Source organism: Glaciimonas sp. GG7 (genome assembly GCF_052976905.1).
Genome location: NZ_JBRIIQ010000001.1, coordinates 173,014 through 230,123 on the forward strand (window position 1 = coordinate 173,014; position 57,110 = coordinate 230,123).

The window sequence follows — 57,110 nt, forward strand, 5'->3', positions numbered from 1 at the left end:
CGGACTTTACTGCCACCGCCACGCCAACTGGCAACCAGACGGCAGACGCCTGTTATGCCTACAGCCTCAATAACCTTGGTGTGCAGTCAAATAGTGTTTCCGGCGGTGGCGCAAACGCGACTGCCGGTTGTTGGTAGCAGGTCAGGTAGCCTGGGTCATCCTCGCGATGGCGCGTTGTTTTTTGCTGGCTGCGCGCCGTCTGCGCTCCAGATATAGCAGCCAGCCAGTGATGCCGAACAGCGGCAAGCCCAGGCCTGCCAAGGTCATCAGAATACGGCCAGGCAAACCGAAATACGACCCCAGATGCAGCACATAAATACTGCTCACGAGTTGCCCGCCGGCAGACTTGTCGGCATAGCGTTCGCGCTGGCTGATCGCGCCGGTTTGCGGTTGCACCAGCATTTGATTGCGGGCGCGTTCGTGCGGAGGTTTTGCGTCAAGGTAATTGATCTGAATCGGCTTACCCGTCTTTTCTGGCAAACGCAGACGCGCAGTGCTGTAGCCGCCGGTTGTTGCTGTCTCTTGCAGAAATGCCTGCCAAGTCAGCGTCAGATCGGTCGGGCTGCCCGCATCGTCGTGGGAAGTTTTAGCTGCGCCGTCGCGCTTTGGTCGTCGTCCGTCAGCTGACTCAGCATTGGCGACTTTCCTGGCACCCTCAGACCGTGTTTGCGATTGTTCACCCACGATCCAATTGGTGCCGTCTTTGAACCAGTCAAAGGCCCAGTACAGACCAGTCAGACTCAACACCAGATACATCACCAAGGCCCATGTGCCCAGCACCAAATGCAGATTCCACAAAAATGCCCGTCCGCTAAGCGAGAAGTTCACTTTGAACCAGTTGCGCCAGTCCAGCGGCTGCTTGGGCCAGCGTAAATACAACCCGGACAACGCCATCACCAGCATACATAGCGCAGTACAGCCGGTAAGCACGCGGCCCATGTTCTGCGAAGTGAGGAACCAGCGATGAAAGCGCTCAACAAATTGGAAAAAATCATTGCCCCGCAATGCCGGGAGCAATGTGCCGGTGGCCGGATTGACGTACCGCATCTCGCCCCGTTTGGCCCCCGGTTCGGGCGCAAAATTGACGCGCGCCGCCGTACGGGGATCGGCATAGACGGTCAATTGGGCAATCCGCAAGGAGGGAGACGATACGTACAGGCGTTCGATCAATTGCTCAGGCGTGAGGGGCGTGCCGGGATTGGTCGCTAAGGTCATCACGCCGGGATTGAGCAGGTCCAGCAGCTCTTCTCTAAACGAGAGTGTTGCGCCAGACAGCCCGACGACCATCAAGATGGTGCCAACGGTAATGCCGATAAACCAATGCAATTGAAATAGAATTTTCTTCATCATGGCGTGACTTGAGAGACGTGTTGGAGAGGTATGTAAAGGTACAAATGATGGTCGTTATGCGGACTTACTTATGTATTCGGCATGATTATAGAAGATAATAACCATTATCATTCGCATTTAATGTAACGTTACGTATAGAAAAGTCTCACAGATTATTCTTAAGAAACGGGTCAGGTGGCCGTACATCACGCATAAAAAAATCCCTGAATCAGCTTTGGACTGGTTCAGGGATTTTTTTCGTGCAACGATTTTTTCTTCTACGCTGGTCGCTCGATCATTTTACGCTCTGGGTACGACAGCATTTCAGGGCCAGTCATTTCTGCCATAGTTATTACCATCACCGCTGGCGTTGGGGCCATCATCGTGGCGATTTGAAAAAGGTGATGCGGAGTAAGAGGATGTTTGCTGAGAGTACCAGTCATTTGTTTTACTTTTTTTGTCATACTCGTTAGCTACCTTCTTGTATCCATCACCCTGCTTTCCAACAGTTGCCGCTGCAACATCCAGAACGCGAGCCGACTCATTAAGATTCTGGGCTTCAGCGGAAGAAGTAGTCTGCTGCTCCGCGCGTGTTCTGTAACTATCCGCAGTGTTTGAGAGGTTATCGGCTTGCTGATATCTGGCGTCAGCTAATCGATGGTGTGTAGCGGCGACGGCACTTTGCACTTCTGACTTGGCTTTAAAATTTTCAGAGGAATTGCGTGGGCCAAAAAAATCCGGGGAGCTGCCAGATGCACCAGGGTCATTATCAGCATAGCAGGCATAGGAAGATACATAACTATCCAGAAACGTCTTACCAGCAGCTTTACCAGGAGTGCTTCCAATAAAAGTAGAAATAATGGCGCTAAAATTCAGAGTGTTGAGTTGCATAAAATTCCAATTGATCGTTTGAAAAATATCCTCCTTAGAGGAAGGGGCAATGCAGCCCCTAAGCCGGGAGAATACGATAAAAACAAAAAAGAAATTTCTGAATTTTTTATAAGAAATCAGCACCCACCTAAAAAATCAGTAGATTTTTCTCAAGAAACGGGTCAGTTGGCTGTACATCACGCATAAAAAAATCCCTGAATCAGCTTTGGGCTGGTTCGGGGATTTTTTTTCGTGCAACGATTTTTTCTTCTACGCTGGTCGTTCGATCATTTTACGTTCTGGGTACGACACCATTTCAGGGCCAGTCATTTCTGCCATGGAAGTTACCGTCACCACTGGCGTTGGGTCCATCATCGCGGCGCTTTGACGAAGATGATGCGGAGTCAGATGCCGAGATAGTTGCGAAACGATCAAATTGTTCACTCGCGGATTGACGATTTCCAGCTGCCTTGAGGTACTCAATCCCCTTCTTTGCGCAATTTATAGACTTACTATCCAGGTGATTAGCCGCTGCTGTATGTTCCGAGGCCTCCGCGGGAGTGCGGGCATTTCTTGCATCCTTGTATTTTTCATCTGCAGCCAATGAGAGGCTCTGTGCGCGATCGAACTTGCTATTCGCCATCTGAGTGTATGTCGACGCCGCACCAGCGCTATCTCTGGACCTTTCTTTTAAATCATCAGGGGAAAATACTGAACCACTGTCAGAGGAAGAGGGCGCTTCATCTGCACGGCAACTTCTGGAAAATACAATATTATTGAGGAACGTATTATCAGAAGCTTCACGAGGAGTGCTTCCAATAAAAGTAGAAACAATTGCGTCAAATTTGAATGGACTTAAATGCATAAAATTCCTTAAATTCTGATATCTCGGATGGCGCATTGAAAACATTTTTTGTCAGGATGAATGCAGTCAATGCCAAGGCGGAACATTACAATGAATACGAAAAAGAAATTTCTGGATTTTCAATAGGAATTTCCTCTATCTTTGAAGCTTTCATTCAAGGCTACCGTTACCATCAGAATCTTGTTAATCAACATAGTGAGGGCGCGCCAAACCGGTGAGACAGGGGCGTTAATCCAACTTTTCTCAACAACCGCAATACAGTCATGACAATCAAAAATGCTATCGCACCACAACCGCTCCCAAGCACACCGCGTTGCAAGTGGGCCAACATGCACAATCCGCTCTACCTTCGCTATCACGATGAAGAATGGGGCGTGGCTTGCCATGACGAAACACGGCTCTTTGAGATGCTCAATCTGGAAGGGGCGCAGGCGGGTTTAAGTTGGGAAACCGTGCTCAACAAGCGCGACAATTATCGGCTGGCATTTGATGGTTGGGATGCGACCAAAATCGCGCTGTACGACGCACAAAAAGTCGCCGAATTGATGGCCAACGCCGGCATCATTCGCAATCGTCTGAAAATTGCCGCCACCATAGGCAATGCCAACGCGTATTTACGTTTGCGCGAGGAGGTGGGCGGGCTGGATGTTTTTTTGTGGGCTTACGTCGATGGCAAACCGTTGTTGGGAGGCGATCCGATTCCGGTCAAGACCGCATTGTCGGATCGCATTTCGAAGGATTTGCTCAAGCGTGGTTTCAAGTTTGTCGGGTCAACGATTATTTACGCGTATCTGCAAGCGGTGGGCATTGTTGACGATCATACGGTTACCTGTTTTCGGCATCACGCCCGAACGCGCCAGGTGCTCGATCAGTTGGAAAATGCCTGAATCCCGGTTTGCGCCCGGCCCAGAATCAAGGCGTGCACATCGTGCGTCCCTTCGTAGGTGTTGACCACTTCCAGATTCACCAAATGCCGGATCACGCCGTACTCGTCCGAGATCCCGTTCCCGCCCAGCATATCGCGCGCCAGCCGCGCAACATCGAGCGCCTTACCGCAAGAGTTGCGCTTCATCATCGAGGTGATTTCGACCGCAGCCGTGCCTTCGTCTTTCATCCGTCCCAGTCGCAAACAGCCTTGCAGGCCTAACGTAATCTCGGTTTGCATGTTGGCCAGTTTTAACTGGATAAGTTGATTCGCCGCCAGCGGGCGTCCAAATTGCTGGCGATCGAGCACGTATTGCCGGGCTCGATGCCAGCAATCCTCAGCCGCCCCGAGCGCGCCCCAGGCAATCCCGAACCGGGCGGAATCCAGACAAGTGAAGGGGCCTTTGAGTCCCTTTACTCCGGGCAGCAAATTTTCTTCCGGCACAAATACCTGATCCATCACGATCTCGCCGGTGATCGAGGTGCGCAGGCCGACCTTGCCGTGGATTACCGGGGTGGACAGACCCTTCCAACCTTTTTCTAAAATAAAGCCACGGATGACGTCGTCCTCGGTCTTGGCCCAGACCATGAAGATGTCCGCTATCGGCGCGTTGGTAATCCACATTTTGGCACCCGATAACTGATAGCCGCCGTCCACTTTTTTAGCGCGAGACAGCATGCTGCCGGGGTCCGAGCCGTGATTCGGCTCGGTCAGGCCGAAGCAGCCGATAGCTTTGCCGCTGGCTAGTTGTGGCAGATATTGCTGCTTTTGCGCCACCGAGCCAAAGGTATTAATCGGCACCATCACCAGCGACGATTGCACGCTCATCATCGAGCGATAACCGGAATCGACGCGCTCGACTTCCCGCGCAATCAAGCCGTAGGCCACGTAACTGAGACCGCCGCCGCCGTATTCGGTCGGTATGGTCGCGCCCAGCAATCCCAGCTCGCCCATTTCTAAAAAGATGGCCGGATCGGTGTGTTCATGGCGAAACGCTTGCAGTACGCGTGGGGCCAGTTTGCCCTGCGCGTAGGCACGCACGGCCTCGCGCACCATGCGTTCATCGGCGCTTAATTGTTGGTCTAAAAGGAGAGGGTCGGACCAGTTGAAGATGGCTTTGGATGGGGTCATGTTTTTTCCTGTGGATGTGCGGTTTCGCATCATTGTGCTGCCGCAGCGCCTTTTTTGCAAAGTCCTGCATCGACACAAGGTATCATCACGGCAGGCATAAAAACAGGCACTTATTTTGCCTTGCGGCAATAATTTAAGCCGTGCAATAACCACATTATTTCTTCTCAGGATTTCTCATGACAACAGAACACTTTATTCCCGGCAAAGACGCCTCGCTCGAGTCCTCGATTAGCTCCATGCAAGGCAAGCTCGAGGCGCTCGGCTTCCATATTGAAGAGCGCTCATGGCTCAATCCGGTTGATGGCTGTTGGTCGGTGCATATCCGGGACCGCGATTGCCCGTTGCTGTTTACCAACGGCAAAGGCGCAACTGAGCAAGCGTCCCGCGCCAGCGCGCTGGGTGAATTTTTCGAGCGGTTGTCGTGCAACTATTTCTGGACCCATTACTACCTCGGCGAAAAAGTGGCCAACGGCCCCTTCGTCCATTATCCACGCGAAAAATGGTTTGAATTGGATGACGACACCGAAACATGGCCAGCCGGTTTATTGACGCCAACACTGCAAAAGTTCTACAACCCCGAAGGCACCGTCGACGCCAGCATGCTGGTCGATTACAACTCCGGCAACGAAGATCGCGGCATCTGCGCGCTCCCGTATGTGCGTCAAAGCGATGGCGAAACAGTCTGGTTTCCGGTCAACATCATCGGTAATCTGTACGCCAGCAACGGCATGTCGGCAGGCAATACGCAAGCTGAAGCGCGCACGCAGGCCTTATCCGAGATTTTTGAACGCGACGTGAAATTCCGCATCATCAAAGACGGCCTGTGCCTGCCGGATGTGCCCGAAGAAGTCATCGCCCGCTATCCGCGCATCGCCTCCGGCATTGCCGCCTTGCGCGCCGCCGGGTTCGGTATTTTGGTCAAAGACGCATCCTTGGGCGGGCAGTATCCGGTCATGAACGTGACGTTGCTCAACCCGACCGACCAAGGTTGTTTCTCCAGCTTCGGCGCACATCCGCGTTTTGAAATCGCGTTAGAACGTGCCTTGACCGAGTTGCTGCAAGGCCGGGCGCTGGATGCCTTGGGCGGCTTTCCGGAGCCAGGATTTGATCTGGAAGAAATTGCCCATTCGCAAAATCTGGAAATTCACTTTGTTGACTCCAGCGGCATCATTAGCTGGAACTTCCTGCGTGCAACACCGGACTTTGCCTTTAGCGACTGGAACTTCAGTAACACCACCGCCGAAGACTACGCATGGTCAGTGGCGGCGATTCACGCCAAAGGCCACGATATTTATGTCGCTGATTTCACCCATTTGGGCGTGTATGCCTGCCGCATTCTGGTGCCGGGCATGTCCGATATCTATCCGGTCGAAGATTTGGAATGGGACAACGTCAGCGTCGGCAATGAGATTCGCGAGCCTATCCTGTTCCTGGCTGATCTGGACGATGAAGAATGTACCGATTTGCTAGCTGAATTGAACGAGTTGGGCTTAGCCGATCAGCGCCCGGTCGCGGCCCTTATCGGTCTGGTAGCCGATGCCGATACGCTCTGGAAAGAGCTACGCGTGGGCGAATTGAAGACCTTGCTGGCGCTGGCTATCGGCGACCGGGAAGCGATCCGCGAAGGTTGCGACTGGATTCGCCATTTCAATCAAATCAGCGCTGAGCGTCAATTGGTGTATCGCTGCATCGAAAGCCTGATCGGACTCGACGATGCGGCACCGTATGCCGACGCCTTACAGCATTTGTACGGCGCAGCAACCGTACAACAAGCGCACGCGCTGCTCAACCGTGAGCAACGCTTTTTCGGCGTGAAATCACCGGGTCTGAATCTGGAAGGTTGCGACATGCATCAGCGTTGGCTGGCGGCGTATGCGAAAGTGCAAGCGGCTAAGTAATTACGCAAGATGGTATGTTGATCCGCGCTAAATAAAAATCGCCTGTAGCGTTTGCTACAGGCGATTTTTTAAACTTGAAGCATGGTAAGTGATACGGCATAACTAATTTGAAAATCCTCTTATTCCGTTCGTGCGGAGTAGCCTACCGGGCGTACCCTCCGACTGGCTGCCAAGGGCGGTGGAGAAATATCAAATGGGTTAATTGTGATTACTTAGTAATGATTATCTAGAATATTCCCAACTATGATCGCTACCTGTTTCGACTGGGAATTTTCTAAAAAAAGGAACATGATCATCAAATGATACTGTCAGCTGACGAATGAATTCATCTGGAGGTGTGATCGATTTCCATACCTCATTATTGGCATTTAACATATTAAGATCATTCAAATATGGCTTCTCTTTTATTGCGACAGTATTGAGTGGTCCGGGTCCCGTTGTATCCCATATTTGTCTTGAGTAAATATCCATAGCTGCAGTTTCCTCTGCACTTGGGTTTTTACCTATAAAAGGTCGGGGTCGATCAAACATTGACATGTCTTTGCTAAACCGGGCGTTACTCTCTTCTGATACGGCATCAAGTACCGGATTGCCTGGATGGCTGGCCCAAACATCATTGTTGAAAACATTGGTCACACCCATCCTCTCATTACTTACCGGGTTACCAAACAAAATATCCCTGGGTGTCGCTAAGAGCTCAACATGAGCAACAGGTGCTTCAATGGTATCGTCGACATCCATATAAATACCGCCATTATTCTTAATTATTTGGATACGTATCTTATCTGCTTCCGCAGCTTTGGAACCGCCTTTGCCATTTTTGATTGCCATATAAAATTTATAATCTTCGGTTTTTTGATACTCTTTGAAGAATGGTTCTTGTCGTATATCTTTAACTTTTACATGCGGAAATGTACTACCAATATTATTGACCAGTTCTGTCAGTACCTCAGGAGTACCGGGATCAACCATCAGAGTGGTCCGATATCCTGTATTAGTGCTCGCATCCCAACACATTTCCGCATTGGCAAGGATAATTTTTTGGTTGTGTTCAGGCATATGTTTACCTGCCCAAAAATAATAAACATCTTTCGGAATGGGCATCGCATTAGTTGGAATCAGTTTAATCGCAGGCAGATCTATTATTTTAGTATCTTCTGATAACATATTTATTCTGGACTGCGCCATACATTTTTCCAGGGTATCGACCTGCCATTGACCATCTTCTTTCAGAAGAATAGGGTCATTTCCTCTTTGCCAAACATTATAATTAGCATCAAACTGAACCGGCTTGGTATAGCCGTCCATGACTACACTATATAAAGAAGGAGTTAAGCCGCTCTTCACTCTAATTCCCTTCAGCGGTATCGTAATGGTCGTCGGATTGGCGTAATTTATGGAAGTACTTACTAGCGCGATAGTATTTTCTGTTTTAATTGTTTGAGGATTTGAAGATTCAGCCGCAGCATCATCTTTTCCCGCAGCCTCTATTTTTTTAACATAGGTAGCTTTCCAACTATTCTGCTTTGTATTAAATTTTACAGGCACGGATATAGTAAGGCCTTCTTTTTCGACATTAACTACATAACCATTAAATTGCCTACTCCATTGAACCGGATAGACATATTCGTCCCCTTCTATAAAATGTCTTGATCCCATAGTGAAAGTATGGTCATCATTACTTGTACGGCTGTCACTTCTGCTCGGTCTAATTCCCGCATCTTTAATTAATTCTTCATTGGTAATGCGGGAAAAGAAAGATAGCGTCATATCATTGGTGATTTTTGGTTCCCACCTTCTGAGGACACTATTATAGATAATGGGAACATAATCAGAGCCGCCTTTATACATGACCATTTCCCCGAATTGATTAGTTTTGAATAGCGCGAGGAATGATTTTTCATTCTGGAAGACGTTAACATATTGATTATTTACTGTATTGATTATTCCTGCACGCTCTCTCAGGATCTGATTATGCGGCAATATATTTACTCCATACTCCTGCCGCAAATCAGGAACTTCCCATTTCTTCGTTTTAGGGTTCAAAACTACCGGTATGTTTCCCTTGCCTTCAGCTCTAAACAAGGCGTCGTAGTTTTTATTACCTGGGCGACCGGAGCCGGGGATGATTTTCTGGTCAGGATAAAGGACACTTTTTGGATTCGATAATGTATGCCGTAGTGCGCCAAAGAAAGTTTGTCCTTCTTCTAATAGTTGTAATTTTTTTTCTGGCGAAACATCATCCTCCATTAACTCTGCCGAAACTTTAAACAGATATGTGACCATTTGAAACTGGATACCTCCTGGTATTGTGGCAACTGCAAAACTTTCTGCTGTTTTCACAAATGCTGTAACCTTATCTGCAATCTCACCTTCAAATCCACCAACCTTTATTATCGTTTCTGTAATGGCGGTAAACGGTTGGGCTGCTTTTCCAAAAGTTTCTAACCGCACTTTATTAAAAGCGCCATAATTCTTGATATGGGGTGGCACAAGAGGTCTGATATCTCCAAATCCAATAGATCTTGTATCGCGATGCTTAACTTCATTTTCAGGAATGAAGTTACTCTGAGATTGACTTAATCCGTATTGTGTAGTTAATGCATTGTCGAGACGATTAATTGATAGAGGATTTTGTGAGGGAATGTTTGACAAGATACCTGGTGTAGATAAATAAGTCCCGATACTAAGCAAACCAAGTTTTTGCCAGGACAGTTTCTTATTTGACCGACTATGACTATGCTTAAACTCTTGCTGAAAAATATGCTGCAGACCTTCTATTTGCCTTTCGTGGTAATGCGCATGTATTTTTCTGATGGCTACCATAGTCTCCAGAATGACATCTTTTCGCATTTCTCGTGTTAATACTTTTCCGTAGATATCTTTTCTGGGAACATCATTGATACTCAATATAGTTGAGTGGTCTAAAATTACATTATTGTTGACCAAATATAGATTTTTAATAAATTCTGAAGCAGTATGGGTTAGGGCTTGGTTAGCATAGTGTGTAGTAATTGAATTGCTTGAATTGCTTGAATTTCTAATAGTATTTTTCATTTAAATATCGCTATTAACTAATTAATAAAAATTTAATAAAATTACCTACTTGCGAAATACACCTGCACCTCAATATATAAAAAATTCTTGCGCATACTTTTCATAAAGTGACTATTTTCTATACGTGATGTGGCATTTAAGAGATGCATACTCTCTTGTGATTGGGCTAAACTAACAAGACTTAGTTTTAGGACTTACGCAAAATCGCCCCAGCGGCGTTATCCCTCTGTCCTACCATTTGTAATGGCATCAAAGGTCTGCCTTGCTGGAATAATTTTGCGTAAGCCCTAATATGAATAACGTGCTTGTTGGCCGTCATTTTGATGGCGTCATTTATTTTAATATTTCATCCGCTCCAATTACCCTCCATGCCCAAACTGACCCTAGACCGCATCCTGCAATCGCAAGGTGTCGGCACCCGCAAATATTGCCGTACCTTGATCGATGATGGCGACATCAGTATCAATGGCGAGGTTGTCAACGATTACCGCGCCAAGATCGAGACCGACGGGCTGACCTTTGTTCTCTTTGATGAGGAATGGGTCTATCGCGAGCAGGTCTACATCGCCCTGCATAAGCCGCCGAACATTGAATGCTCACGTAAACCTAGCCATCATCCCGGCGTGCTGTCGATTTTGCCGGAGGAATTTACCTGGCGTGAGTTGCAGCCGGTCGGTCGGCTTGATCACGACACCACGGGTTTGTTGCTGATGTCGGACGACGGAAAATTTATCCACGCCCAATCGTCGCCTAAGCGTCACGTTCCTAAAATTTATGTTGCCGCGACCCACGATCCGGTGACGCCAGAACTGGTCGCGCAATTATTGGAAGGCGTTCAATTAAACGATGAACCAGTCCCATTGGCGGCAGTAAGCTGCAAGATGATCGACGATCATCATATTGAGATTATTCTGGAGCAAGGCAAATATCATCAGGTAAAGCGCATGCTGGTCGCTGCCGGAAACCACTGCGTAGCGTTAGAGCGCACGGCCATAGGCGCATTGACGCTGACGTCGCTGGCGCTGGAAGAGGGGGATTGGTGTTATCTGACGCCGGAACAGTTAGCGTTGTTGGCACCTGCTTAAATAACAGGACATAAAAATAGGGCGGACAAGCTGAATGCTTGTCCGCCCTATTTTTTTGCTGTGTCTGGGGATTAAAACAGTTTTCGAGAGGCGTTATACGTAGACACTTGCAGTGAAGACCAGCCTGCGTTCGCCCATTGAGAAGCCGCCGCCTTTATGAATGAAGCCGTTGTTGCGATTGAAAGTCAGAATACGATCTGGGGGCACGAACATATCTATCAGTTCACGACTACGGGCATCAATATCCTCATAGACCTCTCCCTTGAGTAGGAGCATGGAGCCGTCCGGAACCACGTGTGTCTTCGACGGGTTGTACAGAACCACTTCGTCTGGCACGTCGGGAGCTTGAATCGAATGTTTGGCGAAATATTCTCTCCGCACGTTTTCGTTGTCAGCATAAATGGCACCTTCGCCAAAATAGACCTTGGTGATGGTGACTGCGGTGGAATCACGGTGGAAGTACTGCGACACCGACGGGCTTTCGCAAGCAAGATATTCGGGCGTCACTACACGCAAAGAAGCTAGTGGATGATCAACGGCTGTTCGTTGCGCAAAATCAGATAGCGCCGACGTTACCTCATTGATCAGCGCCGTCGCTTTGACTTCCGCAGGTAGGGATTGGGTTAGCTTTTGAGTCAGATGCGCTTCAAATTCGCGGTAATCGCGGCGTAAAAAATGGAAGGAAAAATCGCGAGGTAAGGCATAAGTAAGGTCGCGACATGCCTCTGAGAGCAGTGATGTAGGGCTGGAGAATAGTCGATAATTCGAAGATGAGTTCAGGAAGTCATGGTATTCATTCGCACTTAACATGTAGAGTCCTGTCGTTGGTTTAGCTACTTAGGAAATGCAGGCATCGATTTCGTGTCCGAATAATATTGTAGTTGTAGGTGTACTCCTGTTCAAGACACGGTCAGTTGATGCAATTAGCCAAGCAAGCGTGAGGCGACGAAAACATACTGACGGAGGAAATGTTGAAATACACACCGGATGAATTCGAAAAAAAATGGCAGCAACGCTGGGAAGACGAAAAAGTACATCGCGCCTCCCATCCTGGTGAGGCTGGTGCTGTACGCCCGGGCTATTATGTGCTCGACATGTTCCCGTATCCGTCCGGGTCCGGACTGCATGTTGGTCATGCCAGCGGCTACATCGCCACTGACGTGATCGCGCGTAAAAAGCGTATGGATGGTTTTGACGTGCTGCATCCGATGGGCTGGGACGCTTTCGGTCTGCCTGCTGAGCAGTATGCGATCCAAACCAATCAGCACCCGCGCGTCACCACTGACGTCAATACCGCCAATTTTCGGCGTCAGCTTAAGCTGATCGGCTTGTCCTACGACTGGGACCGTGAAATCGATACCAGTGACCCACATTATTATCGCTGGACCCAGTGGATCTTCCTGAAGTTACACGAGAAGGGTCTGGTCTACCGTAAAGACATGCAAGTCTGGTGGTGCGAGGATTTAAAGACGGTCTTGGCCAATGAAGAGGTCATCAGTGGCCGTTCTGAACGCGGCAATCATCCCTGCGAGCGCCGCATGCGCAGCCAGTGGATGTTGCGCATCACGGCATATGCCGAGCGTCTGCTCGAAGACCTTGACGCTCTGGACTGGCCGGAGAGCGTCAAGAAGATGCAACGCGACTGGATTGGCCGTTCTCAGGGCGCGCGGATCACGTTTCATCAGATTGGCGGGGGCGCGGAGGTAGAGGTTTTCTCAACCCGTGTAGACACGCTGTATGGTGTCACTGCTGTGGTGCTGGCACCCGAACATCCACTGGTCGCCTCCTTCGTCAGCGATGAATATCGGGACGCAGTAGAAGCCTACCGGCTTTGGACCGCATCCCGCTCGGAGCGTGAACGTAAGGCCGATGCCCAAACCATCACAGCGCAAGCGACCGGTGGTTTCGTGCGCCATCCGCTTATTTCTGACATGCATATCCCCGTCTACATTGCCGACTACGTATTGCCGGACTATGGTTCTGGCGCTGTGATGGCCGTACCCGCGCACGACGAGCGCGACTATTTACTAGCGCAAGCTGTGGGACTAGAAATCCGCCATGTAGTTATCCCGAAGCAGGGCGGTAGGCTGGTGGTCAACGATTGTTTCGTCAGCGACGGCTGGATGACCGGTTCCGGTGAATTCGACGGCCTTGATTCCGCAACAGCACGTCAACGTATTGTTGCCCGACTTGAGCGTGACGGCGTCGGCAGCAGGCAGACTCTCTATCGGCTGCGTGACTGGATCTTTTCTCGGCAGCGCTATTGGGGCGAGCCCATTCCGTTACTACATACTTCCTCAGGCGAGCTAGTTCCTGTGCGGGAGGATCAGCTCCCTGTGGAATTGCCCGAGATCGCTGAATTTGCTCCAGGTCCGGATGGTTCCTCGCCACTAGCGCGTGCGCATGCTTGGCGCTATGTGACCGATCTGTCCAATGGAGAAACGTTGGAGCGCGTGATCGATACTATGCCCGGTTGGGCTGGCTCTTGCTGGTATTACCTACGATTCATGGATCCGGATAATAGGGAAGCAGCTTTCTCTAAGGAGGCCGCAGAGCGCTGGAAGCAGGTTGATCTGTATGTAGGCGGCGCGTCGCACGCCGTGATGCATTTGCTGTATGCGCGTTTCTGGCACAAGGTGTTATTTGACTTTGAGTTAGTGCCGACGGTCGAGCCGTTCAAAAGGTTATTCAACCAAGGCATGGTGACTTCCTATGCGTATCGTGATGCTACCGGTCGGCTGGTGCCGGTGGATGAGGTACATGTCTGTGGCGAGATTTACCGCCGTCGTAGCAATGGGGAGGTGCTGGAGCGTTTCGGCGCAAAGATGGCCAAATCGCTCAAGAACGTTGTCAATCCTGATGACGTCATCGCCAGTCATGGCTGTGATGCGTTTCGACTGTACGCAATGTTCATGGGGCCGTTGGATGCAGACAAGCCGTGGTCCGACGATGGGATTTCTGGTTGCGAAAAATTTCTAAAGCGGTTTTGGGCGCTGCTCGTCGATGCCGATGGCGGCTTACGTTTGCGTGATGATGCGCAAGGAAAGATCGATGTTGACCGTGCGTTGCATAGGTGTCTGGATCGCGTCGAGCGGTCATTCGACAACTTTAATTTCAACATTGCCGTCGCGGGCATGATGGAGGCGTTCAATGACATTGCTGACACGCGCAGCCTCCTGAGCAGAGCGCAGGCCGACTTCTTCGTGAAGATGCTCGCCCCGTTTGCGCCGCATATCGCCGCTGAACTCTGGCAGCGCTTAGGGCATGCCGGCTTCATTGATCGCGAACCATGGCCCAAGCTTGACCCGGAGTTGCTTAAGCGCGATACCTTCGAATTGGTCATTCAGGTGAGCGGCAAACTGCGCGCCCGTTGTCAGGTAGCCATTGACGACACCGAAGCGCAGATCCGCGAGATGGCGTTACATCAAGCTGCGCCGTGGTTGGAGGGAAAGATCGTAGCGCGAGAAATTTACGTCAGGCACAGGCTGTATAACATTGTGGTGAAGTAAGTTTTTACTTGCAGAGTGTGATATTCCCGCCGATGAAGGCGGGTTAGTTCGTGTTGGCTGAAAGAGCGGATGTCGCCGCCCATTCATCCAATAATTCATTAATGCGACCGAATCATCGTCCCAAACGCTTGCTCACTCAATACTTCCAACAGCAACGAGTGTTCGATGCGGCCATCAATAATATGCACCGCGTTCACGCCCGCTTTAGCAGCGTCAAGGGCGGACGAGATTTTCGGCAGCATACCGCCCGATATCGTGCCGTCTTCGAACATTTCATCGATTTCGCGTGCTGACAAATCGGTGACCAGATTGCCTTGTTTGTCCTGGACACCGGCGATATTGGTCATCATGATCAATTTTTCTGCGTGCAGGATTTCAGCGATTTTGCCGGCGACGACATCGGCGTTGATGTTGTAAGCCTGACCATCTGCGCCAAAACCGATCGGTGAAATGATGGGAATAAAGGCGTCGTCTTGCAGCGCTTTGACCACGGCGGGGTTGATCGCCTCAATTTCGCCGACAAAGCCGATATCGAGAAATTGTCCCGGATTTTGTTTGTCTGGCATTTTCATCCGGCGCGCCCGGATCAGGCCGCCGTCTTTGCCGGTCAAACCAACGGCCTGACCGCCGTAATGGTTGATCAGCATCACGATGTCTTGCTGGACTTCGCCGCCTAAGACCCATTCAACGACTTCCATCGTTTCTTCGTCGGTGACCCGATGGCCTTGCACGAAAGTGCCTTGCTTGCCGATTTTTCTCAGCGCATTTTCGATTTGGGGGCCGCCGCCGTGGACCACGACCGGGTTCATGCCGACGAGTTTGAGCAGAATCACGTCACGGGCGAAGCCGTGCTTGAGGCGCTCATCGGTCATCGCATTGCCGCCGTATTTGACGACGATGGTTTTACCGTGAAATTTGCGTATATACGGTAGCGCCTCAGCCAGAATACCGGCTTTTACTTTAGGAGCAATGTTGGCAATTTCATCGGTCAAGTCCATGGAATATCCTGCGAGAAAGTCTTGAAAAGGTGGGACAAAGAACCGCGTTTTAAAAGTGGTCGGTTAAAGATCGCTAATACATTGCACAAATAGGCGTGCGGCGATGGGCGCGATTTTACAGGGAAAAGTCATCGCTTGTTGAAAGCAAAACAGGGATATGTGGATAAAATGCAGAATTCATGAAAGACACCCGAATATGGCCGAATGTCCCCAATGTCCCGCTTGTCACAGGCAATTTATATGCGGCGTTGTCTCTGACAGCGCAACCGTGTGCTGGTGTCAGGCGCTGCCGCGGCTTGATTTGAGGGCGGTGCCATCAGCGACTGGTGAGGCGACGCAATGTTATTGCCCTGCATGCTTGCAGACATTGCTTGAATTGCAACGAAAATTGACGCCAAACACACTTTAAATTAATCGCAACGCGTAATTTCCTTGCCCGTGAAGTTGGCGACGATTTTGTCGAATGCCGCCTTGGATTGAGTATTTAAGTCGCGTAATTGGAAGGCAACTTTACCCATGGTCGCATTGCGCGGTTCTATCCGTGTGCCGACCAGTCCTTTCTTTCCCAACATGGCAACCTGCGTCTGAGCGGCTTCTTCGGTCTTTAAAATCCCCAGCGAAATACCGTAGCGTATGTTCGGCGCGTCTGTAATGACAAAAAAATCCTTGATCCCAAGACCGCGTAATTCTTCAATTTTTTTATCCGCCGCCTCTTTGCTGCCCAGCGAGGGAAGGTAGACCCGATAACTGCCAATTTCCTTTATTTCTCGACGACCGATGGGCACTGTGGGGGCTAACTCCGACCATTGGCTGGCAAAGCGGCGTGCTTCGCCAGCGCTGAAATTGCCGATTTCCGTGCAGGCGGAGATCGTTACGGGGGCTGCTGCCGGGGCTGTCTCTGTCGGAGCGCTTTCAGCTGCGGCGGGGTGGGCATCAGGATCGATGGCGGGCACTAATTTTATTTTGTCCGCCTGAAGTTGGTTGGCGACGCGGCCCGGTTCACGGCCATTGCTGTAAATACCGGCGGCATCGAGATAGCCGCGCTCAAGCGCAAAAAGAGCGACGTTAGCTATTAAAAGCAACCAAAAAATGGATTTCAACATGGGATGACTTTATTTAGCATGCGTTATCGAAGCGGGTGCGAAGGCAATGACCGACCACAATCCAATGAGGACAAGATCGTCAACTCTTTCAAATGGGTGCGCCAACATCGATAAATAGGGCGCAATGACATCCGCGCTGCCGCCGCTGAGGATGCATAGGATGTCTGTTGTGGGATGCTGCTGGCGTTGCAAGGCGATTGCATAGGAAATAGCGCCGACTTGCGCGGCGATACAGCCGCTGATGATGGCGTCATCGGTGTTGTCGGCGAAGGGGGCAGGGATGACGGCGTGATCGCGGATCAGCGGCAATTGGGCGGTGCCGCCCGCCAATGCGCTGGCCATCAAGCCCAGTCCCGGCAAAATCATGCCGCCGCTAAATACACCATCGGCGCTGATGGCATCGATGGTGGTGGCGGTTCCGCAGGTAGCCAATAGCAGTGCTTGCCGGGGATATAGGCGATGCGCGCCGATGGCGGTGGCAAAACGATCGCAGCCCAGTTGGGCCGGATGGCGATAGGCGTTGCGTATTCCCGCCAATTGCGGGACTGATGCGAACCATTGCGGCAATAGCGCTGCGCCGAAGGTTTGTTGCAGCAGTTGTTGCAAACGCTCGCCAATCAGGCTACCAGCAACGTTGGAAATGATGACCCGGTCAATGGAAGGTAGCGCAAGGTTGCGCCAAGAAGAGGCCAGATCGGCCATGTCATGATGCGCAACAGAGCCGTATTCGCGCCAGACGGGCATGTCCTGACCCGCGTCGAGAGCCGTGAGCGCCCATTTAATTCGCGTATTGCCCGCATCAATTAATAGTATGTCCATCCTTACACTTCCTTGAGCCGCAACGAAATATCGCCTGCCATGATAGCGACAGGTTGCTCCTGTTGCGCGGTTTGCAGCAAAAAACGTCCCGTTTCATCGATTCCCAGCGCGATCCCTTCGTGCAGAATCTTGCCCTGATCGACAATGACGATGGGCTGACCGGTGTAGGCGTGCAGTTGCATCCATGGTGCGATAAACGGCTTGAGGCCATGCTGGGCAAACTGTTCCAACGTTTGGGTCAGACTCTCCAGAATGATGGCCATGAGCAGATTGCGGTCGGTAGCAATGGCATCGGCTGGCAGCGGCAAATTGGCGACGCGGCGGCCAAGTTGTTGGGCCATTTCGTCGGAGATGGCGAGATTAATGCCCACGCCGATGACCGCCCATGTAGAGCGCTCTCCTTTGCTGCCGCCGGCGCTTGCGGTTTCGATCAGAATTCCCCCCAGCTTGTCGCCGTTCTGGAGCACATCATTCGGCCATTTCAGACCGATGGCAGACTCCCCGGGCGCTTGCCCAAGATAGGTGTTTAACGCCGTTACTATCGCCACCCCGACCGCCAGCGGCAAGCCAACCAGTGTGTGCAGCGGCTGCTCAAAGTGCCACCCTAATGAGAACATCAACGCCGCAGACGGCGCAGAAAGCCAACTGCGCCCGGCGCGACCGCGACCGGCAGTTTGTTGTTCGGCAATGCGGAGGATGGGCGTCGTCGGGGCCGCCGTGTCCGTATTATTTATTCGCGCCAACAAATCGGCATTGGTCGAGCCGGTCTGCGCGACTACTTCGATCGCGATCTGATCGGGATGGCAGGCGGCGAGGGCAAAGATACGTTGGGCAGAAAGAGGAAATGTCATGCCGCGCATTGTAGCGGGATGCGCAGCGGCGCGAAATGAGATAAAAAAAAGTCCCAAGATAGAAGAGAGTTCTGGTGATAAAAGTCCGCATGAGCGAGATTTAGTCGCCAATCTCACTTAAACTTGCTCCATGCCACATCCCGACACTCAATTCTTTTCCCTTGCACTTGCCAACCGCAGCGGCGGGACTGGCGCTATTCGGGCAGAGCTGCAATGACAGGCCAGCCGCACACCCCACACACATCCTCGTTTGCGCGCGTCAGTTTATTGATCTATCTGTTGTTAATCGTCTATGCCAGCTGGTATCCATTCACCGGCTGGCGTGATGTCGGACTAGCACCGTGGGCTTACTTGACGGCGCCATTGCCGCACTACTGGACCGTGTTTGATGTCTGGACCAATGTTGTCGGTTATATGCCCTTGGGTCTGCTCACGGTATTGGTGCTGCCGCGCAAGATATCGGCGCTGGTGGCGGTGGTGCTGGTGAGCGTGGCCGGGATTCTGTTTTCCGGCACGATGGAGGCGGTCCAGACATGGTTGCCCACGCGGGTGTCGTCGAATCTGGATTTGTTGACCAACAGTTGCGGCACCTTGCTCGGTGCTGTGATGGGCGCGATAATCCGGCCCCGGTTTGGACCCGACAGCAAACTCTTGCAACTGCGGGAGCGTTGGTTCAATCGTGAAGCCAGTCACGGCATGGTCATGATTGCGCTGTGGCCGGTTGCGCAACTGGCACCGCTGAGTCATCTGTTTGGCTTCGGACAAGTGACCTTGACGTTGTCGAACTGGTTGACGGAGTGGTTTGAAGAGCCGGTGGATGTCACGGCCTGGTTGACCAACGATGCCCAGCTTTCAGCGCAGCAATATTGGATCACCGAGACGACTATTACCGCCTGCGGTATGATCGGTGCGGGTTTGACGCTGCTCATCGTATTGCGCAAGGGCGCGCCGAAAATGGTGCTGACCGCACTCTTGATTGCGCTCACGTTGCTGGTGAAGGCGTTTGCATCGGCATTGCTGTTCACGCCAGCGAATGCATTAGTTTGGTTGACGCCGGGCGCATTGACCGGTTTGCTAACAGGGACAATCGTGCTGATTTCACTCGGTTTTGCACCGCGGCGGTTGCAACGCTGGGTCGCTGCTATTGCGGTGACGATCAGTTTATTGATCGTCAACATTGTGCCGGATAACCCATATTTTTTAGAGTCGCTGCAAACCTGGACGCTGGGGAAGTTTCTCAACTTTAACGGCGCTGCGCAGTTTTTAGCCGTGTTGTGGCCATTTTTTACGCTGTGGTTCTTGTTTCATCCGATGCACCGCAGAAAAATCAAAGCAAAACTAAAACAGGCTGAAAATGCGAAGTTGCAAGAGAAAGCAAAAGACTCCGGTGTATGATTCTTGCCTGTTCTCCTTTCCGCTTTCCAGACTATTTCAGCCATGAGCAATAATCCTACTCAAGTCCCCGCCGATAATGTCGATGAGGCAAACCCTGCCGCGCCGTTTTATGCCCATCACGTCTTTTTTTGCCTCAATCAACGCGCTCCCGGCGAGCGCGTTTGTTGCGCCAACAACGGCGCGCAAGCCGCGCAAGAGCACGCCAAGCGCCGCATCAAAACACTCGGTCTGGCAGGCGAGGGCAAGGTCCGTATCAATAAAGCCGGTTGTCTTGAGCGCTGCGAAGAAGGCCCGGCGCTCGTGATCTACCCGGAGGGGGTCTGGTACACCTACGTCGATAACGACGATATTGACGAAATCATCGACGTCCATATCGTTGGCGGCAACATTGTCGAACGTCTGAAAATTTGATCTATCCACATCCATCGTCTTACAAAAACCATGAACGCTCAGACTGCACTTTTTTCTATCATCGGCCCCGCAGGTCAGCTTGAATGCGCCTTGGACCATCCCGATAGCGCGCAATTTCCTGCCCCGCGTGGCTTAGCCTTAGTCGCCCATCCGCATCCGTTGTTCGGCGGCACGATGGACAATAAAGTCGCGCACACTCTGGCGCGCGGGTTTCTGGCGCTCGGTTATGTGGCGGTGCGGATGAATTTTCGCGGCGTGGGGAATTCCGCTGGCGTGCACGATGAAGGCCGCGGCGAGACCGATGACATGGCTGTGTTGTTAGCGCATATGCGTGTGCAATATCCGACATTGCCGCTGGCCTTGGGCGGTTTTTCGTTCGGCACGTTTGTGCAGGCGCAATTGCAGCAGCGTTTGACAACGGCGGGCACCCCTGCCGAGCGGCTGGTATTGGTCGGCACCGCCGCCGGAAAGTGGGCCATGCCGAATGTGGATGCAAACAGCATTTTGATTCACGGCGAGCTCGACGAAACGATTCCGTTAACTGCCGTCTTTGACTGGGCGCGTCCGCAAGACATTCCCGTGATCGTCATTCCCGGTGCCGATCATTTTTTTCATCGCCGATTGCAACATATCAAGAACCTGATGGTCGAAATGTGGCATTGCTGATGGGTAACTGGCAAAAGCATTGTTTTCCTTGGCGACCCTGATAGTTGCCAGCGGTTCACGAGGCTATAATTCCGGCACCATTATTTTCAATTTTTTCGCGTAGTTCCGCCGTCTTTATGTATCGGTTCTGCATCTTTATTCGCATCTTTATTCCTATACCGACCTTCCCCCGCCCCCACATGAAAAAAATATTCGCAGCCTTAGCTGCAACCCTCTTTTCCGCCACAGTTGCCTTTGCCCAGACATCACTGCCATCGCCAACGGTAGCGGCCAAATCCTGGTTGCTGCTCGACACTACAAGCGACCAGATCGTCGCTTCCCAAGATCCGGATATGCGCGTTGAGCCTGCGTCGTTGGCCAAAATCATGACGGCCTATGTCGTCTTCGATGCGCTCAAGGACAAGAAACTGACGCTGGACCAAATGGTGAACGTGTCGGTACGTGCCTGGAAGGTCGATCCAAGCAGCTCCAAAATGTTTATCGATCCGGCTACGCCAGTGTCGATTAATGATTTGTTGTACGGCTTGATGGTGGTCTCGGGTAACGACGCCGCCGTGGCGCTGGCCGAAGCCGTCTCCGGGACAGAAGACGCGTTTGTGGTGCAGATGAACCGCGAAGCGCAACGCATGGGCATGAAAAATACCCATTTCGGCAATCCGCATGGTTTGCCTAGCGCCGACACCTACACAACGGCGCGCGACCTGGGCATCCTGTCCTCGCATGTCATCAATGATTTTCCAGAGTTCTATAAGATCGATTCGACCAAAAGTTTTACCTATAACAAGATCAAGCAACCTAACCGCAATCGCTTGTTGTGGCTGGACCCAACTGTGGATGGCATGAAGACCGGCCACACCAGCAGCGCCGGTTACTCCATCATTGCCTCGGCCAAGCGTCCTAACGGTACTGGCGAGCGTCGCTTGCTGGCCGTCGTCGTGGGGACCAATTCGGATCAGACGCGCACACAAGAAGCACAAAAACTCCTCAACTGGGGTTTCCAGAACTTTGACACCGTCAAGCTCTACGCCAAAGGCGAAGCAATGGCGACGCCGCAAGTCTGGAAAGGTGCCAAGAGCGAAATCAAAGTCGGCTTTAACCACGATGTATTCGTTACCGTACCAAAAGGCGTGGCAGAAAAAATCAAACCCGTGTTAGAGCGCACCGATCCGCTGATTGCGCCGATCAGCCAAAACGACAAAGTCGGCACGTTGAAAATCATGGTGGGCGATACGCTTCTGACAGAGTTGCCAGTATTGGCGCTGGAACAAGTCAATCAGGCGAGTATTTTTGGCCGGATTTGGGATTCGATTCGCTTGTTTTTCAAGAAACTGTAAGTAGTCGTTTGATCGGATGAGGTCCCATGACTGGGCCTCGACCTTGAAGTGGCAGAAAACGGCAGCTCAGGCTGTAATGCTGTTTAGTTAATCTATAACCGTTCGGGCTGAGTAGCCCATCGGGCGTATCGAAGTCAGCGTTAAGGCGCGTCTTCGATACGCTGCGCTACTCAGTCCGAACGGTATTCTTAACTTCACAGTATTACAGCTCAGGCTGCCGTTTTCTATGGGAAGACGGTGGGCCAAAGTTAATAAAACGCATCTTATTACCGCAATTTATACGCGCCAGGCATACTTTTTTTGCATACAGCATCGATCATCCTTGTGCCAGAATCATTATTCACCTCTACCAGAAAGCGGCTCATGCAAGATACGCAGCAAGACTCCATCCAAGATCCTATCGTCTACCTTAATGGCGTCATGACGCCGCTGTCGGAAGCGCGTATCCCGGTGCTGGACCGCGGCTTTATTTTTGGCGATGGCGTCTATGAAGTCATTCCTATCTATGCAGGTAAAGCATTCCGCTCAGAGCAGCATATGGCGCGTTTATTTCGCAGTCTGGCCGCCATCGGTATTCCAAATCCGCATAACAAGGAAGAGTGGATGGCCTTGATTCATCAAGTCGTCACCGCCTTTGGACAAGACGATCAGATGGTCTACATTCACGTCACAAGGGGTGTGGCCAAACGGGCGCATGCGTTTCCAAAAGAAGCCCTCACGCCAACCGTTTTCATCATGACCAATCCACTGGTATTGCCGACTGATCTGGTGCGTGCAAAAGGCGTATCCTGTATTTCTATGGAAGATCTGCGCTGGTTGCATTGCGAAATCAAGTCGATTTCTTTACTGGGCAATGTCCTGGCGGCGCAAAATGCGGCAGAGCACGGCGTGATGGAAGCGATTCAATTTCGCGATGGATGTTTGACCGAGGCATCGTCATCCAACGTCTGGATCGTCAAAGATGGCGTGCTGATGGCACCGCCGAAAAATAATCTGATTTTGGAAGGCATTCGTTACAGCCTGATCGAAGAATTGTGCGCCGCCGGCGATATCCAATTCACCGCGCGTCAGATCTCCTGCGACGAAGTCTTTGCCGCTGATGAAGTACTGCTGTCGTCAGCAACCAAGGAAATTTTGCCCGTCACCACGATAGACGGCAAAACTATTGGAAACGGCCTGCCCGGCCCCATTTACACGCAGTTATATCAGGCTTATCAGGGCGCAAAAGCAGCCTGGGCCTGATGTCTAAAGAGTAACTATTATGACTACGCCAATGATTCCCCCTGAAGACAGCCTGATCGTCTACCCCAGCGATTTCCCCATCAAAATCATGGGTCCGACGCATGATGCATTCGCCGACACCATCGTCGCTCTGGTGGTCGAGCACGATCCGACTTTTCATACCGGCAAGCTCGAAGTGCGGCCCTCGTCCAAGGGCAATTACACCGGCCTCACCGTGACGGTAGTGGCGACCAGCCGTGAGCAACTTGATAATTTGTACCGTGCCTTGTCGTCGCATCCGATGGTGAAAATGGTGCTGTAGTATTTAAATTGAGGTTGAATTGAGGTTGTATACGACACAAAGCAGTTGCCCCCATCACCCGGGCCAGCTGCTTTGTGCTTTAAATTGCGCGATTTCCCCCAGCAACCACCGATGAAAAGCCTGCACCTGCGGTTTCTGCATAGCCTCCGGCAGGCAAGCAAAATAGTACGAATTCGGACAGCGCACGACAACATCAAATAACCGCACCAGATCGCCGGAGCCGATTTCCTGCAAGGCAATTGCATGCCGCGTCAGGGCGATCCCCAACCCGTCGGACGCCGAGCGCAACAGCATCGATGCATCTTCCGTGCGCAAGCCACTGCTCGGTTCGGGCAGCGTAATGCCGGCGGCGGCAAACCAGGGTTGCCAGGACTCTTCGGTATCCATGCGCAGCAATGTAGCGTGCGCCAGATCATGCGGCGTCGTGGGCAAATGACCTTGCCGATAACGCGGGCTGGCGACAGGGTAGTAATAGTCATCCATCAGTTTTTCGACCACCATCCCCGGATACTGGCCCAGCCCAAAGCGAATCCCGACATCAATCTGCTCCCGCGCCAGATCTTGCAATTGGCTTGACGATTGCAGGTTGACTTCGGTATCCGGGTGCAAATCAATAAATTTCCATAAGCGCGGCGCCAGCCAGCGCGCGGCAAACGACGGTAAGGCTGAAATCGTCAGGCGCTTTTGTCGTGCATCGATGGATAAGGCGCTTGCGGCGGCGGCGATGTCGCTCAGTGCCTTGCGTATCGTCTCGGCAAAACGCTGACCCTGCGCAGTGATCGTGATGCGTTTGCCGTGGCGCGTAAATAAGTCCAGTCCTAACTCCTCCTCCAGCGCACGCACTTGATGGCTAATCGCCCCGGGCGTGAGATGTAGTTCCTGTGCCGCACGCGAAAAACTGTCAAAACGCGCTGCCGCTTCAAATGCACGCAATGCAGGAAGAGGAGGAAGTTTGCGTAAGTCAGTCATCGCTTCAGGGTGATTTCTAAGTGAATAAAATTAGCAAGAAAAAGGAAAATTACTCGTTTTGTTCAGATGTAACCAACAACTAGAATGATCTCACCGAACCAGCATTACATCGTATTTTAGTTGTGCACCACCGTCTGGATCGGCGAATGGAATATTTTTAATGCACGCGTTCATGACCATTAGTTGTATTTGGACAACGCACCCATAGTCCAACGGAGAAATATGATGAGAAAATTATTCACTAAAGCACTCCCGCCATCCCTTGCCATCGATGTCGGTCAGGTTGTGTCCTTGCACACCAACGTGGCCGAAACATTGCAAGTAACCTGTGGCCGCGTCTGGGTCACGGTTGCAGGGCAAAGCGATGACTATTGGCTGGGTGCCGGGCAGTATCTCAACGTTGCCGCGGGCAGCTACGTCGTCCTTGAAGCCGACAAGGGCCGCAGCGTGGTTGAAGTGCGGCAACTGCCACCTACCGCGATCTGTGCTGCACGCAGTGTCCGATGCCCACAGGGTGCATTTGCCTAATCTTCACACTCCAGCCACTGCAATGCGCCATGACAGACTTCGCTCGCCTCGCGCTGGAATGCTGGCGCGGCGGCCAGTGGCAACGTGAAGCTGATACTGACCATGTCCGTATGGATAGCGTCTCCCAGGGTTGCGCCGCTTTGCTGTAACAATCGGCGCAACGTCCCTTCCAAGGCATACGGCACCGCGGCGTGCAAGGTTGTCGTGGCGACCAATTCGATTTTTTCTGCGGTCAATAACGCCTGCGCCACCGCATCGGTATACGCCCGCACGAGGCCGCCAGCGCCCAGCCGGATACCGCCGAAATACCGCACCACCACCGCCAGAACTTGTTCCAAATCCTGATGCCGCAATACATTGAGCATCGGTAAGCCAGCGGTCCCGCCCGGCTCGCCATCATCGGACGCGCCCGAATGCCCACCAGCCTGCAAGGCCCAGCAAACGTGGGCCGCATTCGGATGCGCTAAGCGCAAACGGGCGACTTCTGCCAAGGCTTCGGGGCGGCCCGCGACGGCGGTGACAAAGCCGATGAAGACGCTTTTCTTAATATCAATTTTGCTATGGGCTGGGTGGGCTAAGCTGAATGCCATATTGGGTTCGGTGGTTAAAAAGTCAGAGATTGGCCGCTGCTCAATCGGGTATCCTAATGCGTTCTGATCGGCGGCAAGCACATTCCGCTGATTTTTCTTTTAATGCTATTGCTGCGACACTTCCAACTATGCCAAGAATTATCTCCGCCAATCTCAACGGTATCCGCTCCGCCACCAAAAAAGGTTTTTTTGCGTGGATGGCCAAGCAATCCGCCGACTTTATTTGCGTCCAGGAACTGAAGGCGCAAGAAGCAGATATGTCGCCCGACATGCTCGCCCCAGAAGGTTACGTCGGGCACTTTCATTATGCCGAAAAGAAGGGCTATTCCGGCGTCGGGCTCTACAGCAAGCGTGCGCCCAATGCCGTACGGATCGGCTTTGGCAACCCGGAGTTCGATGCCGAAGGGCGTTATGTCGAATGCGATTTCGGTGACCTCACCGTCATCTCACTGTATTGCCCCTCCGGCTCTTCTGGCGAAGAGCGGCAATTGGCTAAATTCCGTTTTATGGAAGCTTTCCTGCCGCATTTGCAAGCACTCAAAGCCAGCGGGCGCGAAGTGGTGATCTGCGGCGACTGGAACATCGCCCATCATGAGATCGATCTGAAAAACTTCAAAGGCAATAAAAAGAATTCAGGCTTTTTGCCGGAAGAGCGTGCATGGCTGACGCACTTGTTTGACGAAGTTGCCCTGGTCGATGTATTTCGCACCGTTGATCCTCGCGCCGAGCAATATACCTGGTGGAGCAATCGCGGTCAGGCGTGGGCCAAGAACGTTGGCTGGCGGATTGATTATCATATTTCAACGCCGGGCATTGCCGCCAAAGCGCATGCAGTGGCGATTTATAAGGATGAGCGCTTTTCGGATCATGCACCGCTGACGATTGATTACGCCGAAGCCTGAGTCCGCATCAAGAGAAATGAAAAAATCGCCCGAGTGGCGATTTTTTCGTGAGTGTGCGAATTTGTAAAACAATATGAAAGCCGTTCGGACTGAGTCGGCACGTAGTGCCGTATCGAAGATGTGCCGACGCAAGCAACTACTTCGATACGCCCTGACGGGCGACTCAGTGCGAACGGTGTTTTGAAATTCAAATGTCAACACGCCCTGGCCTTCAAGAGTCAGCACAATCAAACCAGCACTTCCCCCTCCACAAACACCTTCAATTCCCCTGCCCCAAACTGCGTCCACAATTCATTCGTCGTCAACGGCGCCGTCACAATCACGGCGACCCGATCTTTGGGCGTAGTGACTTGCGAAAAATCGACGGTGACTTCTTCATCGGACAACCTGGCCTCGGCAAACGGATGCTGGCGAATCAGGTAATACAAGTTGGTCGAGCAGTGGGCGAACAGCGCCGATCCGTCCGAGAGCAGCATATTAAACGTGCCGTGCTGTGCGATCTGGTGCGTTAGTTCACGTAAGGCAACAGTCAGTTGCGCCGTGCTCGGCAAGACGTCGCCAAAACGTCCGCGCAGCTCTTGCAAAATATAGCAAAACGCCAGTTCGCTATCGGTATTGCCAACCGGGTGGAATGCGCCGTGTAATGTTGGTGCAAATTCCTTCAAATCGCCGTTATGCGCAAACACCCAATAATGTCCCCACAGCTCGCGCACAAAAGGATGGCAGTTTTCCAGCGTCACCTGACCTTGCGTGGCCTTGCGGATATGGGCGATGACATTTTTCGATTTGATCGGACAACGCCGGATCAGCTCGGCCACTGGTGAGGCAACGGCGGCCTGATAGTCGACAAAATGGCGTACGCCGTTGCCTTCAAAAAAAGCAATGCCCCATCCGTCGCTATGATTGTCGGTGTGGCCGCCACGGGTGGCAAAACCGGTAAAGCTAAACACAATGTCGGTCGGCACATTACAGTTCATTCCAAGTAGCTGGCACATTTTTTAAGGTCGCGATAAGAAGAAAAACAGACCATAACGGTATCACGCAAGAATACTGAAAAAAAAGAAATAATAGGCCGGCGCAGTTGGTCAATAGGCGATCCCCTACACGCAATAATTATGCACACATTGAATATTGGTATTCATGTTTTATGCCTTCTAATGTATATTTTATAGGCAGAATGCTGGACTGAAATATACTTTTAATGACCGCGCATTCCGTTCCTGAAATAAACAAAAAGAGCACAAATACCTTTTGGTCAAATACACTTTTCCGTCCTGTTTTTGTGTGCGTTGGGCGTCTCACCCGTCACTTTTTCTGCTCCTCTTGATGAGCCGATCAAACCTGTCCCGCTCTCGTTACATCAAGACCCGGTGCGGGCCGAGCTTGGCCGTCAGTTGTTTAGCGATAAGCGTATCTCAGCCAATAATTCCGTCTCTTGCATGAGTTGCCATGATCTTGGTAAAGGCGGCAACGATGGCCGGGCACATTCTATCGGCTATACCGGCAAAGAGACGGATGTGAATGCACCGACGGTATTTAATGCCGCGCTCAATTTCAAGCAATTCTGGAATGGCCGCGCCGATTCGCTTGAATCTCAAATCGATTTCGTGACCCAGAGTCCGATTGAGATGGGGTCAACATGGCCGGACGTTGTACGCAAAATTGGGGAAGATGCCAAGTATCAGCATGCTTTTGCCGCCGCTTATAAAGATGGCGTCACCAAAGCCAATATTCAAAACGCGATAGCGACCTTCGAGCGCACCCTGATCACGCCCAATGCACGCTTCGACCAATATCTGCGCGGCGACCCTAAAGCGATCACCGCCGCAGAAAAAGTCGGTTATGAGAAATTTAAAAAGTACGGCTGCGTTGCCTGCCACCAAGGCGTCAACGTTGGCGGCAACATGTTTCAAAAGTTTGGCGTCATGGGCGACTACTTCAAAGGGCGTGGTAACGAATTAGAGGCCGATATGGGACGCTACCGCGTCACCATGGATGAGAACGATCGGCATGTCTTCAAAGTCCCCAGCTTGCGTAACGTCGCTCTGACGGCGCCCTATTTTCACGATGGCTCGGCCAAGACGCTCGATGCCGCAGTCGATATCATGTTCAAGTACCAACTTGGTCGTATCGGCTCTAAGGAAGACAAGGAGTCCATCATCTTGTTTCTTAATACACTTACCGGCGCGCCATGAGAAGGTCTGTGCTCCTCACGTTACGGCGTTCAAACTGGGTTCCCTTAGCTGTTCTGGGCTTACTACTGATGTTGGCCGTGATATTTTTGTACGAGAAGACGCGCGATTATGATCCATCGAGTTACGTCTCGAGCGTGACTTTATTACGCCAAATCAAGCAGGTCGATGCGCGTTGGGAACTCGACGCGATGAAGACCAAAATCGGTCTCAACAAAAATTACGATCCTTTGGCTGATCCTCTGCTTGAACTCAAAGAGTTGCAACAGAAGCTTGATGCGCTCACAGCAGGCAAGAAAGGCAGCGAAGCGCTTAAGCTCACCAAGGCTATAGCGGCGTTCGAGGGCGCAATGAAGGAAAAAGGTACTGCGATCGAGCATTTTAAGTCGCACAATTCAGTGCTCGAGAACTCCTTAATCTTTTTACCTTCTGCTGCCGAAGACATTCGGATTCGATTAAATCAAGGCCGACCACAAGATCAGGATGCGCTCAAAAGCATCAAAGTCGACCTCGATAAAGCGTTGATGGCAGGTCTGCTGTATGACGACAATGGCGGAACCAAAGAGATGGCCATCGAGATTGAGCAGATTCTGGATCGGATTGCCTCTAGCGCGAAAAATTTGCCAACGGACCTCACCGACAGAGTCGATATTTTCGCCTTGCATATGCGTACCATTTTGCGCGAGACCACCGCAGTGAGCGCTCTTTTGGATCGTATCGTCACCATGCCGACCTCCGCGCGTATCGACGACATTAACAACATACTCAACAAGGCACACCAAGTAACCGATATGCGGGAGGAGCAATATCGTCAATACCTGACGATATTTTCGACTGCCTTGATCGGTTTGTTTTTGTATGCGGCTTTCGGCCTCATTCGTGGCCACGTTATCAACCGTATTAACACCGAACTGCAGCATGTCAACGACAGCCTTGAGAGACGGGTAAAACAACGCACAAACGAACTCGGCGAGGCACAGGCCCAATTGGTCACATCAGCGCGTTTGGCGGGGATGGCTGAAATCGCCACCAACGTGTTGCATAACGTTGGCAATGTACTCAACAGCGTCAACGTCTCAGCAGTACTGGTCAGTAAACAAATGCGTGCCTCCAAATTACAAGGACTGAGCCGTGCGGTGCAGATGATCAACGAACAGGCTGCTGATCTGGGAACATTTCTTACGCTGGACCCGAAAGGAAAGATGCTCCCGGACTATCTCAATAAGCTGGTAAAGGTCGTCACAGCAGAGCAGCAGGGGATTATCGAAGAACTGGCCCAGCTCACTAAAAGCGTCGATCACATCAAGGAAATTATTGCCACGCAACAATCGTATGCAGGCGTTTCTGGTGTTTTCGAACAGTTTGAAGTGCGTGAACTGATTGAAGATGCGCTACGTATGGGGGCCGGTTCACTCTCGCGCCATCATGTCGCAGTGGTAAAGGAGTTTGATGACGTGCCGCCATTGTGGCTCGACAAGCATCAGGTGTTACAGATACTGATTAACCTCCTTGGCAACGCTAAACAGGCAATGAATGACCGGTCTGCGCACCCACACCAGATCACACTGCGTCTACGCAAGACGGAAAGACAGACGGTAGAGATTCATGTCGTCGATAACGGCGAAGGAATTCCACCCGAAAATCTCACCCGGATCTTTGCGCATGGCTTCACGACCCGTAAAACGGGCCACGGTTTCGGGCTGCATAGTTGCGTACTTTCAGCGCAAGAAATGGGCGGCAGTCTGACCGTGCAAAGCGAAGGTTCAGGCAAAGGTGCGACCTTCATGCTCGAACTCCCCATAAAAGAAAAAGAAGAGGTATTTTGATGACCCAACCGCAAAACCGGCGCATCTTGCTTATCGATGATCTGCCTTCTATCCATGAAGATTTTCGCAAAATACTATGGGGCGCCAATGCCGCGTCCGAACTGGATGACGACGAGGCCGCCCTGTTCGGTACAGCGGCGCCGATTTCTGCCATTACTTTCGAACTTGATTCAGCCTATCAGGGCCAGGAAGCAATGCTCAAGGTAAGCACTTCGCTAGAACACGGACTGCCGTATGCGATGGCGTTTGTTGATATGCGCATGCCACCGGGATGGAATGGCGTCGAAACCATCAAACATCTCTGGCAAGCAGATCCGCGCTTACAGATTGTGATTTGTACCGCCTATTCGGACTACTCCTGGGAAGAAATATTATCCCAGCTCGATGTCTGCGACCGGCTGTTGATCCTCAAAAAACCGTTCGATAATATCGAGGTTTTTCAGCTGGCCAATGCGCTCACCACCAAATGGGCAATGACGCAGCAGGCGGAGTCGCACATGGACCGCCTCGAAGAGCAGGTGGCCGCCCGCACGCTGGAGCTTAAAACTGCCAATGACGCCTTGCTCCAACAGATTGTTGAGCGCAAGTTGATTGAGCAGGCGCTACGCTTGAAAGATCAGGCCATCGAAGCGGCCATCAATGCCATCTTTCTCACCAACAATAGTCTGCCCGACAATCCGATCGAGTATGTCAACCCCGCCTTTGAACGGATGACCGGCTATACGCAAGCCGAAGTCATGGGTAAAAATATGCGTTTTTTGCTGGGTCAAGATCAAGACCAACCTGGCATGCAAGTCATTCAGGAGGCGATGCAAAACGCTGGCGAGGGCCGGGCAGTCTTGCGCAACTATCGCAAAGATGGCACGCCATTTTGGAGCGAATGCCACATCGCCGGTGTGCATGATGACGTGGCTACTGCCGCCCACTTTGTCGTCGTTCTCAACGATATAACCGAAGCAAAACAACTAGAGCAGCAACTACAGCATCGCGCCAACTATGACGCCCTGACCGCGTTGCCAACGCGCACCTTATTCATGGACCGCCTGCTGCCAGCTATCGCCATTGCAGAACGCCAGCAACGCCCAATGGCCGTGGCCTTTTTTGATCTGGATCGATTCAAATGGATCAATGACACGCTGGGGCACGATGCGGGAGACAGTTTATTGCAAGAAATTGCGATGCGCCTGAGCGAGTGTGTGCGCACCTCCGACACCGTGGCACGCATCGGCGGCGATGAATTTGTGATTTTGCTGCACCCCGATACGACCGACAGCGACCCTGCCACCGTCATGCAACGCATCGTCGAACGCGTCGCCCAGCCGATCACTTTGAGAGGCGAACAACACAGCGTCACTTGCAGTATCGGAGTGAGTGTTTTTCCGCAAGACGGGCATGATGCCGATACGTTGCTTAAGCATGCGGATGTGGCGATGTATCAGGCTAAGAAATTGGGGCGCAATAATTATCAGTTTTATGGGGAAGAAACGGCTAATAAGGTTGGCACCGGAGTGGCGCAAGTTGTTGGGGAGAATGCGTGATGACTGGCTCAACTCGGTCTGCAAAGCTAATTGTTACGCAGGCCCTACACCAAAATAATGGTATCGCTATAGCGTGACACCATGACGTCGTGCGTGAGCAGACGCATTGGTTCTGCCAGTGCCTGCTCCACCAAAAGGCGATCAAACGGGTCTTGATGATGGTTTCCCAGATCGCCAACGATCGCAGCATGCTCTGGTTCAACGGCAAGGAATTGATATCCGGCCCGGCGGAAATAGTGCAGTGCTTCTTGACCTGATATGGGCATCGTTTCTTTGCCAAGGCTGTGCTTGATCGCAATTTCCCATACATTGACAGCGCTTACCCAAACATGACAGCGCGGTGCTAAAAGTAGCTCACGCGCGTTGGTCGAAAGCTTAGGATCGTCAGTAATGGCCCACAGTGCCACATGGGTATCGAGGAGCAAATGCAAGATGTCGCTCCAAGAAACAATTTGGCAACGTCATCGTTACAGACATCGATATCATCAGCTACTTTAAAAGCACCTTTCGCAACGCCAATTCGCAAGTCGCTATCGGGTAGACCCATTGACACTAATTTTGCTGCCGGTCGCCCGTTCCTGGCAATAATAATTTCACGTTCCGTCCCTTGTTCAATGGCTTCGACCAGGCGAGATAAGCTGGATCTGGCTTCTGGCATGTTGACGGTATGCATGATGATGCTACTAAAATTTGTATGGTCTAGTCTTGTTTGGCTAATGAGTACAATCAAGATTTATGCAAGGACTGCCATGATGAAGTCAAACGAATCTTCGGTCGGCGAGGGGTAGAGTCTGCCGTGATTTATGCTAACGTCACCGACGGTGCTCAACACGCCACAACAAGCGGTACGCCCGACTCGACAGTCGTGGTTTTTTTTCGTCCATAGATCATCATGGCCGGGTAATGCGCAGCCATACAAGACCCGCAAGGGGAAATCTGCGAGCCGACTAGTTGCGGTGTTGAAGTACCTGGCCGCCTCCTCAACAGAGGCGGGTTTTTTAATAAACCTACCAGGAGTTCATGATGACTAAAACCGCTTCACATCCCCACGTATCTGCCGCACCCGAACCAACTCCCCCAAAGCAAGCCCCCGAGTCCACCGATCAGCCCCATCTGTCAGGCCTCTCTGAGGACGATAGTTATCAATTGTATGAAGCGCGTTGCATGCTCCAATTGTTGGAGGATCTGGCGACGCAAGAGGCCCATCGTGAGGTCATCGTTTCAAGACAATCGTTAGCAGTGATGATGGGAGTGATACGGGAGAAACTGGTTTTTAGTACCGGCTAATATTTGTACGATGATGGGCTTGAAAGTACGGGCCTATGACGTTAGCGCAGATGGCGGATTAAGGTTTATTCTTCATAAATGAATGCCCCTGACTGTACAAGATCAGGGGCTCGAAAAAACACCAGCGCAAGGCCTGAGGAAGCGTTCTATTATGACTTTGAAAGCTTTTCGAGTCCCCGAACTTTGTGCACGTCTTCGATGGATTCGCTAATTAGAAAACTGGCATGTAGTCAGGTTAAGTTGCTTCAAGGCGAGGCCTTGTCCCCCCCCGTAGCCGTTGGTGCCGGAAGGGGCTGGGAGAATCGGGGGCGTCACAAGATTTGCCGCTTCTACTGCGGTAATTGGGTCAAGCGCGTCCACTGCTACTGTTATTGTTTGAAGGGGGAGGGGAGAAGCGTTATATGAGGGGCTTTGATATGAAACGGTGCAGTTGTAACTACCAATTTGGATGGGTAGTAATTGGGCCTGTACGGTCAGGGAATACGATGCCAAGGGAAGGGTTAATATTGCTAACTTCGCATAAAACCCCCATCGTTTTTTATTGCCTGCTGGTGGTTCCACTGATGAGGACGTGGTTACACCGATCTTACTGTTTCTGAGATTTTTGTTCATTTTGTTGCCTTTAAAGGTTTCGAAATGGAGTACCAAATGTGAAGTGCCTTCAGACTGGAAGGAGCACTTTTTGAGTGTAGGTTTTTTTTAAAATATTGCAATTGAGAAATTATTCTACTGTTGCCATTGAAGATTTTTCTCGAATAGTGCAGCGCTGGAGATAGGAACTACGTCATCAAAAAATACTAACCGTGCCTGAGCAAGCCTACAGCCGTGCCACTCTTGGTTTGTACGAACTCACCCGGGTCGAAGTGTTGCGTGACCTCTACGTGTGGGCTTATGAACGCTCGACGCAAGAATATATGGCCATCTAGCAAGAGTGATCCGAGCCTGATTCTGCCCGTCTCGCCTGGCGCGATCTCATCAAACAGACGATGCGTGCGGTGGTGTTGCGTCCCCAAACAGATCCGCTTAGCATCATTGCGCACAGCGTGACCGAGCAGGTGGCAGAACCTGAGCGTGAAAATGTGCAGGCGTTGATTGTTGCCCAATTGCAGCGACTGCATGAGGGTATGCTGGCACGCTACGGGCTGCGGCCTGCGGCCTTTGTGGCGTGGAAAAAGGGGCGAGCAGAGGAGTAAATGTTGCTATGCTATCGCCTTTCCACCGGCCAACCGCCAAGCCGACGAACCTATTTACGGAGTAGTACACATGGCCTCTTTACAAGAGCAGTTTTTAAAAGCCGGCTTGATCGATAAAAACAAAGCCAAACTGGCTAATCAAGACAAGAACAAACAGAAGAAGATGGAACGCCGCACCGGCACGGAAAGTGTCGATGAAGCCCGTTTGAACGCAATCGAGACGCAACGTAAAAATGCCGAGCGTGCGCGTGAACTCAATGCCCAGCGCGATGCCGCCGCCACGCAAAAAGCGATCCTCGCGCAAATTACGCAAATGGTGCAGAAAAATCGCCAGAGCAAAGGTATCGGCGACATCGCCTACAACTTTACCCACGGCACGAAGATCGAACGGATCTATGTCTCGGCAGCGGTTCAGGCGCATTTATTGGCCGGGCGGCTGGTGATCGTCTGCCAAAACGGGGCTGTTGAATTGGTGCCCAGAATAGTCGCCGACAAGATCGCCGAGCGCGATGCCTCAATGGTTGTGCGGGTCAACAAAACCAGTACCGAGATCGATGCGGATGATCCGTATGCGGCCTTTCAGATTCCGGATGATTTGATGTGGTAGGGCTGGCGGCTTGATATTTGGTCGAGCCAAAGTAGTTTTGAGTAAAAATAAACCGCATAGCTATGCGGTTTATTTTTTGGCGCAATAGCATCATTTCGCCTATGCAAGCACCTTAAAATGTATGCTAACTTCGCCAACGGTGCTGAACACACCACGACAAGCGATACGCCCGACTCGACAGTCGTGGTTTTTTTTCGTCCATAGATTAACCATGGCCGGGTAATGCGCAGCTATACAAGACCCGCAAGGGGAAATCTGCGAGCCGACTTGTTGCGGTGTTCAAGTACCTGGCCGCCCTTTTGCAGGGGCGGGTTTTAACAAACTCACCAGGAATCTATGATGACTAAAGCCGCTTCACCTCCGCACGCATCTGCTGCATCCAAACAAAACCCCCCACCCAAGCAAGCCCCTGAGTCCGTCGATCAGCCCGACGAGATAGGCATGACCGAGGACCAACATTATCAATTGTATTAGGGCCTGTTGCCATATGATTTGGGAGTGCGAATGCGCGGCAGGCGTTGCGTGCCTAGGCGCCGGGACGCGGCGTAGCGGTGCTACGGCAAGGAGCAGCAACAACGGCATGCGACGCCTGCAGCCGTTCCCGAAGGGTTCCAACCAAAACGTGCGCTGGCCGCGTTGCATGGCTTGCTGGGGCACTAGCCCCAGCAACGCCACGCGCCTTGCCAGCACACGTTTTGGTTGGAACGCATCTCCCAAATCATATGGCAACAGGCCCCAGGCGCGCTGCATGCTCCAATTGCTGGAGGAGCTGGCGCACGATGATCGTGAAGTTACCGTTTCAAGGCAATCTTTAGCCGTGATGATGGGAGTGATCAGGGAGAAACTGGTGGTGAAAGAGGTTGCGCTTGCATCGCAGTCAACGAAGCATGTCTGCGAGAAACATTTTCAGGATAGCGGCTTCGCTTGACCAGTACCCAGTGATCTTTGGTAGGTCATCAACGACATCGTTCTGGCGACGATGATAGAAAATATGCTGGCCAGGCTCTGGCAGTACCGTACCGGGCGCAAAATTTTGTACGGAAATAAAAGCCATTTTCAGCGGCCCCAAGGTCATCAGTCCGAGCACCGCCCGATGGCAGATCGGGCATTCCCCACGGCGGGCAGCTGGCGGCAATCGATGCTTCTTGAACACAATCCCGTGCTGAGCAGGTAACACAACGGAGCGCGCCCACATGGCGACTAGGTCTGTGTAGGGTTGTTTGAACTGCGCCTGACAAAGCGTGCAATGACAAAAAGCCCTCCCGATCGGTTGCCCTATAACGGTGAAGCGCGATGCGCCGCAACGGCATGCACACGCATGATGGATCGGTGAATGTTCTCTGGTATCCATCGGATAGTTCTGATTGTTGTTGAGGTGGTGGGAGTGTAGGAGTTCTTCACAATAGTGCAATTGAGAAAGCACTCTAACTTGCAAGGAGATTTAGTAGGTACCTAAAAACACAAAGAGGAAATGATGGAAACTAAAGTGAGTGTCAAAGAATTTCGAGCAAATCTGCCTGCATATCTTAAGTCTTTGTCGCCGATTGTTATTACGCGTCATGGGGAAATAATCGGCTACTACATTCCGGCACATCATGATTGCACTCAGAAGTTGGATGGGCTTAAGCAGGCTGTGGAAAAATTGCAGGCGATGATGCTAGCTTTGCACGTATCGGAAGATGACGTTGTTGCAGATTTTAAGGTGCGCCGAGCTGCTGATAAATGATGATCAGGCACGCGTAGTGAATGGGTTATCAGGGAAAGTTATCGGACCGCTACAGTCTCTCGATTGAACCCTCTTCATCCTGAACTTGTACTTTAAGTTAATGCGCAATAGGTGTGATGGCCGGAGCACCGCGCAGTAGTCCTTCTGTACTGAGATCTTCGTCGACATCCGGCCAATGAATGCCGTAACCGCCGCCAGCGATTTGCCAGTGTGAACGCTGTTCTTGCGTCGCATCCGCCAAGCGTGGAAACCACACCAGCGGAACCGCTATTTCTCTGCCATCCATTAACTCAACAGAAATCCGATCAGCATCAATTGTGACCGATTTCACTCTTGTATCAGTATGTGTCTGTGTCAAAGTAGTCATGCCATGCCTCTAAAAGAGTTTTTTGATGTTCACGTACTAAGCGCAATAGTATGCCGAGTTCTTTTGCTGAAAATCCAATAACGCGCTAAGGCAACATTTTCAGTCCAAAACTTCGCTGATATATTTTCTCTATCAATATGTATGTGTGGCGGTTCATTTGGTTCGTGGCTGTAAAAGTACAGTCGGTAGGTTCCAATTCGCATAATTGTGGGCATAAATAAACCTCCTTTTCAGCGAGTATAGTCAATTTGACGTGTTTATCGCGCCTCTTTTTCAGGTGTCATCAATCCCCCAAAGGCAACGGACTAGCCGCCTTAATCTCCTCCAGACACACCATCGATTTCACCCCCGCCACCCCCGGCACCTGCATGAGCCTATCTGTCAAAAACGTCGACAGCGATTTCAAATCACTGGCCACCACTTTCAGCAAATAATCGAAATCCCCCGAAATCGCATAGCACTCCAGAATTTCCGGAAATGCGCGGATGACTTTTTCGAACTTGCGGACTTGTTTGAACTGTTCCCGCGCAATGTTGATGCTGACAAACGCTGTCACCCCCAAGCCAATTGCCGCCGGTTCGACCTGCGCTGCATAGCCGCGAATAAAGCCTTCTTTTTCCAGTCGTTGCACGCGCCGGTAGCATTGCGGCGCGGACAGATTGACCTGCTCGGAGAGCTCAACATTCGAGGCCCGGCCATTGGTTTGCAGGGTGCGTAATAAAATCCGGTCGTAGCGATCCAGAATTTCCATATATATCCTTAACAATGCACGATTCGTGCATAAAAGTGAGAAACCATGCGTCATTATGCATAAATATTTCTCACCATAGTGTCTATCATGTAACTGTAAATAAAGTGTATAGGACTTACGCAAAATCGCCCCAGCGGCGTTATCCCTCCTGGCCTTACGTTCGTAATGTCTTCGTCGGTCTGCCTTGCTGGAACAATTTTGCGTAAGCCCTATAAAGTGTAAAAAAACTCGGAGCCGACCATGAAAAACCCCGCCATCGCCCTCGAAACCCGTTATTGCGCGCACAACTATGCCCCGCTGCCGGTGGTCCTCAGTCACGGGCGCGGGGTCTGGTTGGTCGATGAGAACGGCAAGCATTATCTGGACATGATGTCGGCCTATTCCGCGGTCAGTTTCGGTCATAGCAACCCGGTCTTAGTAGCCGCGCTGACCCATCAGGCGAGTCGGCTGGCGGTGACTTCGCGGGCGTTTTATACCGATCAGCTCGGGCCGTTTTTGCAATTGTTGTGCGAGATGACCGGGCAGGACAAAGCATTGCCGATGAATAGCGGGGCCGAAGCGGTGGAGACCGCCCTCAAGGCCGCCCGTAAATGGGGTCACAAAGTCAAAGGCATTGCTGACAACAGCGCTGAAATCATCGTCTGCAACGGCAACTTTGGCGGGCGCACCACCACCATCATCGGCTTCTCGTCCGAGCAGCAATACCGCGACGGGTTTGGTCCCTTTGCACCTGGCTTTGTGTCGATCCCGTTTGGTGACGCCGCCGCGCTGGAAGCGGCGATCACGCCACGCACGGCGGCATTTTTGGTCGAGCCGATTCAGGGCGAGGGCGGCATCATCGTACCGCCCGACGGCTATCTGGCCGCTTGTCGTAAAATCTGCACGCGGCACAACGTCTTGCTCATTTGCGATGAAGTACAAACCGGTTTGGGCCGCACCGGCAAGCTGCTGGCCTGCGATCATGACGGCATCAAACCGGACGGCTTGATCCTCGGCAAAGCGCTCGGTGGTGGCTTGTTGCCTGTGTCCGCTTTTCTTGCCAGCGAAGAAGTCATGGCGGTGTTCTCGCCGGGCGACCATGGCAGTACTTTCGGCGGCAATCCGTTAGCCGCTGCCGTCGGGCACGCTGCTTTATTACTGCTGCGCAACGATCATTTGGCAGAGGCTGCAGACCGTATGGGCCATCGCTTGCAATTGGGATTGCGTGCGATTAAGCACCCGGCAATTCGCGCCGTGCGAGGCAAAGGCTTGCTGATCGGCGTTGAGCTGGACCCTGCCATTATTTCGGCGCGGGGGTTTTGTGAACTGTTGCTGGGCTTAGGGCTGCTGACCAAAGATACGCACGAAACGGTGGTGCGTTTTGCGCCGCCGCTGACAATTAGCGCCTCCGAAATTGATACGGCACTGAGCATTATTCATCAGGCATTTGCGAGTTTGCCTCTCGCTGAACCCGCTACACCCACTGAAAGGAGTTACGCATGACCCATTTTGTGCACGCTGGATTGGAAAACACTATCGGCAAAACTGATTTTGCCAACGCCGACTTTTCCGCCGCATCGGTAGCCACGGCGATCAAGCCCACCTATTTGATGTGCGCGCCGGACCATTTTGAAGTGTCCTACGTCATCAATCCGTGGATGGCGGGCAATATTTCGCTGGGAAACCGTAGTCTGGCGCAGCAGCAATGGGAGGCGTTGGTCGCGGCCATTTCAAGCGTCGCACACGTGCAAAAGATGCAGCCCGAGGCGGGCGTGCCGGACCTGGTATTTACCGCTAACGGCGGCGTCGTCCGCGGTGAGAAAGTGGTGCTATCCCGCTTTCGCCACATTGAGCGGCAAGCCGAAGAAATCCATTTTGAGCGCTGGTTCGCCGCACATGGCTACGAAGTCCTCAAGACGCCGCCGGGCTTGCCGTTTGAAGGCGCGGGCGACGCGTTGCTGGATCGGCACGATGACTTGCTCTGGTTCGGTCACGGTCATCGTTCTGACGAGGCGTGTGCCGCGCCGTTATCGCAGATGTTGGAGATTGCGGTGCAGCCGTTGCGGTTGGTCGATCCACGCTTTTACCATCTGGATACGTGCTTTTGTCCGCTCGATGGCGGCAATTTGCTGTATTTTCCAGACGCCTTCGATGCCGCATCGCAAGCCGCCATCGCTGACCGAGTGCCAGCCCATCGCCGCATGATCGTCAGCGCCGCCGATGCGCTGGCGTTTGCCTGCAACAGCGTCAACAGTGGCGAGCATATTTTTCTCAACCGGGCCTCGTCCGGCTTGGTCGCCATGCTCGCACGCTATGGGTATACCGTGCATCAGACGCCCTTGACCGAATTCTTGAAGGCTGGCGGCGCAGCGAAATGCCTGACGCTCAAACTCAATGAGCCGACTGCTTCTGTCGCAACGGCAGTCTCAACGGCCTTTGACACCACATCGGTTGCGGTCGATGTTGGTTGATCCCTATGGCCTGGAGTGTTGTTATGGTGCAAGCCATTACGCGACGGGCCAGCAATGAAGTCAATGATCTAACGTATAATTTGAGCCAACTTCCGCATGCTTAACCCGGCGCTTTTTGCGACCGGGTTTTTTGCATTTTTGACAGCGGTTCCCCATTGCACGACAGTAAATTCAGATTGAGTCAGCCCATGAAGCCCATCGCCACCGTCACCTCTCCGACTGAAACCCGCCTGCGCCAGTTGTTATCGGAGCGCATTCTCATTCTCGATGGCGCAATGGGCACCATGATTCAGCAATACAATTTGAGTGAAGAAGACTATCGGGGCGGTCCAAACGGACGCTTTATCGGCTTTCAGGGGCCGGGGCGGGAATTGTTTGTCAAAGGCAACAACGAACTACTTTCGCTCACGCAACCGCACATCATCAGCGAAGTCCACGAGCAATATCTGGCAGCTGGCGCTGATCTGATCGAAACCAACACCTTTGGTGCTACCACCGTTGCTCAGGACGACTATCACATGGCGCATCTGGCCTATGAGATGAACGTCGCCTCGGCACGCTTGGCACGGGCGGCTTGCGATAAATATTCGACGCCGGACAAGCCGCGTTTTGTGGCCGGTGCACTTGGCCCCACGCCAAAGACTGCCTCGATTTCACCCGACGTGAACGATCCGGCAGCGCGTAACGTGACTTTCGATCAACTCGCCAAAGCGTATCTGGAACAAACTCGCGCTTTGGTCGAAGGCGGCTCCGACGTGTTGCTGGTCGAAACCATTTTCGACACCCTCAATTGCAAGGCCGCGTTGTTTGCGATTGATACTTTTTTTGAAGAATCCGGCCTGCGTTTGCCGATCATGATTTCCGGCACGGTGACTGATGCATCCGGACGGATTTTGTCGGGCCAGACCGTACCTGCTTTCTGGAACTCCATTCGCCACGCCAAGCCGCTGACCGTCGGGCTGAACTGCGCCTTAGGTGCCGCGCTGATGCGGCCTTACGCCGAAGAGTTATCCAAGATCGCCGACACCTTTGTCTGCATTTATCCCAACGCCGGTTTGCCCAATCCGATGAGCGACACCGGCTTTGACGAGACGCCGGACGTCACCTCATCGCTGCTCAAAGATTTTGCCGACAGCGGCTTCGTCAACATCGCTGGCGGCTGCTGCGGGACCACGCCGGATCACATTAAAGCGATTGCCGATACGGTCGCCAATATCGCGCCGCGCCAGGTGCCGCAGACCACGCACGAGTTGCGCTTGTCTGGTCTGGAACCATTTACCATCGACGAGAGTTCGTTGTTCGTCAATGTCGGCGAGCGCACCAACGTCACCGGCTCTAAAGCTTTCGCCCGTCTGATTCTCAACGAACAATACGACGAAGCGTTAGCTGTTGCGCGTCAGCAGGTTGAAAATGGCGCACAGATTATCGACATCAATATGGACGAAGCGATGCTCGATTCGCTGGCCGCCATGACGCGCTTTTTACATCTGATTGCCTCCGAGCCGGACATCGCTCGCGTGCCGATCATGATCGACTCATCTAAATGGTCGGTGATCGAGGCCGGGCTGAAATGCGTGCAAGGCAAAGCCATCGTCAACTCCATTTCGATGAAAGAGGGCGAGGCTGAATTTATTCGTCAGGCCACACTGTGCCGTCGTTATGGCGCGGCGGTCATCGTCATGGCCTTTGATGAAAAAGGGCAGGCCGACACCTATGAGCGCAAGATTGAAATCTGCAAACGCGCCTACGATATTCTGGTTGAGCAAGTGGGTATCTGGCCGGAAGATATTATTTTCGATCCCAATATTTTTGCCATCGCAACCGGGATCGAAGAACACAATAATTACGCCGTAGACTTCATCAACGCCACGCGCTGGATTCATCAAAATCTCCCCTACGCCAAGATCAGCGGGGGCGTCTCTAACGTCAGTTTCAGCTTCCGCGGCAACGATCCGGCGCGTGAAGCTATCCATACCGTATTTTTGTATCACGCCATTAAAGCTGGGATGACCATGGGCATCGTCAACGCCGGGATGGTGGGCGTCTATGACAGTCTGCCTGCTGAATTGCGCGAGCGGGTTGAAGACGTTGTCTTGAATCGGCGCGATGATTCCACCGAACGGATGATTGAAATTGCCTCGACCTTAAAGGCCGGGGCCAAGAAAGAAGAAGAAACCCTGGAGTGGCGCGGCGGCACGGTGCAACAGCGTCTGTCGCACGCCTTGGTGCAGGGGATCACGCAATGGATCGTGGAAGACACCGAAGAAGCGCGTCAGGAATTGCTGGGCAATGGCGGGCGTCCGATTCATGTGATCGAAGGGCCGTTGATGGATGGGATGAACGTGGTCGGCGATTTGTTCGGGCAGGGAAAAATGTTTCTGCCGCAAGTCGTGAAATCGGCGCGCGTGATGAAGCAGGCGGTGGCACATTTGATTCCCTTCATCGAAGAAGAAAAACGCCTCGATGAAGAACGCACCGGTATCGCCGCCAAGCCGAAAGGAAAAATCGTTATCGCCACCGTCAAAGGCGACGTGCACGATATCGGCAAAAACATTGTTTCTGTGGTGCTGCAATGTAATAACTTTGAAGTCGTCAACATGGGCGTGATGGTGCCGTGCTCGGAAATTCTGGCGATGGCAAAAGCGGAGAATGCCGACATTATTGGCCTGAGCGGTTTGATCACGCCATCGTTGGAAGAGATGGCCTACGTCGCCAAAGAAATGCAGCGCGATCCGTATTTTCGCAGCGTCAAAATGCCGCTGCTGATCGGCGGCGCCACCACCAGCCGGGCGCACACCGCCGTCAAGATTGCGCCCAATTATGAAGGCCCGGTGGTCTACGTGCCGGACGCCTCGCGCTCGGTGTCGGTTGCGCAATCGCTGCTCACGCCAGAACAACGTGATCAATACATTGCTGAAATTGCGGTCGATTACGAACGCATTCGGGTCCAGCATGCGAACAAAAAAGCGGTGCCGATGCTCACGCTCAAAGACGCACGTGCTAATCGGATGAAGTTGGATTTCGCGCCCGTCAAACCAAAATTTATCGGTCGCCGTCTGTTTAAAAATGTCGATCTCGGCACGCTGGCGCGCTACATCGATTGGGGGCCGTTTTTCCAGACCTGGGACTTGGCCGGACCATATCCTGCCATCCTCACCGATGAAGTGGTCGGGGACGCGGCAAGTAAAGTATTTGAAGAAGGGCAGGCGCTGCTCAAGAAAGTGATCGACGGTCGCTGGCTCACGGCTAACGGCGTTATTGCGCTGTTACCGGCTAACACTGTCAACGACGATGACATCGAGGTCTATACCGACGACACCCGCACCAAGGTGGCCTTTACCTACTACGGCGCACGTCAGCAAACGGTCAAGCCGATCATCGACGGCGTGGCGCGACCGAACCAATGCTTGTCCGATTTCATCGCCCCGAAATCGTCCGGCATCGCCGATTACATCGGTATGTTTGCGGTCACCTCCGGCATCGGTATTGAGAAATACGAAAAGCGTTTTGAGGACGCGCACGACGATTATTCATCGATCATGCTCAAGTCGTTGGCCGATCGTTTAGCCGAAGCGTTTGCGGAATATTTGCACGAGCGTGTGCGTAAAGATTTGTGGGGTTATGCGCCGGGTGAAACCTTGTCTTGCGAAGACTTGATCAAAGAAACCTACAGCGGAATCCGCCCCGCACCCGGCTATCCGGCCTGCCCGGAACACACGGTCAAGGCCGACATGTTCAAGGTCTTGCAATGCGAAGAAATCGGCATGCTGCTCACCGAATCGTTTGCCATGTTTCCGGGTGCTGCGGTATCGGGGTTTTATATGGCGCATCCGGAATCGAAGTATTTTGTGGTGGGTAAAATCGGCGACGATCAGGTCAACGATATGGCCCAGCGGCGCGGGGTGGCCAAGGATGAAATTGAGCGTTGGATGGCGCCTAATTTGTCGTAACTTTACACATTAGCAATAGGATGCAAAGCGGGCCATTGAAGATGGCCCGCTTCGACGTTTACAGCCCCTATTTTTAGATGAATGTTCTTATCTCAATAAAGATAATTCCAATTGTTTTTAAGGAATTTCTGGCATCGGGAACTTGCTTGTGAGTGATAAGGTCGGATGCGCTTTGACGCCTTGAATAGGGAATCAAAAAATGTGCTCATACCGAATCGACCTCAATAGGACAAGCTAATGGACCGTAATCAGCAAGCAAATCAGCAAGCAAATTCAGCATTCCCTTTATGTCAAATCCAAGGTGCATACGTCATCGGCGAGCAAGCCACGCTGCCGCTGTCGACGACCGCGCAGTCTTATCGTGAAATCGAGATCGAGGCTTTCGATGCCAATACCGTAGAGCAGGCCTGGCACACATTGGTCATGCGTCATCCGATGTTGCGTGCGGTTGCGCTCGCTGATGGCCGTCAGCTTATCCTCGACCAGGTGACGCCATATCAATTGGTCTGCCATGACTTGTATGGCCTCGATGCCGTTGATCGTACGGCACGCTATGAGGTGATCCGCAATGAGGTGATCCGTATGCATTTGCCGCTGGATCAGTGGCCGCAATTTTGTGTGCAATCGAGCCGTAACGGTAACCGGCTCAGACTGCATATCCGCTTTAATCTGTGGATGATAGACGCCGTCAGTATCAATATAGTCTTGTCAGAGTTGCTTGCACTATGCCGTTCTCCCGCGGTTGCTTTGCCAGCCTTACCAGCGACTTTCTGTCAATACGTTGAGGCCACTGTCATTGAGGGTTCACCCGGTCAACTTTATTGGCATGAGCGGGTGCCCATCTTGCCGTTGGGACCAGAGCTGCCGTTGAGTACTACCGATGCATGCGGCAAGCCGGTTTTTGTCCATCTCGCGCATGTGATTGCGGCTGATGAATGGGGCAATTTCAGTGACCATGCGCAGCAACACGGCTTGACGCCTGACACTGCTGTGCTGGCAGTGTATGCGATGGTGCTGGCGCGTTGGAGCAAGCGTGGGCATTTCACCATCACGCTGATGCTCTCGCAGCGCCCTTTTGCGGGCAAGGAAATGGCCGATATCGTGGGCAATTTCGAGACCACGATATTGCTCGAAATTGACACCACAAAGGATCAGTCTTTTGTGGAGTTCGCCAGCACGATTCAACAACAACTATCGGCAGATATCCGACATAGAGATGTTTCTGGTATCGAGGTCGGGCGTGAAGTCAACCGGGTACAAGGCACGCCACTGGGGATGGTGGCGCCGGTGACTTTCTCGGCCATTCAGGGCAAGAGTGAGAGCAGTGAGAGCAGCAACAGTAGCAAGAGCAGCAAGAGCAGCGCCGCCAGAGCGCAAGTGCTCAAGCAAACGTTTCAGCACGCCATACATCTGGAACTGCCGCAGAACTATCTGGATCACCAGATGGTGGAGGAGCCGCAAGGGCATGTCACGCTGCATTGGAATTTTGTGGATGGGCTGTGGCAGGACAACGTTGCCGAGGATATGTTTACGTCCTATACCGCCTGTTTGCATACGCTCGCCGCCGAGATCGGCTTGTGGTCCGAGCATAAGCCGATGCTGCTGCCGGAGTCGCATCGGCAGGTGCTGGCACAGTACAACCAGACCGATGTGGTGAGCCGCGACTGTACGCTCGATCAATTAGTCACCGAACAGATTGCTGCATGTCCGAATCGGATTGCGCTCATCAATGGCATCGCCACACTGACCTACGCCGAGCTGGGGCAGCGTATCAACGACGCGCGCCGCCGTCTGGCACATATTGCTATTACTCCGGGCCGTCTGATCGGCGTGGTGTTCCCCAAGGGCTGGCAACAGATCGTAGCCGTACTCGCTATTAGCCAGTCAGGCGGCGCTTATGTACCGATCGATCCAGACCTGCCGCCATCGCGTCGACGTCAACTCATCGAACAGGCGAATATCTCGGTGGTGCTCACCAGTCGTGCGCTAGCGTCGCAACTGGATTTGCCGCCCGGCGTGGAATCGATTTGCATCGATGGGATCGCGCCGCCTTCCGTGACCACCCTGAGTGGTTCAACGCATACCCCGGACGATATCGCCTACGTTATTTTTACATCCGGCTCGACTGGCGTGCCGAAGGGTGTGGTGATCAATCATCGCGGCGCGGTCAATACGATACTCGATATCAATCGTCGTCTGGGCACGCGTGCCGCCGACAAAGTGCTGGCGCTGTCGTCGCTCAGTTTTGATTTATCGGTATTTGAAATTTTTGGGCTGCTGGGAGCGGGCGGTACGGTGCTGATCCCAACCACTGCGGAGCAGCAAGCGCCGGAGACCTGGGCGCGTCTGATCGCCCAGCATGGCATCAGTATCTGGAATTCAGTCCCCGCCATTTTTCAGTTGCTCACCGATTCTTGTGCCCAGGACAAAGTCACGCTGCCGAGTCTGAAACAGGTTTTGTTGAGCGGCGACTGGATCCCGCGCAATCTACCGGAGCAGGGCCGCGCCATCGCTACCAATGCGCGCATTTTTAGTCTGGGCGGGGCGACTGAGGCGTCGATCTGGTCCGTCATATACGAAACCGGTACCGAGGACGATAGCTGGCGCTCCATTCCTTACGGCCGTCCGCTAGCCAACCAGCAGTTGTATGTGTTCGATCATGATCTGCAACCATGTCCACTATGGAAGAGCGGCGAACTGTATATCGGCGGGCGCGGACTGGCGCTGTCTTATCTGCACGATCCGGTGCGTAGTAGCGAACGTTTCATCACACACCCGCAGACCGGGCAAAAGCTGTATCGCACCGGCGATATGGCCAGAATGCGTCCGGACGGAAATATGGAGTTCCTCGGTCGCGAAGATCACCAAATCAAAATACGCGGCTTCCGTATCGAGCCAGGAGAAATCGAATCTTTTATTCTTCAGCAACCGTCGGTGCTGGCGACCATCGTGAAAGTGGTGGGCACGGACCACGCGAATAAACGGCTGGCCGCCTTCGTTGTTCAGAAGCCCGATGCGGTACTCACGGCGGAGGCGCTCAGGGATACGCTGGGTCACATCCTGCCGCGCTATATGGTGCCCGAATTGATACATATACTGGCGTCACTACCGCTGACATCGAATGGCAAGATCGATCATCAACGGCTCGATGCGTTGTGCGTTCAATCGCTGTGCGTCGAACCCCCGGCGCAAACGCATGCAAGCAAGCCCGATGCCGCACCGGAAGATGATCTTGCGCAGGCACTGCGTCAGATATGGAAAGAGGTGCTAGCGCAGAGTGATATCGATCCTGATCTGAGTTTTTTTGCCTTGGGTGGCACCTCATTCCGGGGGCTGCAACTGGTGGCAAAAGTACGCAAACAGTTCGGCGTGCGGCTAGTGCTGGCCGACATCGGAACCGACCTGTCGCTACGCAGCATGGCGGCCCAATTGCGCCAGCGGTATGCCGGACATCGCGATCAACGCACTTCCGGCAAACTGGCACTGCTGAATTTGCGCCCGGACTTGCGCCCGGATGACGCGGCTGCCAAGACCGGGCCGACACTCTTTTGTATCCATCCGGTCGGCGGTAGCGCGCACTGTTACATGCCACTGGCCGCCCATGTCGCGCCTGTTGCACGCATCTTCGGCGTGCAAGCTGCACGCACCGCGACGACTCGGTCCGGCGTGACGGTGGGTATCGACGATCTTGCCGAGCAATATGTGGCCCTCATCCTTGGTGCCGAGCCTGTTGGTCCTTATTTACTACTGGGCTGGTCGATGGGCGCGGCCATCACCTGGGAAGTCGGGCGGCGCTTGCTCGCCAAAGGGAAAAACGTCATTTTTATGGGGTTGCTAGATCCTTACTGCGCCGCGCACAGCGAGACGCCGATCAAACCCATCACGCACGTTGAGATCCTGTTGTCGTTCTGCGACGATCTGGCAGGTTTGTCCGGTTTAAGCTTCAACAGACCGACTGCTACGCGCATGGAAGCGTTGCGCAATATGGCGCCGGACCTATTATTTACGCAATTGATAAAAGATATGGTGCGGCAAGCGATTTTGCCGCCAACGGCGCCGATGGAAGAATTGCGTGAAGTATTTCAGATTTTTGAGCGCAATACCCAAGCGCTGCTGGCCTATACGCCAGAGGCCATCAACGCCGAGGTAACGGTGTTTTATGCGCAGACCAATCTGTACGCAGCAGAGCGCTATCTGAAGCAATGGCGGCCAGTCGCCTCCAAGCTGCGTGAACATCAAACGGTAGCCGATCACTTCACGATGATGCAAGCACCGGCAATCGTGGAGATTGCCGGTGTGATCAATCGTCAGTTGGCGCGCTATCAGCCGACGGTGTAGGTGACAATGTAATACGACTCAGGATGAGTCGGCATTGCGCATCCTGAGTTGGTCAGACATCAATCGCAGATTGTGACTGCATGCGTTTGCGTAATTCAAATTTCTGAATTTTTCCGGTAGATGTTTTTGGCAGCGGCCCAAAGAAGATTGCTTTGGGCGTCTTGAATCCTGCCAACATTGTTTTACAAAAAGCGATTAACTCTTCCTCACTTACCATTGCGCCTTCTTTGAGTTCAACGAAGGCGCAAGGTGTCTCGCCCCATTTCTTATCTGGCTGTGCGACTACTGCTGCGGCCAATACGGCAGGATGGCGATACAGGGCCTCTTCGACCTCCACGCTGGAAATATTTTCTCCGCCGGAAATGATGATGTCTTTGCTGCGGTCTTTGATCTTGATGTAGCCATCGGCGGTGCAGACACCCAGGTCGCCGGTGTGAAACCAGCCGCCTGCAAATGCCTCTTGCGTGGCTTTTTCGTTTTTAAGATAGCCCTTCATACAAATGTTGCCGCGAAACATGATCTCGCCGATCTCATCGCCATCGGCGACCACCGGTTGCAGCGATATCGGATGCAAAACCGCCACCGCCGATTGCAAGTGATAACGCACGCCTTGATGCGATTTCATGCCAGCGCGCGCGTCGGCGGAGAGATCGTCCCAGCTTGGTTGTTCGGCACACACGGCCGCCGGACCATAGGTCTCGGTCAGCCCATACACATGCACCAGATCGAAACCCATTTCTTCCATCTTAGCGAGGACCGCAGCCGGTGGCGGCGAGCCGGCGACCATACCGCGCACCACGCCCTGTATCCCTTCACGCCACGCCGTTGGCGCATTGGCGAGGGCTGCATGCACAATCGGTGCGGCGCAATAGTGGGTGATGTTTTCGGTGCGGATCAGGTCGAACACCAGCTTGGGCTCAAACTTGCGCAAACAGACATTGACCCCGGCGCGCGCCGCAATCGTCCACGGAAAACACCAGCCATTGCAATGAAACATGGGCAGGGTCCACAGATAGACCGGATGTTTCGGCAAGTCCCATTCAAGAATGTTGGAGACCGCATTTAAGGCCGCGCCGCGATGGTGATACACCACGCCTTTGGGATCGCCCGTGGTGCCGGAGGTGTAATTGAGTGCGATCGCATCCCACTCATCGACCGGCGCTTGCCAGACGAACGCCGCGTCGCCGGTGGCGAGCAAGGCTTCATAGTCGGTCGCACCAAAGGCTGCAACCTCAGGGCCGAGCACGTCATGCACAGCGATGACGACCAGGTCAGGGATCTCTTGCGCAAGTTGTGCGGCCAGCTCGGCAAACTCAGTATCGACGATCAATACCTTAGCTTCACCGTGACGCAGCATGAACGCCAAAGAAGTGACATCGAGTCGGATATTCAAGGCGTTGAGCACCGCGCCCGTCATTGGCACACCAAAGTGCACTTCGACCATCGCCGGTGTATTGGGCAGCATGACGGCAACGGTGTCGCCTTTTTTGACGCCGAGTTGCTGCAAGGCACTGGCTAGTTGTCTGGTGCGCGCATAGGTCTGACGCCAGTTTTGACGCAATGGGCCATGCACGATGGCCAGCCGGTCGCCATATACTTCGGCGGCACGGGCGATGTAATCGATGGGGGTGAGGGCGACAAAATTGGCCGGATTTTTATCCAGCCCGGTGTTGAAATCGACTGTCATATTTGTCTCCTGAGGATACTGAGGCCACTATTGCTGTGGTTGAAGTCCTTCAGGCTATCACTTGCTGGCAAATTGGATGGTAATGGAGGAGGGTATTTCTAAAAAATACTTAACACAGACCACACTATTGCCCCCGGGAATGGCAGTTGACCGGCACGTGTGTGTGTTTTGGCAGCTTTCTGGCCAAGCATAATAAAAAGGGGGGTCTGTTCTTTACCAGAACAGACCCCCCTTTTTATTATGCGGACATTTACGCGCAGATTTTACGCAGAAAAATGCACATCAAAGGCCTGATAAAACGCCGCGCCGGTATCGGCAACTATCCATGCCAGAAGGATGACGTGATGTCCTTTCTTTCCTTGCGGAAGAACAACATTATGTTCACTTTTCGGCACCATTTTTTCCTTGTGTTGGTAATACGGAACCTCTGTATAAAAATCTTCTGAAAAGGGTGTGGTTTCAAGTTGTGCACGCGTAATACGCTGCTGTGGGTCCCACTGATCTTTCGTGATAAACCAACGATAACCACGGGTAATGTGTTTCGCGGTATAAGCCCATTGCACGTTGAATATTTGCCCTGCATGAACGTTTATTTGCGGCCAGGTAAATGCCGCGTCGGGCTTTCCCAATGCTTTTAGTTTGTCTCGCATTTCCTGATCGGTAAAGTTGACGCATGCGCGTGCATCATCTTTTCCGCCACTCAGAATAGTGCCATCGGCAGGCGGTGCATTGCTGGCACTATCGGTTTCGTAAGGGACGGGAAAGGGGCCACTCATCAACGCTGGAAAATTTTTCCCGCCTTCCATCTCATTATTTTGCCAATCACCGATTAACCCAAGTTTGGTCGCTACCAGACTGCGTGTTTCAGGTGTAGTGATGCGGCCATGCCGCATTTTAATTTCATCCATGATGTTGACTCCCGGTTGGTCGAAGGTGTCCAGTCGTGATTGCGCAGAACACACTGGCACCAGTCTTATAACAACATGGCATCGATCATCGGGGAACTGTCAATGTTGACAGTTCCAGCTTGCAGAGTATGCCGTTGTGACCCTCCCGAAAAACACTAACATTCAATCCAGCATGCATACGTTGAATACCCATTAATCATCATCGGTGGCCCTGCTCTCTGGACCCGAATTGCTGCTTTTCGCATCAAGCGTTCCATTGCCGTCGTCGATACTGTAATGAGTTTTTTTGCGCCTTGCGCATTGGCGTAACAAATCGATTCTTGCAGCAACCTTGTCGTTACCGGTGCAAGCACTGCGCCGGCAACTGACACGGTGCGGTGATGAAAATCCAGTGCGGCAAAGCGTGATAACTCCCACACGTCGGCGCTCTCAGGTGGGGGTAAGCCATGCAGAAGTTGGGGAAATACTTCGCCCAAGAGATAGGGACGATTGGTGGGGAGCAGGCGCGCGCAACCGTTTACATTTCCTTGATGGTCTTGCGCGATGACATAGACGGTATCGCTACGATCAAACTGGTCTAACTCGGCACCATTTTCTGTATTGAGTTTCCAGCCTAGTGTATCGATAAACACTTTGTGGCGATAACGCAATAGTTTGGAAAGCAGCTCCTTGGGTAAACAATCCATAGCACCAGATGTAATGCTCATAGCGCACTTTCTAAAAATGTATGCAGGCCCCAATCCTTAGCAGTATTTTTTTGGGCTGTAAACTTTGACAGTTACTCTTCATGTTGAAATGAGCAAATATTGTAAGTATGCGTTCTCAACTGCCAGTCAAAAAGAATCAAGTTTGATAAATATGAAGAGCCTTCCAAGAAATTTTTTAAACTGATGTGATGTACTCGGCAATACAACATTCATCGTCAAGATTGACATGTGCAATATCGGTTTTTAAATACAAAAATTGAGATCTGTTATGGTGTGAGCAGAATTGTCTATAGCTTCTATAAGAATTTTCTTATGGAAACGACATCTTGGGATGCGCAATGCTTAGTTGGCAAGAAAAGCAGACGGAGGCTTTATTTAGCGTAAAGAATGACGCGACATTCTTCGTAGCGTTGTTATCTGCAGCCAAAGATCTTGGGTTCGATTATTGCGCTTATGGCATGCGTATGCCTTTACCGATATCGCAGCCGAAATTAATCAGGTTCAATAATTATTCGTCCTCATGGCAACAACGTTATGAGGAGGCGAATTATCTGGAGGTTGATCCGACCGTCGTCCACGCAGCGCAATCAACGATCCCCATATTGTGGTCCGACACCATCGTTGCCGCCTCCCGGCCATTCTGGGAGGACGCGCAAGGCCATGGATTGAAGGTGGGATGTGCTCAGTCATTTCACGATGGCAGAGGTAACGTGGGATTACTCAGTCTCTCCCGCTCTGAGGATCACCTTACGATAAAAGAGCTGGGCGACATTTCCTTAAAAATATCCTGGCTGGCGCAGATTGCGCATCAGGCGCTTTCCCGCCTTTTAGTGGAAAAGCTCACGCCGGAGGCGGCAGCTAATTTAACCGCGCGCGAAGTCGAAGTGCTGCGCTGGACTGCCGATGGTAAGACGTCAAGCGAGGTTGGCGAGATCATCGGTATTTCCGAGCGGACCGTGAATTTTCATGTCAACAACACCTTGCTGAAACTCGGTGTCACCAACAAAACGGCAGTAGCCGTTAAGGCCGCAGTGTTGGGTCTGTTGTAGGTAGAGAATGACACCTTACTTAGCGCCCAAGCCGATAAACCTGAAAAGAAATACGGCTGCAATGATCCAGACAACGATGTTGACTTCTCTCAATCGACCGGTGAGCAGCTTCAACGCCGCATACGAAATAAAGCCGAAAGCAATCCCGTTAGCGATCGAATAGGTAAACGGCATCATCACGATCGTGATCACGCCGGGGACGCTTTCGGTACTGTCATCCCAATCCAGATGTGTGATTTCGCGCAACATCAGACAGGCGACATAAAACAACGCCGGTGCCGTAGCATACCCAGGGACTTCACTGGCTAATGGAGAGATAAACAAACACGCCAAAAACAGCACAGCAACCGCCAGCGCGGTCAATCCGGTGCGGCCACCGGCCTGGACTCCGGAGGCGCTTTCGACGTAAGCGGTGGTGCTGGTAGTGCCCAGCAACGTGCCGACAACAATGGCGGTACTGTCGGCTAACAAGGCGCGGTTGAGGCGTTCCATTTTGCCGTTTTTGACCAATCCGGCGCGCGTGGCAACGCCCATCATGGTGCCGGTTGCATCAAATAATTCCACCAAAAAAAACACCAGCACAATGTTCATCGCGCCCATCGACAGCGCACCCATGATGTCGAGTTTGAACAAGGTTGGCACAACAGATGGCGGCATCGAAAAGACGCCTTTGTAGGTATTTTCACCAAGCAAAAAACTCAGCAGCGTCACCGCCACAATACCGATCAGTATCGCGCCTTTGATCTTGAATCGGTCCAGCGTGACGATCAGCAAAAATCCTACGATCGCCAGAATGACCGATATTTTATGCAGATCGCCCAATGTGATGAACGTCGCCGGGTTTGCGACGACGATACCGGCGGTTTTCAGTGAAATCATCCCCAGAAACAGGCCGATACCGGCAGTGATGGCGATACGGATGGAAGCCGGAATGCCATTGACAATGATCTCCCGCACGCCGATCAGACTAATGATGACAAACAAGCAGCCGGAAATAAATACCGCCCCCAGCGCCACCTCCCAAGGCATGCCCATGCCCTTGACCACGGTATAGGCAAAGTAAGCATTGAGACCCATGCCGGGTGCCAGCGCAATCGGATAGTTTGCATAGCAAGCCATGATCAGCGTGCCGAGGGCGGCGGCGATGCAGGTCGCCACGAATACCGCGCCCTTGGGCATGCCAGCGTCGCTCAGAATCGCCGGATTGACAAAAATGATGTAGGCCATCGTCAGGAAAGTGGTCAATCCGGCGACGAGCTCGGTACGCACATCGGTACCGTTAGCGTTAAGTTTGAAGAATTTTTCGAGTAACTGCATGGTGTTCTCCTCGGCTTCAGAAGACGGCAGCGGCAAGTGACGGAATGCGTCGAAATACGCCCGGCGTGTCTTTTTTGTTTTTATGGTGCTATAGCAGGCGCATATAAAGATGTCTAACCGTCATTATCAAGGCAGTCCATATAAAACTCAAATGCTGCCGCTGGAGGAGACATACTTCGAAAATTGCGGAACAGCAAACGGCCTGCTTCTGCGATCGTTTTCTGGTCTTGGGCCTGTGCTTGGGCCGAAGCACTGGCCGTGGCGATGGCGATGGCATCTTCTACCGTTTTCCCTTGGTCACGCGCCTCGGCAATTGCCTGTGCCATAGCGCCTACGCGACGGCAACTTACCTCTTTGACCTCATCGGCTGTTGCAGTGCCGACCATGCCTATGCCGGTCGTAAGCAATAAAAAAAGGCAGTAACACCGCCATTGCGGTGTTACTGCCTTGTCTGAAGATTGCAGCTTCATCGATTTCTTTATGGACTTTTTACGCTGATGACAATGCCACTAAAATAAGCAGCCAATGCACCGATGTCGGCATCCGATAGATTTTTAGCCATGATCGTCATGACTTCATGCTGACGTGCGCCGGACCGATAATCGTTGAGCGCCTTCACAAGATACATCTCGTTCTGACCGGCAAGATTAGGCGCGTCCAACATCTTGGACAACCCATCGCTGCCATGACAGGCAAAGCATTGCCCGGCTTTCGCCGGCGCGTTGTTGGCTGCCAGCACCGGGCCGGCAACTACGCCAACCAGTGCTGCAATGCTCATACACCAGAACACATTACTGCGCCGCATACGAGACACGATAAATGGCCCCGGCATAGTCATCCGACACCAGCAACGAACCATCCGGCAAGGTGGCGATATCGACCGGGCGACCTGTGTACTCATGATTGGCCGTCAACCAACCATCAGCAAACACTTCCGTCTTGTCAGCATTGCCGTCAGCTTTGAGGGACGTAAACATCACCCGTGCACCGACTGGCGTAGTGCGGTTCCAGGAACCATGCTGGGCACTGAAAATGCCGCCTTGGTATTTTGCCGGGAACATCTTGCCGGAATAGAAGCTCATGCCCAGATCGGCAGCATGCGCGGCCATTTCGACCTGCGGGAACACCACGTCTTTAGGCGGTGTCTCGTCTTTGTATTCCACGGTACGGACTTTGCCGCCGCCGTACCAAGGGAAGCCGAAGTTCTGGCCCATCTTGGTCACGCGATTGAGTTCGCCCGGTGGCGTATCGTCACCCATGCCGTCAACCTGGTTATCGGTAAACCACAGGGTTTTATCCTTGGGATTGAAATCCATGCCGACCGAATTGCGCACGCCATGGGCATAGACTTCGCGATTTTTACCGTCGCGATCCAGGCGGATGATGCCCATCATGCCGACTTTGTTATACAGCGCAGTTCTTTCTTTGGCCGGGACATTGAAGGGATTGCCGAGGGTAATGTAGAGCTTGTTATCCGGTCCGATACGGCAGGTACGCGCACCATGATTAAAACTCTCTTCTTCCACCGGAATCAGTTCGCCTTGCGGCACGACAACGCCAGCGGCAACGTCAGGGCCTTCATAGAAAAATTCGGCTGCAGGATAGCTCAGCACACGGTTTTGCTCAATCACATACAGGATTCCATCGGGCGAAAAGCAGACGCCGTTAGGGACTTTTTGTGCGATAGACGGCGCAAACACCGACACTTCATCGGCAACCCGGGTTTTGGTGCGGTCCGTGACGGCCCAGACCCGCGTTTTGCGTGTACCGACAAAGACGATGCCGGTCGATGGTCCGACCGCCATATGGCGCGCGTCTGGGACGAGTGCATACAGATCGATCTTAAAGCCGGGCGGCAGTTTGATGGTTTTCAGATTGGCTTTGATTGCGTCGGCCTTAGCGCCCGTCTGCGGGACGGTTTCCAGATTGAGTGAGGCGCCGGTGGTTTGAAAATTCTCCAGCCGTTTCATGTTGTCTTGCGCTGATGCTGTCAACGGGCAAGCAATAGAAGCGACTGCGAGCGCCATCAAAGTTAATGTGGTTCGATTTTTCAGTTTCATTGTGTGCTATCTCCGTTATTTTTAATTGATTTTTACAGACAAATAGTTATCGTTAATACAATCTCCCTGTTGCAACACACGTGTTTTTTGTGTTTTTGAGGTACTGAAAAACACCATCTTAGTGTCGCGCAAACAATATATCACGCAATATCATAGCTATTGATTATTCTGATTACGCATAAAAATAAAGGAGGGTCTGAAATTTGCTTTCTCTTTTATCTACGTATCCAAATGGATGTCGAAAAAGTAATAATTCAATCAAACGCCGTGGCGTTATTTCATTCCACACATAGTCAACATTCACCTGATAGTGCGGCGCACGGTAGCGTCACTGCTAATCTGTGACTATAAATAAATCATATTGGAGACTTTCGTGTCT

At 52.3% G+C, this 57,110-nt stretch carries 57 protein-coding genes (2 of these 57 only partly in view); 31 read left to right on the forward strand and 26 right to left on the reverse strand.

Annotated features, from left to right (window positions below; genetic code table 11):
• A protein-coding gene (locus tag ACVBEF_RS00745; protein ID WP_447122025.1) for a type IV pilin protein crosses the window boundary here: on the forward strand, positions 1–137 show its final stretch. The gene continues 313 nt to the left of window position 1, outside the view; the window shows 137 of its 450 coding nt (coding positions 314–450); the start codon falls outside the window, past its left edge; it ends in the stop codon at positions 135–137.
• Positions 138–141: 4 nt separating this feature from the next.
• Here ACVBEF_RS00745 and ACVBEF_RS00750 read toward each other — a convergent pair whose 3' ends face one another.
• Complete coding sequence (locus ACVBEF_RS00750; RefSeq protein ID WP_447122026.1) at positions 142–1,347, reverse strand: PepSY-associated TM helix domain-containing protein; 1,206 nt, start codon at positions 1,345–1,347, stop codon at positions 142–144.
• 306 nt (positions 1,348–1,653) lie between these two features.
• Positions 1,654–2,220, reverse strand: coding sequence for a hypothetical protein (locus ACVBEF_RS00755; RefSeq protein ID WP_447122027.1), 567 nt, complete (start codon positions 2,218–2,220; stop codon positions 1,654–1,656).
• Here ACVBEF_RS00755 and ACVBEF_RS00760 point away from each other — a divergent pair.
• A complete protein-coding gene (locus ACVBEF_RS00760) occupies positions 2,215–2,406 on the forward strand; it encodes a hypothetical protein (RefSeq protein ID WP_447122028.1) in 192 nt (63 codons plus the stop codon). The genes ACVBEF_RS00755 and ACVBEF_RS00760 overlap by 6 nt on opposite strands.
• Positions 2,407–2,515: 109 nt before the next feature.
• Here ACVBEF_RS00760 and ACVBEF_RS00765 read toward each other — a convergent pair whose 3' ends face one another.
• The gene (locus ACVBEF_RS00765) at positions 2,516–3,064 is read right to left on the reverse strand and encodes a hypothetical protein (RefSeq protein WP_447122029.1); all 549 of its coding nucleotides are present in this window, start codon (positions 3,062–3,064) and stop codon (positions 2,516–2,518) included.
• Between the two features lie 35 nt (positions 3,065–3,099).
• Here ACVBEF_RS00765 and ACVBEF_RS00770 point away from each other — a divergent pair, with 35 nt between their 5' ends.
• Together ACVBEF_RS00770 and ACVBEF_RS00775 are read left to right on the forward strand one after the other, a co-directional pair.
• On the forward strand, positions 3,100–3,282 hold the full coding sequence (locus tag ACVBEF_RS00770) for a hypothetical protein (protein WP_447122030.1): 183 nt from the start codon (positions 3,100–3,102) through the stop codon (positions 3,280–3,282).
• Between the two features lie 45 nt (positions 3,283–3,327).
• Positions 3,328–3,951, forward strand: a complete 624-nt coding sequence (locus ACVBEF_RS00775) for a DNA-3-methyladenine glycosylase I (protein WP_447122031.1) — start codon at positions 3,328–3,330, stop codon at positions 3,949–3,951.
• Here ACVBEF_RS00775 and ACVBEF_RS00780 read toward each other — a convergent pair.
• On the reverse strand, positions 3,933–5,120 hold the full coding sequence (locus ACVBEF_RS00780; protein ID WP_447122032.1) for an acyl-CoA dehydrogenase: 1,188 nt from the start codon (positions 5,118–5,120) through the stop codon (positions 3,933–3,935). The two genes, ACVBEF_RS00775 and ACVBEF_RS00780, sit on opposite strands and share 19 nt — an antisense overlap.
• A gap of 176 nt (positions 5,121–5,296) precedes the next feature.
• Here ACVBEF_RS00780 and ycaO point away from each other — a divergent pair, with 176 nt between their 5' ends.
• Positions 5,297–7,018: a 30S ribosomal protein S12 methylthiotransferase accessory factor YcaO gene (gene ycaO / locus ACVBEF_RS00785; RefSeq protein WP_447122033.1), complete on the forward strand. Its 1,722-nt coding sequence runs from the start codon at positions 5,297–5,299 to the stop codon at positions 7,016–7,018.
• 222 nt (positions 7,019–7,240) lie between these two features.
• Here the strand turns inward: ycaO and ACVBEF_RS00790 are convergent, their stop codons facing one another.
• A complete protein-coding gene (locus ACVBEF_RS00790) occupies positions 7,241–10,075 on the reverse strand; it encodes a glycosyltransferase (RefSeq protein WP_447122034.1) in 2,835 nt (944 codons plus the stop codon).
• Between the two features lie 368 nt (positions 10,076–10,443).
• Between ACVBEF_RS00790 and ACVBEF_RS00795 the strand changes: the two genes are divergently transcribed.
• A complete protein-coding gene (locus ACVBEF_RS00795; RefSeq protein ID WP_447122035.1) occupies positions 10,444–11,160 on the forward strand; it encodes a pseudouridine synthase in 717 nt (238 codons plus the stop codon).
• 93 nt (positions 11,161–11,253) lie between these two features.
• Here the strand turns inward: ACVBEF_RS00795 and ACVBEF_RS00800 are convergent, their stop codons facing one another.
• Positions 11,254–11,970 (reverse strand): DUF1826 domain-containing protein, encoded by a 717-nt coding sequence (locus ACVBEF_RS00800; RefSeq protein ID WP_447122036.1) that lies wholly within the window; start codon positions 11,968–11,970, stop codon positions 11,254–11,256.
• 161 nt (positions 11,971–12,131) lie between these two features.
• Here ACVBEF_RS00800 and leuS point away from each other — a divergent pair, with 161 nt between their 5' ends.
• Positions 12,132–14,669 (forward strand): leucine--tRNA ligase, encoded by a 2,538-nt coding sequence (gene leuS, locus ACVBEF_RS00805; protein ID WP_447122037.1) that lies wholly within the window; start codon positions 12,132–12,134, stop codon positions 14,667–14,669.
• 98 nt (positions 14,670–14,767) lie between these two features.
• Here leuS and argB read toward each other — a convergent pair whose 3' ends face one another.
• Entirely contained in the window at positions 14,768–15,667 is a 900-nt protein-coding gene (argB, locus tag ACVBEF_RS00810; protein WP_447122038.1) for an acetylglutamate kinase, read from the reverse strand.
• 196 nt (positions 15,668–15,863) lie between these two features.
• On the opposite strand from argB, the gene ACVBEF_RS00815 reads away from it, so the two are divergent.
• Positions 15,864–16,076, forward strand: coding sequence for a cysteine-rich CWC family protein (locus tag ACVBEF_RS00815; protein ID WP_447122039.1), 213 nt, complete (start codon positions 15,864–15,866; stop codon positions 16,074–16,076).
• Position 16,077: 1 nt separating this feature from the next.
• On the opposite strand, the gene ACVBEF_RS00820 is transcribed toward ACVBEF_RS00815, so the two are convergent.
• Genes ACVBEF_RS00820 through ACVBEF_RS00830 form a run of 3 tightly spaced genes read right to left on the reverse strand, consistent with a single transcriptional unit; the run spans position 16,078 to position 18,440 of the window.
• A complete protein-coding gene (locus ACVBEF_RS00820) occupies positions 16,078–16,770 on the reverse strand; it encodes an SPOR domain-containing protein (protein WP_447122040.1) in 693 nt (230 codons plus the stop codon).
• A 9-nt stretch (positions 16,771–16,779) separates the two neighbouring features.
• Entirely contained in the window at positions 16,780–17,589 is an 810-nt protein-coding gene (locus tag ACVBEF_RS00825; RefSeq protein WP_447122041.1) for a type III pantothenate kinase, read from the reverse strand.
• Between the two features lie 2 nt (positions 17,590–17,591).
• On the reverse strand, positions 17,592–18,440 hold the full coding sequence (locus ACVBEF_RS00830; RefSeq protein WP_447122042.1) for a biotin--[acetyl-CoA-carboxylase] ligase: 849 nt from the start codon (positions 18,438–18,440) through the stop codon (positions 17,592–17,594).
• 213 nt (positions 18,441–18,653) lie between these two features.
• Here ACVBEF_RS00830 and ACVBEF_RS00835 point away from each other — a divergent pair, with 213 nt between their 5' ends.
• From ACVBEF_RS00835 to ACVBEF_RS00860, 6 genes are all read left to right on the forward strand, one after another.
• Positions 18,654–19,835, forward strand: coding sequence for a VanZ family protein (locus tag ACVBEF_RS00835; RefSeq protein WP_447122043.1), 1,182 nt, complete (start codon positions 18,654–18,656; stop codon positions 19,833–19,835).
• Between the two features lie 42 nt (positions 19,836–19,877).
• Positions 19,878–20,246, forward strand: a complete 369-nt coding sequence (locus ACVBEF_RS00840) for a (2Fe-2S) ferredoxin domain-containing protein (protein WP_447122044.1) — start codon at positions 19,878–19,880, stop codon at positions 20,244–20,246.
• A 30-nt stretch (positions 20,247–20,276) separates the two neighbouring features.
• Positions 20,277–20,912 carry an alpha/beta hydrolase gene (locus ACVBEF_RS00845; protein ID WP_447122045.1) on the forward strand — a complete coding sequence of 212 codons (636 nt, stop codon included), beginning with the start codon at positions 20,277–20,279 and terminating at the stop codon, positions 20,910–20,912.
• Positions 20,913–21,091: 179 nt separating this feature from the next.
• The gene (locus tag ACVBEF_RS00850; protein WP_447122046.1) at positions 21,092–22,246 is read left to right on the forward strand and encodes a D-alanyl-D-alanine carboxypeptidase family protein; all 1,155 of its coding nucleotides are present in this window, start codon (positions 21,092–21,094) and stop codon (positions 22,244–22,246) included.
• 387 nt (positions 22,247–22,633) lie between these two features.
• Positions 22,634–23,488 (forward strand): D-amino acid aminotransferase, encoded by an 855-nt coding sequence (locus tag ACVBEF_RS00855; protein ID WP_447122092.1) that lies wholly within the window; start codon positions 22,634–22,636, stop codon positions 23,486–23,488.
• A gap of 19 nt (positions 23,489–23,507) precedes the next feature.
• Positions 23,508–23,789, forward strand: coding sequence for a DUF493 family protein (locus ACVBEF_RS00860; RefSeq protein ID WP_447122047.1), 282 nt, complete (start codon positions 23,508–23,510; stop codon positions 23,787–23,789).
• Positions 23,790–23,843: 54 nt separating this feature from the next.
• Here ACVBEF_RS00860 and gcvA read toward each other — a convergent pair whose 3' ends face one another.
• Entirely contained in the window at positions 23,844–24,758 is a 915-nt protein-coding gene (gcvA, locus tag ACVBEF_RS00865) for a transcriptional regulator GcvA (RefSeq protein WP_447122048.1), read from the reverse strand.
• Positions 24,759–24,983: 225 nt separating this feature from the next.
• On the opposite strand from gcvA, the gene ACVBEF_RS00870 reads away from it, so the two are divergent.
• Positions 24,984–25,286, forward strand: coding sequence for a DUF2917 domain-containing protein (locus ACVBEF_RS00870; protein ID WP_447122049.1), 303 nt, complete (start codon positions 24,984–24,986; stop codon positions 25,284–25,286).
• On the opposite strand, the gene ACVBEF_RS00875 is transcribed toward ACVBEF_RS00870, so the two are convergent.
• Positions 25,283–25,876, reverse strand: coding sequence for an IMPACT family protein (locus ACVBEF_RS00875; RefSeq protein ID WP_447122050.1), 594 nt, complete (start codon positions 25,874–25,876; stop codon positions 25,283–25,285). The genes ACVBEF_RS00870 and ACVBEF_RS00875 overlap by 4 nt on opposite strands.
• A gap of 128 nt (positions 25,877–26,004) precedes the next feature.
• On the opposite strand from ACVBEF_RS00875, the gene ACVBEF_RS00880 reads away from it, so the two are divergent.
• Entirely contained in the window at positions 26,005–26,778 is a 774-nt protein-coding gene (locus tag ACVBEF_RS00880) for an exodeoxyribonuclease III (RefSeq protein ID WP_447122051.1), read from the forward strand.
• Positions 26,779–27,005: 227 nt separating this feature from the next.
• Here the strand turns inward: ACVBEF_RS00880 and ACVBEF_RS00885 are convergent, their stop codons facing one another.
• The gene (locus ACVBEF_RS00885) at positions 27,006–27,773 is read right to left on the reverse strand and encodes a class II glutamine amidotransferase (protein WP_447122052.1); all 768 of its coding nucleotides are present in this window, start codon (positions 27,771–27,773) and stop codon (positions 27,006–27,008) included.
• Positions 27,774–28,067: 294 nt separating this feature from the next.
• Between ACVBEF_RS00885 and ACVBEF_RS00890 the strand changes: the two genes are divergently transcribed.
• From ACVBEF_RS00890 to ACVBEF_RS00900, 3 genes are read left to right on the forward strand one after another with little or no spacing between them, the layout of a single operon-like run.
• Complete coding sequence (locus tag ACVBEF_RS00890) at positions 28,068–28,973, forward strand: cytochrome-c peroxidase (protein ID WP_447122053.1); 906 nt, start codon at positions 28,068–28,070, stop codon at positions 28,971–28,973.
• Between the two features lie 8 nt (positions 28,974–28,981).
• Complete coding sequence (locus ACVBEF_RS00895; protein WP_447122054.1) at positions 28,982–30,796, forward strand: DAHL domain-containing protein; 1,815 nt, start codon at positions 28,982–28,984, stop codon at positions 30,794–30,796.
• Complete coding sequence (locus ACVBEF_RS00900) at positions 30,796–32,334, forward strand: diguanylate cyclase domain-containing protein (RefSeq protein WP_447122055.1); 1,539 nt, start codon at positions 30,796–30,798, stop codon at positions 32,332–32,334. Before ACVBEF_RS00895 ends, ACVBEF_RS00900 begins: the two co-directional genes overlap by 1 nt.
• 44 nt (positions 32,335–32,378) lie before the next feature.
• Here ACVBEF_RS00900 and ACVBEF_RS00905 read toward each other — a convergent pair whose 3' ends face one another.
• Together ACVBEF_RS00905 and ACVBEF_RS00910 are read right to left on the reverse strand one after the other, a co-directional pair.
• On the reverse strand, positions 32,379–32,765 hold the full coding sequence (locus ACVBEF_RS00905) for a type II toxin-antitoxin system VapC family toxin (RefSeq protein ID WP_447122056.1): 387 nt from the start codon (positions 32,763–32,765) through the stop codon (positions 32,379–32,381).
• Positions 32,678–33,007 carry a type II toxin-antitoxin system Phd/YefM family antitoxin gene (locus tag ACVBEF_RS00910; RefSeq protein WP_447122057.1) on the reverse strand — a complete coding sequence of 110 codons (330 nt, stop codon included), beginning with the start codon at positions 33,005–33,007 and terminating at the stop codon, positions 32,678–32,680. The genes ACVBEF_RS00905 and ACVBEF_RS00910 overlap by 88 nt, the downstream gene beginning before the upstream one ends.
• Positions 33,008–33,357: 350 nt before the next feature.
• Between ACVBEF_RS00910 and ACVBEF_RS00915 the strand changes: the two genes are divergently transcribed.
• The 5 genes from ACVBEF_RS00915 to ACVBEF_RS00935 all read left to right on the forward strand — a co-directional run bounded on the left by ACVBEF_RS00915 (position 33,358) and on the right by ACVBEF_RS00935 (position 35,895).
• A complete protein-coding gene (locus tag ACVBEF_RS00915; RefSeq protein ID WP_447122058.1) occupies positions 33,358–33,621 on the forward strand; it encodes a hypothetical protein in 264 nt (87 codons plus the stop codon).
• Between the two features lie 803 nt (positions 33,622–34,424).
• Positions 34,425–34,547: a hypothetical protein gene (locus tag ACVBEF_RS00920; RefSeq protein ID WP_447122059.1), complete on the forward strand. Its 123-nt coding sequence runs from the start codon at positions 34,425–34,427 to the stop codon at positions 34,545–34,547.
• A 72-nt stretch (positions 34,548–34,619) separates the two neighbouring features.
• The gene (locus tag ACVBEF_RS00925; protein WP_447122060.1) at positions 34,620–34,814 is read left to right on the forward strand and encodes a hypothetical protein; all 195 of its coding nucleotides are present in this window, start codon (positions 34,620–34,622) and stop codon (positions 34,812–34,814) included.
• 70 nt (positions 34,815–34,884) lie between these two features.
• The gene (locus ACVBEF_RS00930) at positions 34,885–35,421 is read left to right on the forward strand and encodes a DUF2058 domain-containing protein (protein WP_447122061.1); all 537 of its coding nucleotides are present in this window, start codon (positions 34,885–34,887) and stop codon (positions 35,419–35,421) included.
• A 339-nt stretch (positions 35,422–35,760) separates the two neighbouring features.
• A complete protein-coding gene (locus tag ACVBEF_RS00935; RefSeq protein ID WP_447122062.1) occupies positions 35,761–35,895 on the forward strand; it encodes a hypothetical protein in 135 nt (44 codons plus the stop codon).
• 403 nt (positions 35,896–36,298) lie between these two features.
• On the opposite strand, the gene ACVBEF_RS00940 is transcribed toward ACVBEF_RS00935, so the two are convergent.
• Positions 36,299–36,772, reverse strand: a complete 474-nt coding sequence (locus tag ACVBEF_RS00940) for a GFA family protein (RefSeq protein ID WP_447122063.1) — start codon at positions 36,770–36,772, stop codon at positions 36,299–36,301.
• A 123-nt stretch (positions 36,773–36,895) separates the two neighbouring features.
• Between ACVBEF_RS00940 and ACVBEF_RS00945 the strand changes: the two genes are divergently transcribed.
• Positions 36,896–37,147 carry a type II toxin-antitoxin system Phd/YefM family antitoxin gene (locus ACVBEF_RS00945; RefSeq protein WP_447122064.1) on the forward strand — a complete coding sequence of 84 codons (252 nt, stop codon included), beginning with the start codon at positions 36,896–36,898 and terminating at the stop codon, positions 37,145–37,147.
• 97 nt (positions 37,148–37,244) lie between these two features.
• Here the strand turns inward: ACVBEF_RS00945 and ACVBEF_RS00950 are convergent, their stop codons facing one another.
• The 3 genes from ACVBEF_RS00950 to ACVBEF_RS00960 form a co-directional block, all read right to left on the reverse strand.
• Positions 37,245–37,514, reverse strand: a complete 270-nt coding sequence (locus ACVBEF_RS00950) for a DUF2442 domain-containing protein (RefSeq protein WP_447122065.1) — start codon at positions 37,512–37,514, stop codon at positions 37,245–37,247.
• A gap of 29 nt (positions 37,515–37,543) precedes the next feature.
• Entirely contained in the window at positions 37,544–37,729 is a 186-nt protein-coding gene (locus ACVBEF_RS00955; RefSeq protein ID WP_447122066.1) for a DUF4160 domain-containing protein, read from the reverse strand.
• 68 nt (positions 37,730–37,797) lie between these two features.
• A complete protein-coding gene (locus ACVBEF_RS00960; protein ID WP_447122067.1) occupies positions 37,798–38,265 on the reverse strand; it encodes an Lrp/AsnC family transcriptional regulator in 468 nt (155 codons plus the stop codon).
• A 240-nt stretch (positions 38,266–38,505) separates the two neighbouring features.
• Here ACVBEF_RS00960 and rocD point away from each other — a divergent pair, with 240 nt between their 5' ends.
• The 4 genes from rocD to ACVBEF_RS00980 all read left to right on the forward strand — a co-directional run bounded on the left by rocD (position 38,506) and on the right by ACVBEF_RS00980 (position 49,003).
• The gene (rocD, locus tag ACVBEF_RS00965; protein ID WP_447122068.1) at positions 38,506–39,747 is read left to right on the forward strand and encodes an ornithine--oxo-acid transaminase; all 1,242 of its coding nucleotides are present in this window, start codon (positions 38,506–38,508) and stop codon (positions 39,745–39,747) included.
• Positions 39,744–40,715, forward strand: a complete 972-nt coding sequence (locus tag ACVBEF_RS00970) for a dimethylarginine dimethylaminohydrolase family protein (protein ID WP_447122069.1) — start codon at positions 39,744–39,746, stop codon at positions 40,713–40,715. Before rocD ends, ACVBEF_RS00970 begins: the two co-directional genes overlap by 4 nt.
• A 188-nt stretch (positions 40,716–40,903) precedes the next feature.
• Positions 40,904–44,665 carry a methionine synthase gene (metH, locus tag ACVBEF_RS00975; RefSeq protein ID WP_447122070.1) on the forward strand — a complete coding sequence of 1,254 codons (3,762 nt, stop codon included), beginning with the start codon at positions 40,904–40,906 and terminating at the stop codon, positions 44,663–44,665.
• A 237-nt stretch (positions 44,666–44,902) separates the two neighbouring features.
• A complete protein-coding gene (locus ACVBEF_RS00980; protein ID WP_447122071.1) occupies positions 44,903–49,003 on the forward strand; it encodes a non-ribosomal peptide synthetase in 4,101 nt (1,366 codons plus the stop codon).
• Between the two features lie 52 nt (positions 49,004–49,055).
• Here ACVBEF_RS00980 and ACVBEF_RS00985 read toward each other — a convergent pair whose 3' ends face one another.
• From ACVBEF_RS00985 to ACVBEF_RS00995, 3 genes are all read right to left on the reverse strand, one after another.
• Positions 49,056–50,690: an acyl-CoA synthetase gene (locus ACVBEF_RS00985; RefSeq protein WP_447122072.1), complete on the reverse strand. Its 1,635-nt coding sequence runs from the start codon at positions 50,688–50,690 to the stop codon at positions 49,056–49,058.
• A 263-nt stretch (positions 50,691–50,953) separates the two neighbouring features.
• The gene (locus ACVBEF_RS00990; protein ID WP_447122073.1) at positions 50,954–51,598 is read right to left on the reverse strand and encodes a lytic polysaccharide monooxygenase auxiliary activity family 9 protein; all 645 of its coding nucleotides are present in this window, start codon (positions 51,596–51,598) and stop codon (positions 50,954–50,956) included.
• 155 nt (positions 51,599–51,753) lie between these two features.
• The gene (locus tag ACVBEF_RS00995; RefSeq protein ID WP_447122074.1) at positions 51,754–52,305 is read right to left on the reverse strand and encodes an acyl-homoserine-lactone synthase; all 552 of its coding nucleotides are present in this window, start codon (positions 52,303–52,305) and stop codon (positions 51,754–51,756) included.
• A 338-nt stretch (positions 52,306–52,643) separates the two neighbouring features.
• Here ACVBEF_RS00995 and ACVBEF_RS01000 point away from each other — a divergent pair, with 338 nt between their 5' ends.
• Positions 52,644–53,354 (forward strand): autoinducer binding domain-containing protein, encoded by a 711-nt coding sequence (locus tag ACVBEF_RS01000; protein ID WP_447122075.1) that lies wholly within the window; start codon positions 52,644–52,646, stop codon positions 53,352–53,354.
• 15 nt (positions 53,355–53,369) lie between these two features.
• Here ACVBEF_RS01000 and ACVBEF_RS01005 read toward each other — a convergent pair whose 3' ends face one another.
• From ACVBEF_RS01005 to ACVBEF_RS01020, 4 genes are all read right to left on the reverse strand, one after another.
• Entirely contained in the window at positions 53,370–54,671 is a 1,302-nt protein-coding gene (locus ACVBEF_RS01005) for an NCS2 family permease (RefSeq protein ID WP_447122076.1), read from the reverse strand.
• A gap of 113 nt (positions 54,672–54,784) precedes the next feature.
• Entirely contained in the window at positions 54,785–55,141 is a 357-nt protein-coding gene (locus tag ACVBEF_RS01010; RefSeq protein WP_447122077.1) for a hypothetical protein, read from the reverse strand.
• An 8-nt stretch (positions 55,142–55,149) separates the two neighbouring features.
• Positions 55,150–55,449: a c-type cytochrome gene (locus ACVBEF_RS01015; RefSeq protein ID WP_447122078.1), complete on the reverse strand. Its 300-nt coding sequence runs from the start codon at positions 55,447–55,449 to the stop codon at positions 55,150–55,152.
• 13 nt (positions 55,450–55,462) lie between these two features.
• A complete protein-coding gene (locus ACVBEF_RS01020; protein WP_447122093.1) occupies positions 55,463–56,698 on the reverse strand; it encodes a PQQ-dependent sugar dehydrogenase in 1,236 nt (411 codons plus the stop codon).
• A gap of 406 nt (positions 56,699–57,104) precedes the next feature.
• On the opposite strand from ACVBEF_RS01020, the gene xdhA reads away from it, so the two are divergent.
• On the forward strand, positions 57,105–57,110 hold the beginning of the coding sequence (gene xdhA, locus ACVBEF_RS01025; RefSeq protein WP_447122079.1) for a xanthine dehydrogenase small subunit. It continues 1,512 nt past the right edge of the window; 6 of the gene's 1,518 nt are visible here — the first part of the coding sequence; the start codon lies at positions 57,105–57,107; the stop codon falls past the right edge of the window.

Bases quoted from the DNA above. Each gene is read 5' to 3' on its own strand.
- ACVBEF_RS00820 (WP_447122040.1), bottom strand. From the start codon at position 16,770: ATGTTGAAATCCATTTTTTGGTTGCTTTTAATAGCTAACGTCGCTCTT.
- ACVBEF_RS00755 (WP_447122027.1), bottom strand. From the start codon at position 2,220: ATGCAACTCAACACTCTGAATTTTAGCGCCATTATTTCTACTTTTATT.
- ACVBEF_RS00990 (WP_447122073.1), bottom strand. From the start codon at position 51,598: ATGGATGAAATTAAAATGCGGCATGGCCGCATCACTACACCTGAAACA.
- ACVBEF_RS00960 (WP_447122067.1), bottom strand. From the start codon at position 38,265: ATGGAAATTCTGGATCGCTACGACCGGATTTTATTACGCACCCTGCAA.
- ACVBEF_RS01020 (WP_447122093.1), bottom strand. From the start codon at position 56,698: ATGGCGCTCGCAGTCGCTTCTATTGCTTGCCCGTTGACAGCATCAGCG.
- ACVBEF_RS00915 (WP_447122058.1), top strand. From the start codon at position 33,358: ATGACTAAAACCGCTTCACATCCCCACGTATCTGCCGCACCCGAACCA.
- ACVBEF_RS00880 (WP_447122051.1), top strand. From the start codon at position 26,005: ATGCCAAGAATTATCTCCGCCAATCTCAACGGTATCCGCTCCGCCACC.
- ACVBEF_RS00985 (WP_447122072.1), bottom strand. From the start codon at position 50,690: ATGACAGTCGATTTCAACACCGGGCTGGATAAAAATCCGGCCAATTTT.
- ACVBEF_RS00845 (WP_447122045.1), top strand. From the start codon at position 20,277: ATGAACGCTCAGACTGCACTTTTTTCTATCATCGGCCCCGCAGGTCAG.
- ACVBEF_RS00950 (WP_447122065.1), bottom strand. From the start codon at position 37,514: ATGACTACTTTGACACAGACACATACTGATACAAGAGTGAAATCGGTC.
- ACVBEF_RS00945 (WP_447122064.1), top strand. From the start codon at position 36,896: ATGGAAACTAAAGTGAGTGTCAAAGAATTTCGAGCAAATCTGCCTGCA.
- ACVBEF_RS00995 (WP_447122074.1), bottom strand. From the start codon at position 52,305: ATGAGCATTACATCTGGTGCTATGGATTGTTTACCCAAGGAGCTGCTT.
- ACVBEF_RS01000 (WP_447122075.1), top strand. From the start codon at position 52,644: ATGCTTAGTTGGCAAGAAAAGCAGACGGAGGCTTTATTTAGCGTAAAG.
- ACVBEF_RS00930 (WP_447122061.1), top strand. From the start codon at position 34,885: ATGGCCTCTTTACAAGAGCAGTTTTTAAAAGCCGGCTTGATCGATAAA.
- ACVBEF_RS01015 (WP_447122078.1), bottom strand. From the start codon at position 55,449: ATGAGCATTGCAGCACTGGTTGGCGTAGTTGCCGGCCCGGTGCTGGCA.
- ACVBEF_RS00910 (WP_447122057.1), bottom strand. From the start codon at position 33,007: ATGCATACCGTCAACATGCCAGAAGCCAGATCCAGCTTATCTCGCCTG.
- ACVBEF_RS00935 (WP_447122062.1), top strand. From the start codon at position 35,761: ATGACTAAAGCCGCTTCACCTCCGCACGCATCTGCTGCATCCAAACAA.
- ACVBEF_RS00900 (WP_447122055.1), top strand. From the start codon at position 30,796: ATGACCCAACCGCAAAACCGGCGCATCTTGCTTATCGATGATCTGCCT.
- argB (WP_447122038.1), bottom strand. From the start codon at position 15,667: ATGGACTTGACCGATGAAATTGCCAACATTGCTCCTAAAGTAAAAGCC.
- ACVBEF_RS00980 (WP_447122071.1), top strand. From the start codon at position 44,903: ATGGACCGTAATCAGCAAGCAAATCAGCAAGCAAATTCAGCATTCCCT.
- ACVBEF_RS00870 (WP_447122049.1), top strand. From the start codon at position 24,984: ATGAGAAAATTATTCACTAAAGCACTCCCGCCATCCCTTGCCATCGAT.
- ACVBEF_RS00835 (WP_447122043.1), top strand. From the start codon at position 18,654: ATGACAGGCCAGCCGCACACCCCACACACATCCTCGTTTGCGCGCGTC.
- ACVBEF_RS00850 (WP_447122046.1), top strand. From the start codon at position 21,092: ATGAAAAAAATATTCGCAGCCTTAGCTGCAACCCTCTTTTCCGCCACA.
- ACVBEF_RS00955 (WP_447122066.1), bottom strand. From the start codon at position 37,729: ATGCCCACAATTATGCGAATTGGAACCTACCGACTGTACTTTTACAGC.
- ACVBEF_RS00940 (WP_447122063.1), bottom strand. From the start codon at position 36,772: ATGGATACCAGAGAACATTCACCGATCCATCATGCGTGTGCATGCCGT.
- ACVBEF_RS00750 (WP_447122026.1), bottom strand. From the start codon at position 1,347: ATGAAGAAAATTCTATTTCAATTGCATTGGTTTATCGGCATTACCGTT.
- ACVBEF_RS01010 (WP_447122077.1), bottom strand. From the start codon at position 55,141: ATGAAGCTGCAATCTTCAGACAAGGCAGTAACACCGCAATGGCGGTGT.
- ACVBEF_RS00800 (WP_447122036.1), bottom strand. From the start codon at position 11,970: ATGTTAAGTGCGAATGAATACCATGACTTCCTGAACTCATCTTCGAAT.
- metH (WP_447122070.1), top strand. From the start codon at position 40,904: ATGAAGCCCATCGCCACCGTCACCTCTCCGACTGAAACCCGCCTGCGC.
- ACVBEF_RS00775 (WP_447122031.1), top strand. From the start codon at position 3,328: ATGACAATCAAAAATGCTATCGCACCACAACCGCTCCCAAGCACACCG.
- ACVBEF_RS00840 (WP_447122044.1), top strand. From the start codon at position 19,878: ATGAGCAATAATCCTACTCAAGTCCCCGCCGATAATGTCGATGAGGCA.
- ACVBEF_RS00815 (WP_447122039.1), top strand. From the start codon at position 15,864: ATGGCCGAATGTCCCCAATGTCCCGCTTGTCACAGGCAATTTATATGC.
- ACVBEF_RS00875 (WP_447122050.1), bottom strand. From the start codon at position 25,876: ATGGCATTCAGCTTAGCCCACCCAGCCCATAGCAAAATTGATATTAAG.
- ACVBEF_RS01005 (WP_447122076.1), bottom strand. From the start codon at position 54,671: ATGCAGTTACTCGAAAAATTCTTCAAACTTAACGCTAACGGTACCGAT.
- ACVBEF_RS00860 (WP_447122047.1), top strand. From the start codon at position 23,508: ATGACTACGCCAATGATTCCCCCTGAAGACAGCCTGATCGTCTACCCC.
- ACVBEF_RS00795 (WP_447122035.1), top strand. From the start codon at position 10,444: ATGCCCAAACTGACCCTAGACCGCATCCTGCAATCGCAAGGTGTCGGC.
- ACVBEF_RS00825 (WP_447122041.1), bottom strand. From the start codon at position 17,589: ATGGACATACTATTAATTGATGCGGGCAATACGCGAATTAAATGGGCG.
- rocD (WP_447122068.1), top strand. From the start codon at position 38,506: ATGAAAAACCCCGCCATCGCCCTCGAAACCCGTTATTGCGCGCACAAC.
- ACVBEF_RS00885 (WP_447122052.1), bottom strand. From the start codon at position 27,773: ATGTGCCAGCTACTTGGAATGAACTGTAATGTGCCGACCGACATTGTG.
- ACVBEF_RS00970 (WP_447122069.1), top strand. From the start codon at position 39,744: ATGACCCATTTTGTGCACGCTGGATTGGAAAACACTATCGGCAAAACT.
- ACVBEF_RS00765 (WP_447122029.1), bottom strand. From the start codon at position 3,064: ATGCATTTAAGTCCATTCAAATTTGACGCAATTGTTTCTACTTTTATT.
- ACVBEF_RS00790 (WP_447122034.1), bottom strand. From the start codon at position 10,075: ATGAAAAATACTATTAGAAATTCAAGCAATTCAAGCAATTCAATTACT.
- ycaO (WP_447122033.1), top strand. From the start codon at position 5,297: ATGACAACAGAACACTTTATTCCCGGCAAAGACGCCTCGCTCGAGTCC.
- ACVBEF_RS00830 (WP_447122042.1), bottom strand. From the start codon at position 18,440: ATGACATTTCCTCTTTCTGCCCAACGTATCTTTGCCCTCGCCGCCTGC.
- gcvA (WP_447122048.1), bottom strand. From the start codon at position 24,758: ATGACTGACTTACGCAAACTTCCTCCTCTTCCTGCATTGCGTGCATTT.
- ACVBEF_RS00780 (WP_447122032.1), bottom strand. From the start codon at position 5,120: ATGACCCCATCCAAAGCCATCTTCAACTGGTCCGACCCTCTCCTTTTA.